Source organism: Helicobacter canadensis MIT 98-5491 (assembly GCF_000162575.1).
In the GTDB taxonomy this organism is placed as follows: domain Bacteria; phylum Campylobacterota; class Campylobacteria; order Campylobacterales; family Helicobacteraceae; genus Helicobacter_D; species Helicobacter_D canadensis.
Genome location: NZ_CM000776.2, coordinates 124,621 through 182,291, shown reverse-complemented (window position 1 = coordinate 182,291; position 57,671 = coordinate 124,621). Strand labels below are relative to the sequence as shown.

General features: G+C 33.7%; 53 protein-coding genes and 2 tRNA genes (2 of these 55 only partly in view). 15 read left to right on the top strand and 40 right to left on the bottom strand.

Annotated elements, in window-relative coordinates; translation table 11 throughout:
- A protein-coding gene (locus HCAN_RS00955) for a dehypoxanthine futalosine cyclase (protein WP_373973608.1) crosses the window boundary here: on the bottom strand, window positions 1-152 show its 5' portion. 970 nt of this gene lie to the left of the window's left edge; 152 of the gene's 1,122 nt are visible here — the first part of the coding sequence; it begins with the start codon at window positions 150-152; its stop codon lies off the left edge, out of view.
- Window positions 124-2,364 (bottom strand): outer membrane protein assembly factor BamA, encoded by a 2,241-nt coding sequence (gene bamA, locus HCAN_RS00950; protein WP_006655981.1) that lies wholly within the window; start codon window positions 2,362-2,364, stop codon window positions 124-126. Before bamA ends, HCAN_RS00955 begins: the two co-directional genes overlap by 29 nt.
- A 127-nt stretch (window positions 2,365-2,491) precedes the next feature.
- On the opposite strand from bamA, the gene HCAN_RS00945 reads away from it, so the two are divergent.
- The gene (locus HCAN_RS00945) at window positions 2,492-3,319 is read left to right on the top strand and encodes a prephenate dehydrogenase (protein ID WP_006656701.1); all 828 of its coding nucleotides are present in this window, start codon (window positions 2,492-2,494) and stop codon (window positions 3,317-3,319) included.
- Window position 3,320: 1 nt separating this feature from the next.
- On the opposite strand, the gene HCAN_RS00940 is transcribed toward HCAN_RS00945, so the two are convergent.
- Window positions 3,321-4,493 carry a cation:proton antiporter gene (locus tag HCAN_RS00940; RefSeq protein WP_006656700.1) on the bottom strand — a complete coding sequence of 391 codons (1,173 nt, stop codon included), beginning with the start codon at window positions 4,491-4,493 and terminating at the stop codon, window positions 3,321-3,323.
- Between the two features lie 164 nt (window positions 4,494-4,657).
- On the opposite strand from HCAN_RS00940, the gene HCAN_RS00935 reads away from it, so the two are divergent.
- The 5 genes from HCAN_RS00935 (at window position 4,658) to HCAN_RS00915 (ending at window position 9,461) form a co-directional block, all read left to right on the top strand.
- On the top strand, window positions 4,658-5,956 hold the full coding sequence (locus HCAN_RS00935; RefSeq protein ID WP_050755420.1) for an aminotransferase class V-fold PLP-dependent enzyme: 1,299 nt from the start codon (window positions 4,658-4,660) through the stop codon (window positions 5,954-5,956).
- A 64-nt stretch (window positions 5,957-6,020) separates the two neighbouring features.
- The gene (locus tag HCAN_RS00930; protein ID WP_006655985.1) at window positions 6,021-7,712 is read left to right on the top strand and encodes an acetolactate synthase large subunit; all 1,692 of its coding nucleotides are present in this window, start codon (window positions 6,021-6,023) and stop codon (window positions 7,710-7,712) included.
- Between the two features lie 3 nt (window positions 7,713-7,715).
- Window positions 7,716-8,186: an acetolactate synthase small subunit gene (ilvN, locus tag HCAN_RS00925; RefSeq protein WP_006655986.1), complete on the top strand. Its 471-nt coding sequence runs from the start codon at window positions 7,716-7,718 to the stop codon at window positions 8,184-8,186.
- Between the two features lie 8 nt (window positions 8,187-8,194).
- Entirely contained in the window at window positions 8,195-9,217 is a 1,023-nt protein-coding gene (gene lpxD, locus HCAN_RS00920; protein ID WP_006655987.1) for a UDP-3-O-(3-hydroxymyristoyl)glucosamine N-acyltransferase, read from the top strand.
- A gap of 1 nt (window position 9,218) precedes the next feature.
- On the top strand, window positions 9,219-9,461 hold the full coding sequence (locus tag HCAN_RS00915) for a hypothetical protein (RefSeq protein ID WP_006655988.1): 243 nt from the start codon (window positions 9,219-9,221) through the stop codon (window positions 9,459-9,461).
- A 24-nt stretch (window positions 9,462-9,485) separates the two neighbouring features.
- On the opposite strand, the gene gltX is transcribed toward HCAN_RS00915, so the two are convergent.
- The 13 genes from gltX to rfbF all read right to left on the bottom strand — a co-directional run bounded on the left by gltX (window position 9,486) and on the right by rfbF (window position 23,874).
- Entirely contained in the window at window positions 9,486-10,886 is a 1,401-nt protein-coding gene (gene gltX / locus HCAN_RS00910; RefSeq protein WP_006655989.1) for a glutamate--tRNA ligase, read from the bottom strand.
- A 270-nt stretch (window positions 10,887-11,156) separates the two neighbouring features.
- Complete coding sequence (gene metE, locus HCAN_RS00905) at window positions 11,157-13,427, bottom strand: 5-methyltetrahydropteroyltriglutamate--homocysteine S-methyltransferase (RefSeq protein WP_006655990.1); 2,271 nt, start codon at window positions 13,425-13,427, stop codon at window positions 11,157-11,159.
- Between the two features lie 145 nt (window positions 13,428-13,572).
- Window positions 13,573-14,145 (bottom strand): sugar O-acetyltransferase, encoded by a 573-nt coding sequence (locus HCAN_RS00900; RefSeq protein WP_006655991.1) that lies wholly within the window; start codon window positions 14,143-14,145, stop codon window positions 13,573-13,575.
- 15 nt (window positions 14,146-14,160) lie between these two features.
- Window positions 14,161-14,742 carry an NAD(P)H-dependent oxidoreductase gene (locus HCAN_RS00895; RefSeq protein ID WP_006655992.1) on the bottom strand — a complete coding sequence of 194 codons (582 nt, stop codon included), beginning with the start codon at window positions 14,740-14,742 and terminating at the stop codon, window positions 14,161-14,163.
- A complete protein-coding gene (locus HCAN_RS00890) occupies window positions 14,739-15,173 on the bottom strand; it encodes a MerR family transcriptional regulator (RefSeq protein WP_006655993.1) in 435 nt (144 codons plus the stop codon). The genes HCAN_RS00895 and HCAN_RS00890 overlap by 4 nt, the downstream gene beginning before the upstream one ends.
- Window positions 15,174-15,284: 111 nt before the next feature.
- Window positions 15,285-16,430: a DUF6716 putative glycosyltransferase gene (locus HCAN_RS00885; protein ID WP_104761885.1), complete on the bottom strand. Its 1,146-nt coding sequence runs from the start codon at window positions 16,428-16,430 to the stop codon at window positions 15,285-15,287.
- Between the two features lie 58 nt (window positions 16,431-16,488).
- Window positions 16,489-17,811, bottom strand: a complete 1,323-nt coding sequence (locus HCAN_RS00880) for a protoporphyrinogen/coproporphyrinogen oxidase (RefSeq protein WP_006656696.1) — start codon at window positions 17,809-17,811, stop codon at window positions 16,489-16,491.
- A gap of 414 nt (window positions 17,812-18,225) precedes the next feature.
- Window positions 18,226-19,128: an NAD-dependent epimerase/dehydratase family protein gene (locus HCAN_RS00875; protein ID WP_006655997.1), complete on the bottom strand. Its 903-nt coding sequence runs from the start codon at window positions 19,126-19,128 to the stop codon at window positions 18,226-18,228.
- 1 nt (window position 19,129) lies between these two features.
- A complete protein-coding gene (locus tag HCAN_RS00870) occupies window positions 19,130-19,693 on the bottom strand; it encodes a dTDP-4-dehydrorhamnose 3,5-epimerase family protein (RefSeq protein ID WP_006655998.1) in 564 nt (187 codons plus the stop codon).
- 1 nt (window position 19,694) lies between these two features.
- Entirely contained in the window at window positions 19,695-20,648 is a 954-nt protein-coding gene (locus HCAN_RS00865; protein ID WP_147589516.1) for an NAD-dependent epimerase/dehydratase family protein, read from the bottom strand.
- The gene (rfbG, locus tag HCAN_RS00860; protein WP_006656000.1) at window positions 20,629-21,717 is read right to left on the bottom strand and encodes a CDP-glucose 4,6-dehydratase; all 1,089 of its coding nucleotides are present in this window, start codon (window positions 21,715-21,717) and stop codon (window positions 20,629-20,631) included. The genes HCAN_RS00865 and rfbG overlap by 20 nt, the downstream gene beginning before the upstream one ends.
- A gap of 8 nt (window positions 21,718-21,725) precedes the next feature.
- The gene (rfbH, locus tag HCAN_RS00855) at window positions 21,726-23,048 is read right to left on the bottom strand and encodes a lipopolysaccharide biosynthesis protein RfbH (protein ID WP_034556419.1); all 1,323 of its coding nucleotides are present in this window, start codon (window positions 23,046-23,048) and stop codon (window positions 21,726-21,728) included.
- A 25-nt stretch (window positions 23,049-23,073) separates the two neighbouring features.
- Window positions 23,074-23,874: a glucose-1-phosphate cytidylyltransferase gene (gene rfbF / locus HCAN_RS00850; RefSeq protein ID WP_006656002.1), complete on the bottom strand. Its 801-nt coding sequence runs from the start codon at window positions 23,872-23,874 to the stop codon at window positions 23,074-23,076.
- 201 nt (window positions 23,875-24,075) lie between these two features.
- Between rfbF and HCAN_RS00845 the strand changes: the two genes are divergently transcribed.
- A complete protein-coding gene (locus HCAN_RS00845; RefSeq protein ID WP_034556384.1) occupies window positions 24,076-24,258 on the top strand; it encodes a hypothetical protein in 183 nt (60 codons plus the stop codon).
- 413 nt (window positions 24,259-24,671) lie between these two features.
- Here HCAN_RS00845 and HCAN_RS08055 read toward each other — a convergent pair whose 3' ends face one another.
- The 12 genes from HCAN_RS08055 to HCAN_RS00785 form a co-directional block, all read right to left on the bottom strand.
- The gene (locus HCAN_RS08055) at window positions 24,672-26,759 is read right to left on the bottom strand and encodes a cytidylyltransferase domain-containing protein (RefSeq protein ID WP_006656692.1); all 2,088 of its coding nucleotides are present in this window, start codon (window positions 26,757-26,759) and stop codon (window positions 24,672-24,674) included.
- An 11-nt stretch (window positions 26,760-26,770) separates the two neighbouring features.
- The gene (gene neuC / locus HCAN_RS00835) at window positions 26,771-27,904 is read right to left on the bottom strand and encodes a UDP-N-acetylglucosamine 2-epimerase (protein WP_006656005.1); all 1,134 of its coding nucleotides are present in this window, start codon (window positions 27,902-27,904) and stop codon (window positions 26,771-26,773) included.
- On the bottom strand, window positions 27,897-28,943 hold the full coding sequence (locus tag HCAN_RS00830; RefSeq protein WP_006656006.1) for an N-acetylneuraminate synthase family protein: 1,047 nt from the start codon (window positions 28,941-28,943) through the stop codon (window positions 27,897-27,899). The genes neuC and HCAN_RS00830 overlap by 8 nt, the downstream gene beginning before the upstream one ends.
- Before the next feature lie 13 nt (window positions 28,944-28,956).
- Window positions 28,957-30,297 (bottom strand): ANL family adenylate-forming protein, encoded by a 1,341-nt coding sequence (locus HCAN_RS00825; RefSeq protein WP_006656007.1) that lies wholly within the window; start codon window positions 30,295-30,297, stop codon window positions 28,957-28,959.
- Window positions 30,290-31,006, bottom strand: a complete 717-nt coding sequence (locus HCAN_RS00820) for an SDR family NAD(P)-dependent oxidoreductase (RefSeq protein WP_006656008.1) — start codon at window positions 31,004-31,006, stop codon at window positions 30,290-30,292. The genes HCAN_RS00825 and HCAN_RS00820 overlap by 8 nt, the downstream gene beginning before the upstream one ends.
- Window positions 31,006-31,302, bottom strand: coding sequence for a hypothetical protein (locus HCAN_RS00815; RefSeq protein ID WP_006656009.1), 297 nt, complete (start codon window positions 31,300-31,302; stop codon window positions 31,006-31,008). The genes HCAN_RS00820 and HCAN_RS00815 overlap by 1 nt, the downstream gene beginning before the upstream one ends.
- 26 nt (window positions 31,303-31,328) lie before the next feature.
- Entirely contained in the window at window positions 31,329-32,345 is a 1,017-nt protein-coding gene (locus tag HCAN_RS00810) for a hypothetical protein (RefSeq protein ID WP_006656010.1), read from the bottom strand.
- Window positions 32,346-32,391: 46 nt separating this feature from the next.
- Window positions 32,392-33,024 (bottom strand): polysaccharide deacetylase family protein, encoded by a 633-nt coding sequence (locus HCAN_RS08110; RefSeq protein ID WP_172617259.1) that lies wholly within the window; start codon window positions 33,022-33,024, stop codon window positions 32,392-32,394.
- The gene (locus HCAN_RS08195; RefSeq protein ID WP_034556382.1) at window positions 32,957-33,343 is read right to left on the bottom strand and encodes a polysaccharide deacetylase family protein; all 387 of its coding nucleotides are present in this window, start codon (window positions 33,341-33,343) and stop codon (window positions 32,957-32,959) included. Before HCAN_RS08195 ends, HCAN_RS08110 begins: the two co-directional genes overlap by 68 nt.
- Before the next feature lie 53 nt (window positions 33,344-33,396).
- Window positions 33,397-35,628 carry an alpha-2,8-polysialyltransferase family protein gene (locus HCAN_RS00795; RefSeq protein WP_006656691.1) on the bottom strand — a complete coding sequence of 744 codons (2,232 nt, stop codon included), beginning with the start codon at window positions 35,626-35,628 and terminating at the stop codon, window positions 33,397-33,399.
- A gap of 110 nt (window positions 35,629-35,738) precedes the next feature.
- Entirely contained in the window at window positions 35,739-36,362 is a 624-nt protein-coding gene (locus HCAN_RS00790; protein ID WP_034556381.1) for a hypothetical protein, read from the bottom strand.
- Window positions 36,340-36,945, bottom strand: coding sequence for a hypothetical protein (locus HCAN_RS00785; RefSeq protein ID WP_034556380.1), 606 nt, complete (start codon window positions 36,943-36,945; stop codon window positions 36,340-36,342). The genes HCAN_RS00790 and HCAN_RS00785 overlap by 23 nt, the downstream gene beginning before the upstream one ends.
- 132 nt (window positions 36,946-37,077) lie before the next feature.
- Here HCAN_RS00785 and HCAN_RS00780 point away from each other — a divergent pair, with 132 nt between their 5' ends.
- Complete coding sequence (locus tag HCAN_RS00780; RefSeq protein ID WP_231232572.1) at window positions 37,078-39,069, top strand: capsular polysaccharide biosynthesis protein; 1,992 nt, start codon at window positions 37,078-37,080, stop codon at window positions 39,067-39,069.
- Here the strand turns inward: HCAN_RS00780 and HCAN_RS00775 are convergent.
- Complete coding sequence (locus tag HCAN_RS00775) at window positions 39,055-40,140, bottom strand: phospholipase A (protein ID WP_006656690.1); 1,086 nt, start codon at window positions 40,138-40,140, stop codon at window positions 39,055-39,057. The two genes, HCAN_RS00780 and HCAN_RS00775, sit on opposite strands and share 15 nt — an antisense overlap.
- Before the next feature lie 132 nt (window positions 40,141-40,272).
- On the opposite strand from HCAN_RS00775, the gene kpsM reads away from it, so the two are divergent.
- The 5 genes from kpsM to kpsS are packed head-to-tail and all read left to right on the top strand — an operon-like array spanning window position 40,273 to window position 45,716.
- Window positions 40,273-41,037 carry a capsule polysaccharide transporter KpsM gene (gene kpsM, locus HCAN_RS00770; protein WP_006656017.1) on the top strand — a complete coding sequence of 255 codons (765 nt, stop codon included), beginning with the start codon at window positions 40,273-40,275 and terminating at the stop codon, window positions 41,035-41,037.
- Window positions 41,034-41,693 (top strand): ABC transporter ATP-binding protein, encoded by a 660-nt coding sequence (locus tag HCAN_RS00765; RefSeq protein ID WP_006656018.1) that lies wholly within the window; start codon window positions 41,034-41,036, stop codon window positions 41,691-41,693. The genes kpsM and HCAN_RS00765 overlap by 4 nt, the downstream gene beginning before the upstream one ends.
- Window positions 41,694-42,821 carry a KpsE/RkpR family capsule polysaccharide export protein gene (locus HCAN_RS00760; RefSeq protein WP_006656689.1) on the top strand — a complete coding sequence of 376 codons (1,128 nt, stop codon included), beginning with the start codon at window positions 41,694-41,696 and terminating at the stop codon, window positions 42,819-42,821.
- The gene (locus HCAN_RS00755) at window positions 42,821-44,533 is read left to right on the top strand and encodes a polysaccharide biosynthesis/export family protein (protein ID WP_006656688.1); all 1,713 of its coding nucleotides are present in this window, start codon (window positions 42,821-42,823) and stop codon (window positions 44,531-44,533) included. Before HCAN_RS00760 ends, HCAN_RS00755 begins: the two co-directional genes overlap by 1 nt.
- Window positions 44,534-44,540: 7 nt before the next feature.
- Complete coding sequence (kpsS, locus tag HCAN_RS00750) at window positions 44,541-45,716, top strand: capsule polysaccharide modification protein KpsS (RefSeq protein WP_006656022.1); 1,176 nt, start codon at window positions 44,541-44,543, stop codon at window positions 45,714-45,716.
- Here the strand turns inward: kpsS and galE are convergent, their stop codons facing one another.
- From galE to HCAN_RS00710, 9 genes are all read right to left on the bottom strand, one after another.
- Complete coding sequence (galE, locus tag HCAN_RS00745; RefSeq protein WP_006656023.1) at window positions 45,717-46,724, bottom strand: UDP-glucose 4-epimerase GalE; 1,008 nt, start codon at window positions 46,722-46,724, stop codon at window positions 45,717-45,719.
- Window positions 46,725-46,733: 9 nt separating this feature from the next.
- Complete coding sequence (locus HCAN_RS00740) at window positions 46,734-47,087, bottom strand: hypothetical protein (protein WP_006656024.1); 354 nt, start codon at window positions 47,085-47,087, stop codon at window positions 46,734-46,736.
- Window positions 47,088-47,093: 6 nt separating this feature from the next.
- A complete protein-coding gene (locus tag HCAN_RS00735; protein WP_006656687.1) occupies window positions 47,094-48,464 on the bottom strand; it encodes a cytochrome P450 in 1,371 nt (456 codons plus the stop codon).
- 2 nt (window positions 48,465-48,466) lie between these two features.
- The gene (locus HCAN_RS00730; protein WP_006656026.1) at window positions 48,467-49,594 is read right to left on the bottom strand and encodes a hypothetical protein; all 1,128 of its coding nucleotides are present in this window, start codon (window positions 49,592-49,594) and stop codon (window positions 48,467-48,469) included.
- A 106-nt stretch (window positions 49,595-49,700) separates the two neighbouring features.
- Window positions 49,701-49,777, bottom strand: a tRNA-His gene (locus HCAN_RS00725).
- Window positions 49,778-49,804: 27 nt separating this feature from the next.
- Window positions 49,805-49,882, bottom strand: a tRNA-Pro gene (locus tag HCAN_RS00720).
- 78 nt (window positions 49,883-49,960) lie between these two features.
- Complete coding sequence (locus HCAN_RS08190; protein WP_006656027.1) at window positions 49,961-50,137, bottom strand: hypothetical protein; 177 nt, start codon at window positions 50,135-50,137, stop codon at window positions 49,961-49,963.
- Between the two features lie 9 nt (window positions 50,138-50,146).
- A complete protein-coding gene (locus tag HCAN_RS00715) occupies window positions 50,147-50,338 on the bottom strand; it encodes a hypothetical protein (protein WP_034556379.1) in 192 nt (63 codons plus the stop codon).
- 19 nt (window positions 50,339-50,357) lie between these two features.
- Entirely contained in the window at window positions 50,358-50,723 is a 366-nt protein-coding gene (locus HCAN_RS00710; protein ID WP_006656028.1) for a hypothetical protein, read from the bottom strand.
- Window positions 50,724-50,825: 102 nt separating this feature from the next.
- Between HCAN_RS00710 and HCAN_RS00705 the strand changes: the two genes are divergently transcribed.
- Window positions 50,826-51,086 carry a helix-turn-helix transcriptional regulator gene (locus tag HCAN_RS00705; protein WP_006656029.1) on the top strand — a complete coding sequence of 87 codons (261 nt, stop codon included), beginning with the start codon at window positions 50,826-50,828 and terminating at the stop codon, window positions 51,084-51,086.
- 54 nt (window positions 51,087-51,140) lie between these two features.
- Here HCAN_RS00705 and htpG read toward each other — a convergent pair whose 3' ends face one another.
- Window positions 51,141-53,027 carry a molecular chaperone HtpG gene (htpG, locus tag HCAN_RS00700; protein ID WP_006656030.1) on the bottom strand — a complete coding sequence of 629 codons (1,887 nt, stop codon included), beginning with the start codon at window positions 53,025-53,027 and terminating at the stop codon, window positions 51,141-51,143.
- A gap of 354 nt (window positions 53,028-53,381) precedes the next feature.
- Between htpG and uvrA the strand changes: the two genes are divergently transcribed.
- Entirely contained in the window at window positions 53,382-56,207 is a 2,826-nt protein-coding gene (gene uvrA / locus HCAN_RS00695; RefSeq protein WP_006656032.1) for an excinuclease ABC subunit UvrA, read from the top strand.
- Between the two features lie 151 nt (window positions 56,208-56,358).
- Here uvrA and HCAN_RS00690 read toward each other — a convergent pair whose 3' ends face one another.
- Window positions 56,359-57,671, bottom strand: the 3' portion of a protein-coding gene (locus tag HCAN_RS00690; RefSeq protein ID WP_006656034.1) for an endonuclease MutS2. The gene runs 898 nt beyond the window's last position; only the last 1,313 of its 2,211 coding nucleotides appear in the window; its start codon lies beyond the right edge, outside the window; it ends in the stop codon at window positions 56,359-56,361.

Genomic DNA, 57,671 nt, shown 5'->3' with positions numbered 1-57,671 from the left:
AAGGCTCTCTCACCTAATTCTTTCAAAGAAGCATTTTGCATTAAATCCAAAATTTCTTCCTTGCTCACACGCGGAATCTTAGTCCTAACGATTGCTCTATCTATTTTTTCTTGCATTGTCATCTTAAAATCTCTGCCCCATTGTAAATTCAAAAGAAGAGGTATCATCACCCTTTTTAGGATTGAGCGCTTTAGGAACAATAAAAGTAATGGCTCCAATAGGCGAAATCCACTCCAAAGCTACACCCACAGAATCACGCTGAATCTGTGTAAGTTTATCCTCTCCTAACATACCATAATCATAAAATGCACTCAATCGCATTTGCACCGTCTCAAATAACCCATAACTTAACTCCACTGAACCATAAAGTGTTTGATTCCCACCAATCCTCACTCCATATTTATCGCGTGGCGTAATAGAGTTACTTTGGAAACCTCTTAATGAGCTAACACCCCCTAAATAAAATCTTTCATTAATTGGGACATAACCATTATCATCAATATATCCAAACTTAGATCTAAATCTAAATATCAAATCCAAATCTGTCCAATCCTCTAAAGATTTAAAATAATATAAATTTCCAAAATACTTCCAAAATTTAGCATCTCCTCCCACTCCTGCATATTCTAAAGAACCGCCTGCTTTCCAACCATTTTTGGGAAAGAAGTAAGAATCAGTATTATCAAAATATAGCCCAGGAATCACAGAAGACTTAATATACTCTCCCTTATAATAGCGACTATAAAAAGGATTATTAAATTCTGAAAGTTTAGATTTTTGATAAGTATAACCCATACTTGCTTCTAATGTATCAGTGATTCTCCGCCCACCAACAAGGCTAATCCCTTGCGTAACTTCACGATAATCATAATCCACATAATCTGTTTGATAAACATCTGTAGAAAGACTATAATTACTATCCAAAACCGCAGGATTATAAAGATTCACACGATAAGAAGTAGAAATCTCACTCTTATCAAAATAAAGTCCAGCTGTTAGCCCTGTCCCAAAAATATTTCTATCTTTGATAGATGCACTTCCCATTATTCCATCATAACTTCCATACCCTACACCAAAGGTGAATTCTCCTGTCTTACCCTCTTTAACATTCACAAGCAAATCAATATTTTCCTCATCAACCCGCTTTTCTTCAATATCCACACTATCAAAGCCACCTGTTCTCATAATCGCATTTTTAGAACGCTCAATCTTACTCATTTCATATTGATCACCTGGGGCTAACAATACATTTCTACGAATCACCCTATCAAGCGTCTTAGAATTACCTGAAATCAAAACATCACGCACCTTTACTTTTTTGCCTGGCTGAATATAATAAACTACCCGCACTTCTGCATTCTCTTGATTCTTATCCAAATCAGGAGTTACTCGAGTAAAGGCATAGCCCAAATCCCCAATTTTATACTTAATTGCTTCCACATCTTTACGCATCGTGCTAATATTAAATTTTTTACCTTTTTTTAAATGCACAATATCATAAAGATCTTCTAGTGGAATCACATCTTCTTCTAAAACAATATCAACGCCAGAAACCTTATAAAGTTGCCCTTCCTTGATATAAAAATCTAATTCAGCATTATAAGTCGTAAAATCTGTTCGCAAAAAAGGCGTATCCACTTCTGCATCCAAAAAGCCTTTTTGCATATAAAGATCGCGGATTCTAAGGGCATCATTTTCAATTTCATTAATTTGCAATTTACCGCTATTAAACCCCCACATCCAACCAATGAAATCTCGCTCTTTATTGGCAGTAGATGCCTCAATACGCGAAACTTTTAATTCTTCCCTGCCATAATAATTTGCTTTTCTAATGATAATTTCTTCACCCTTATTAATCTCTAGCGTTACTTTGAGTGCATTTTGTGAAATTTCTTCTGTTTTTACCTCCACAACGGTATTATAGTATCCTTGAGATTCCAAAAGTGAAATAATCTTTTTACGCGTATTGGCAATTTTTATCTCATCATAAACATCACCCTTTTTAAGCCCTATTTCTTTATCAAGAACCGATTGATCTTTTCCTGCACCATATCCACTCACTACCAAGCTTGCAATTACAGGCTTTTCCACAAAATGATAAGTTAAGATTCCATTTTCTTCTGTAATCCAAATATCTTTAAAATACCCTTGTTCATAGAAATTAACGATACTTTTATTCACACTTTCAATATCCATTACTTCATTAATTTTAATCTTTGCAATTTCATTAGCAATCAAAGGGGAAATGTAATTTAACCCTTCATAGCGAATCTCTTTAATAATAGGTAATTCTGCAGCTTTTAAACTGCTTGATAAAGCAAAAGCCGCCACTACAAAGGATAATGTTTTTGGGAAAAAGCTCATTGTATTTTACACCTTAAAGAATTAAAATTTTTTTGGATTATATCTTTTTTGAGTTTAAAGCTAACAAAACTAAAGCAAATAAAATATATAATTTTATAAAAATTATTTTGTAAGAAGAGTAGTAAAAATGCAAGCTGGAATCATTGGATTAGGATTAATTGGCGGTTCTTTAGGATTAGCTTTGAGAGAAACGGGAATGTTTAAGAGAATTGTAGGATTAGATAATAACGAAATCCACTTACAACAAGCACTTTCTCTAGGATTGGTTGATGAGGGAGTGGAGCTTGATGAAATCAAACTTTGTGATGTTATTTTTCTTGCCACTCCTGTTGAGGCAATTTTGGAAATTCTACCCAAACTAATAGGAATCGCTCCACACACAACCATCATTGATCTAGGTAGCACTAAATACCTTATCTCTCAAAATATTCCCCAAGAGATTCGCAAAAATTTTGTTTGTGCACACCCTATGAGTGGGACAGAAAACTTTGGTCCCAAAGCAGCTTTTAAAGAATTACTCGCTCATCACATTGTAGTTTTAACCGATTTGGAGCAAAGCGGAGAATTTCAGGCAGCAATGGCAAAAGAAATATTCATTTCTCTTAAAATGAATATCATCAAAATGGACTCCAAATCTCACGACAATCACGCTGCATTTATTAGCCATTTACCTCATATTATCAGCTATGCTCTTGCCAACACCGTTCTCTCTCAACAAAACCCAAAAGATATTTTAGCCCTTGCAGGTGGAGGGTTTAAAAGTATGGTCAGAATCGCTAAAAGCTCTCCAAGAATGTGGAGCGATATTGCCAAACAAAATAAAAATGAATTGCTAAAATCTCTTGATTTTTTTCAAAAAGAATTAGAATTTGCAACTTCCCTTATCAAAGAAGAAAAATGGGAAGAATTAGCAAAATGGATGGAAAAAGCCAATTCACTCTATGAAATTTTCTAAATCAAGTAAGGCTAATAGTGTCTTTAGCCTTATAATTACTAATTAATTTAATACAAATAGTCAATAAAATCCCTTCTAAGAGAGCTGCGATAATAAACGCATAATATTCTTCTGTGCTAATAGCCCCAAATTGCTTTCCAAGCTGTGCTGTTGCTACCAAAAAAGTAAGTGGCATCGAATGGCTAAAAGCAAAAAGCAAGACTTCTTTGTAGCTTTCAAAATATTTTCTATAAGCCACAAAAGCACCAATGATTCGTAAAAGCACCATTACTACAATAATCACAAACACTTCTGAAAACAAATGCGGTTTTTGAAAAATCAAATCCAAATCCAAAGTCGATCCCACATACACAAAAAACAATGGCACAAAAAAGCCAAAACCAATTTCATTAAGTTTTTCTGCTAAGCCCTTTTGATGATGGAAATAAGTTGCCAAAATCATCCCTGCCAAAAACGCACCAAGCGCGCGTTCTAAGTCCAATATTTGTGCGATTCCAATCATTGTTAAAAACAACATCACACTAAAACGAATATCTTGATTCTTACTTGAATCTTGCGGAATCACATAAAACTTCAATGTTGGAAACCACCAAAATAGAACATTTGCTACCTTAAAAATCCCCACAATAACACCCAAAAAGGCAAAAAGCACAAAAAGTGTTTCATAAAGCTTCCAAGTAATTCCATAAGAATACACACCATTTAAAAGCACCAACACTACAATACTAATAAGCTCCCCCAAAATCCCAACATTTAATGCCATTTGAAGCCATTGTGTGTTTTTAGGATATTCTCTCAAAAGTGCCATAATCATCCCTAAACTCATAACTGGCAAAGCCGCAATATAAAACACAGACAATCCGCTATAAAACACATATAAAACCGCCACACCATAAAGCATAAAAAAATACACACTAGCTGATTTTATAAACCCAACTCCAAGCCTACTGAAAGTTTTTAAATCCACTTCCAAACCGCACAAAAACATTAAAAACAAAAACCCAATATGTGCTACAAACTCTAAAGAATCAAAGTGCTTAAAAAAACCAAAATAAAATGCCAACGCTCCAAGCATAATCTCTATTACCACTAAAGGCAATCTTGTCAATGCACTAAAAAAAGGGGCTACAACAATTAACAACGAAATCACACCAAAAGTAATAAGGCTATCCATAAAACACAATCACTCCAAAAAAATTTACAAAGTATAGCAAAAGCTCCTTAAAAAACAGACTCTAAAATTAACAAACAAAATTCCTAAAACACTCACAATTATGCTAATATGCCAAATAAAAATGGGAGATTTCAAAAGTGGAAAAAGATTTTTTCGCCCCCTTATTGCCTCATAATTTTAAAAATCTAAACACTAAAGAAAAAAAGGCTTTGCTTAAAAAAGAAATCTTACTAGCAAAAAACAAATATTATTTTGATTGGACGGCAAGTGGATTGGCTGCAAAATGCATAGAAAAACGCATCAAAAAGATTCTCCCCTTTTATGCCAATCCACACTCTGAAAGCTCACTTCACTCTAAAATCATCGGCGACACTTATGAACAAGCACGCAAGAATCTAAAACAAATCTTTGGGCTTGATTCTAGCTTTGCACTCATTTCTTGTGGCTTTGGCTCAAGTGCTGCTATCAAAAAGTTTCAAGAAATCCTAGGAATCTATCTCCCACCCCAAACTAGAAAAACCCTCAAACTTCACGAAATTGATTCCTCTAAATTACCCCTTGTTATTGTTGGACCCTATGAACACCATAGCAATGAATTAAGCTTTAGAGAAGGCTTATGCGAAGTAATACGAATCCCACTTAATGAGGAAGGTTTAGTAGATTTAAAGGCTCTAGAACAAACTTTAATTACCAATGTTCATCGCAAAATCATTGCTTCTTTCTCACTTACTTCAAATGTTAGTGGGATTCTAAGCCCTTTTATGCAAATCTCAAATCTAATCCGACAATATGGCGGAATCGTATGCTTTGATATGGCAAGCTCTTCTGCTTATTTTGATATTCCAAGCTCTTTTTATGATGCTGCTTTTCTCTCTCCACATAAGCTCTTAGGCGGAATCTCAAGTAGTGGAATCCTTATTATTAAACGCAATTTAATTAACAAAACTCTGCCTCCTACTTTTTGTGGTGGTGGTGTGGTGGGCTATGTTTCACGCACAAGTCAAATTTATTTTGCCAATGAAGAAATTCGCGAAGAATCAGGAACACCTGGGATTTTAGAGTTTATTAGAGCGAGTTTAGCCTACCAATTACGCCAAGAAATTGGGCAAGAATGGATTATGCAAACCAAAGAAAAACTCATTTGCATCTTTAAAGAATTTTTAGAAACTCACCCTAAAATCACTCTTTATGGCAATCCAAACTACAACATTATTGGAACTTTTGCATTTAATATCCAAGAAAAATCCCCTTATGAAATTGCCACTATACTTTCAAATAACTATGGAATCTTGGTGCGTGCAGGTTGTTCTTGTGCTGGACCTTATGGTCATGATTTACTCAATTTAGAAGACAACACAACTTTTACTCAAAAACCCGGTTGGATTCGTGTGAGTTTGCATTACACACATCGCAAAAAAGATCTCCACTATCTTTGTGAATGCCTAAAAAAATTATGCAAATAAATCTTTTGTAAGCTTTAATCAAGCTTTTTTTATTAAAATAAACTAAAAAAATTTAGGATTTGCTATGCAATTAAACGGCTCTGAAATGGTTATCCACGCTCTTAAAAATGAGGGCGTAAAAGTAGTTTTTGGTTATCCTGGTGGTGCGGCTTTAAATATTTATGATGAGATTTACAAACAAAACTTCTTTGAGCACATTCTCACACGCCACGAACAAGCGGCAATCCACGCTGCTGATGGTTATGCTAGAGCAAGTGGAGAAGTAGGAGTAGCTATTGTAACAAGCGGACCTGGCTTTACAAATGCTGTTACGGGAATTGCAACGGCTTATATGGATTCAATCCCTCTTGTCATTATTAGCGGACAAGTCCCAACAAGCCTTATTGGAACGGATGCTTTTCAAGAAATTGATGCTGTGGGAATCTCTCGTCCTTGCACCAAACATAATTTTCTTGTTAAAAATATTCAAGAATTGCCTAAAATCCTAAAAGAAGCTTTTTATATCGCTAGAAGTGGGCGTCCTGGTCCGGTACATATTGATTTACCTAAAGACATTAGTGCAACAATTGGTGAATTCAACTATCCAAATGAAATCAAACTCCAAACCTATAAACCAACTTACAAAGGCAATCCACGCCAAATCAAAAAAGTAGCTCAAGCCATTAAAGAATCCAAAAAACCGCTTTTATACCTTGGTGGTGGCTGTGTGGCTTCACAAAGCACCAATCTCATCAAAGAATTCTGTGAAATCACACACATTCCTGTTGTTGAAACACTTATGGCAAGGGGAGTAATGCCTCATAATCATCCCGATTTATTAGGAATGGTGGGAATGCATGGAAGTTATGTTGCCAATATGGCAATGAGCGAGACTGACCTTATTATCGCACTTGGAGCAAGGTTTGATGATAGGGTAACAGGCAAGCTAAGTGAATTTGCTAAATACGCACAAATCGTGCATGTTGATATTGATCCAAGTAGTATTAGCAAAATTGTTGATGTAACTTATCCTATCGTTGGGGATGTTAGTAGTGTCTTAGAAGAGCTTTCAGGATTAATCAAAGAAGATTATGAAGTTAAAAATATTCTTGCTTGGAGGGAGACACTAGAACGCTATGATAAACTCCATCCTTTAAGCTATGAAGATTCTGAAGAGATTTTAAAGCCCCAATGGGTTATTAAAAAAATAGGTGAGATTCTAGGCAAAGAAGCATTAATCTCTACTGATGTTGGGCAACATCAAATGTGGGCAGCACAATTTTATCCTTTTAGCTTTCCGCGTCAATTCATCACAAGCGGCGGTTTAGGAACTATGGGCTTTGGTTTGCCTGCTGCAATGGGAGCTAAAAAGGCATTTCCAGACAAAACTTCCATTAATATTAGCGGAGATGGAAGTATTTTGATGAATATTCAAGAGTTAATGACCTGTTTAGCAAGTCAGATTCCTGTAATCAATATTGTATTAAACAATAATTATCTAGGTATGGTAAGACAATGGCAAACTTTCTTTTATGAAAATCGCTATTCTGAAACCGACTTGCAACTCCAACCAGATTTTGTCAAACTTGCCGAATCATTTGGAGGAGTTGGGTTTGTTGTCCATACAAAAGAAGAATTCGTTCAATGTCTCAATAAAGCTATTAACTCAAACAAACCTGCTTTGCTTGATGTGCGAATTGATCGTTTTGAAAATGTTTTACCTATGGTGCCAACTGGTGGAGCATTGTTTAATATGATGTTAGAGTATAAGGAGTAAGCTATGGAGATTAAACGCGTTATTACCGTAACGGTTTTAAATGAGCATGGAGTGTTATCAAGAATTAGTGGATTATTTGCAGGGCGTGGGTATAATATCGAATCACTCACCGTAGCACCTATTTTTGATACCAATCTTTCTAGAATAACCATTACAACACAAGGGGATAAGAAAGTATTAGAACAGATTCTAAAACAACTCCACAAACTCATCCCTGTCTTAAAAGTTTTAGAAGATGAGCAAATTATTGAACAAGAATCGGTGCTTGTAAAATTCTCCAATAAAGAATCTCTTAGTGAGCTCTCAACTATTTTTGCAAGTTACAATGGAAAATTACTAGAAGTCAATGAAAAATACGCAATTTTTATGGCTTGTGATTGCCATATGCGAATCAATAGCTTACTCCAAGCAATCCAAATCTATAAGCCAAAAGATATTACAAGAAGCGGTATTTCAGCCATTGAAGTCAATTAAGGAAGATAATGTTACTCAATCAAATTGTTAGCTTTTTAAAAGAAAAAGAAGTTTTAGGTGAGATTTTACAATGGAATGAAGAGAATAAAGATTGGATAGAACATTCTAGCTTTTTTGATTCTGAAGCGATTACCCATATTGAATCACCCCTAAAGGCTACTTGTGATTCCCTTACATTTTTAGAAAAAGAAAAATATCTAGCCGATATTGAAAAAACTAAAGCCAAAGTGATTCTCACGCGTAAAGCCTATGTTAAAAATCTTCCCAAAACCTCCCTTGCTTTTGTAAGTGAAAACCCTTACCTAGCAATGGCATATTTAACAAAATTTTTTGCCAAACCACTTTTTAGCTCCAAAATTCCTCCAAAAATTGCCCCAAATGCCACAATTGCTCATAATGCTACAATTGGAAATGGCAGTGAGATTGATGAAAATTCTGTAGTAATGGCAGGTGTTGTAATTGGCGAAAATGTCAAAATTGGAAAAAACTGCATTCTTTATCCTAATGTTTGCATTTATAATGATTGTGAAATTGGAGATAATGTGAGTATTCACGCCAATTCTGTCATTGGAAGCGATGGGTTTGGCTATGCTCACACCAAAGATGGACAACATATTAAAATCCACCATAATGGCAAAGTTGTGCTTGAAAGTGAAGTTGAAATCGGCTCTAATACCTCTATAGACAGAGCAGTTTTTGGGCAAACACGCATCTGTAAAGGCACTAAAATTGATAATCTTGTTCAAATTGGACATAATTGTGAGATTGGCGAACACTCTATTATTGTTTCTCAAGCAGGAATTTCTGGATCTACCACAACAGGGCGTAATGTAGTGCTAGGCGGACAAAGCGGAAGTGCTGGGCATTTGCATATTGGTGAATTCACTCAAATTGGTGCAAAGGCAGCGATTGCAAAAAGCGTCCCTGCTTTTGGAAAATTTTCTGGTCACCCACTTTTACCAATTCAAGATTGGTTAAAATTACAAGCCCTTTTCAAAAAAATGCTGAAAAAAGAATCGCAAAAAGACTAAAATGAAGCAAAAAATCAAAAAGCTTGTCTATACCATCGCACTTGATAATCAACCAAACGATGAATCAAGCATCGTAATCTCTAAAATTAATAGTCCCAAAAAAGAATGCAAAAAGCATTCAATGATTTCAATTTCCTTTTGCCCAAATGATAAAAAGGATAGCGACACGCGGTGCGAAATCATCATCCCCAAAAAGAAAGTCAAAGAATTACGCAAAGCCTTAAAACAAGCTTATAAAGATTAAAAGCCCTTTACCTATCGCTTCCATTTAATTCTTTAAAGTTTGAATAGCTGCTTGGATTCTCTTAACAATTTCCTCTTTATCTAAACATGCTAAAAGCGGAGCTATACCAACCCCCCCACTCTTACCAAGCAAAGCATAACGCAAAGGCACAAATAATACTTTTGCTTTGATTCCGTGAAAATCTGCAAAAGTTGCCATCTCATTTTCAGCTTCTTGTGCAGTTCCTATTGGTTTTTTAAGTGCTTTGATATAGGCACAAAACTCTCCTAAAAGTCTAATATTTTCTTCACTAGAAACCTTATGTTGCATCTTTTCATCATATCTTTTTGGTTCTTGCAAACAATCTTTTAAAATCTCCACAAAATCTACTAAAGTTTTAGAACGCTCTTTGATTTCTGGATACAAAATCTCTTGCACTTTTTCTTGTGGAGTTTCCACATTGAAATTCTCACTCAAAAGCATATTCAAAGAATCATTACTCAATTCTCTAATATAATGGCTATTAAGCCATAAAAGCTTCTCTTGGTTATAAGCCGAAGGGGCTGAATTCAAATCATTGGGGTTAAAAAACTCTAACATTTCTTTTTTGCTAAAAATCTCTTGATCTCCATGACTCCAACCAAGTCTCACAAGGAAATTCAAAAGTGCTTCTGGCAAATAACCCATTTCTTTATATTCCATAACACTCATTGCACCATCGCGTTTGCTAAGCTTATGCCCTTGTGGATTAAGAATCATTGGCACATGAAAAAATCGCGGCACCTTGAATCCTAAAGCCTCATAAATAATAATCTGCTTAGGCGTATTACTCAAATGATCATCACCCCTAATAACATCTGTAACCCCCATTAACGCATCATCGATTGCTACACAAAAATTATAAGTTGGTGTCCCATCGCTTCTTGCAATAATAAAATCATCAAGCTCTTTTGCGTTAATTCTCATCTCACCTTTCACACCATCCTTAAAGCAAATCTCGCCACTTAAAGGTGCTTTGATTCTCACTACTGGCTGTATTCCACTTGGGGGTGTCCCTTGAAAATCACGATAACGATTATCATAACGCGGTGTCTCTCCTCTTTTGCGTTGCTCCTCGCGTAATAAATCCAATTCTTCCTTACTCATATAGCAATAATACGCCTTACCCTCTTTTAAAAGTTGCTCAATATATTGCTGATAAAGTGGGAATCTCTGGCTTTGATAAACGACCTCACCATCATAATCCATTCCAACCCACTCAAAAGCTTGAATAATAGCCTCTTTTGCATCGGTAGAATTTCTTGCTAAATCTGTGTCTTCAATCCTTAAAAGAAATTTGCCTTTATTAGCTCTTGCATAAAGATAATTAAAAAGTGCGGTTCTAAGACCGCCGATATGTAGGTAACCTGTAGGGGATGGGGCAAAACGCGTTACTATTGTTTCCATATTTTAAAAGTCTCCAAAAACTTAAAATTTTAGGAATATTACCAAATTCTAACTTGTAAAATTTATAAGTTTTTAAAACTTCTTTTAATTCCTTGCTGGAATTTGCCTTACTCTATATATTTGCTTTTTTCCGCAACTTCTGTTTATACTTTTTATTTGTGTATTTTTTATAATCTTTGCTAGGATGCTTGTAGCAATATAGTAGATGCCTTTAATTACCACCAAATTAGCTTACAAGCACTCCATTGTCTTTTACTTGATTTTTAAAAATTATTTTAATGTGCCTCGCACAGCCTTAACTGCCTCAACCATATTTTTAAGACTTGGTTTGACTTCTTCCCATTTTCGAGTTTTTAGCCCACAATCTGGATTAATCCACAATTGTTCTTTTGGCAATACTTCCAAAAGCGCTTTGATTTGATCGATGATTTCTTGTGTGCTTGGGATTCTAGGGCTATGAATATCATACACACCCGGTCCTACTTCATGTGTATAGCCAACTTCCTTAAAGACTTTTAGCAACTCATTTCCGCTTCTTGCAGTTTCTATACTAATCACATCAGCATCCATTGCTTCGATAGTTTTAATAATATCATTAAACTCACTATAACACATATGTGTGTGAATCTGTGTATTTGCCTTTGCTACTGCGGTAGAAACCTTAAAGCACTCTAGTGCCCATCGCTCATATTCTTTGATATTTTCTGCGCGCAAAGGATACCCTTCTTTAAAGGCTGCCTCATCGACTTGAATGATTTTCACTCCGCCTTTTTGCAAATCATCAATCTCATCAGCAATGGCTAATGCAATTTGTTCGCATACTTGTGAGCGCGTCATATCATCGCGCACAAAGCTCCAATTTAGAATCGTTACAGGTCCTGTTAGCATACCTTTCATAATTTTTTTCGTAAGACTTTGTGCATACAAAATCCAATCAAGCGTCATTGCCTTAGGTCGTGCTACATCACCAAAAATAATAGGTGGTTTCACACAGCGGCTACCATAGCTTTGCACCCAACCATTTTGACTAAACACAAAACCTTCAAGCTGCTCCCCAAAATACTCCACCATATCATTGCGTTCTGGCTCTCCATGCACCAAAACATCTAAATCAATTTCTTCTTGAAACTTCACACAATCTTGTATGTATTCTTTGATTCCTGCTTCATACGCATCTTTGCTAATCTCACCTTTTTTATACCCCAAACGCAATGCACGAAGTTCTGGTGTTTGAGGGAATGAACCAATTGTTGTTGTCGCAAGATCTGGATAACCTAGCTCATCTCGTTGAATCTTAATACGATCTTTGAAAGCTACATCGCGGCTTTTTAGTGTATTTTTGCTCACGCGATCGCGTACAGCTTTATTGTTTGTTTTTTCAGAAGTTTTACGTGCATTATTAATGGCTTTATTGGCTTCAAAAAATGCTTTACTTTCTCCATTTACGCCATTTTTGAAGAGATCTTCAAGCGCTCTTAATTCTTCAAGTTTTTCTTTTGCAAAGCTAATCCAACTTAGAATCTGTGAATCCATTTTGCTTTCATCATCTTTTCCAAAAGGCACATGCAAAAGTGAGCAAGAAGTAGTGATTACTACGCGCTCTTTTGGAATTTGTGCTGTGATAGATTCTAATGTTTTGAGTTTAGATTCTAAATCTGCTACCCAAATATTACGCCCATCAATAAGCCCTGCAAAAAGCACCTTGTTGCTTGCTGCGATAGCGCCAAGAGATTGTGTATTTTTAGCCCCTGCGATAAAATCAAGTCCTATACCATAAATGCTTGTTTGCAATAAAACTTCTGTAAGCTCATTGCTATGCTCAAAAAAAGTTGTTACGATAGTTTTGATACCTTTTTGTGCAATGCTTTCATACACTTCTTTAATAGCTTGTTTATCATAGACACATTGTGCTTGTGGCGTATCATTGTGCCATCCACGCACAAAAATAGGCTCACTAAATTCAATCACAACTTCCAAATCTAGTTTGGCAATCTCATCAATCAAATCTAAATACGCGCTCTTAAGCTTTGCAAAAATAGCTTTTGGATCACCTTGTGCAATTTTGCTTAATCCAAAAAATGTAAAAAGTCCTATAAGTGAAATCTTTGGCGTATATCCTAGCGCTTTAGCTTCATTGTATTGATCCTTTAGTGTTTGAATCTGTGCTTGATATACATCTGTTTGACTAAGCTCTGGGACAACATAGTGATAGTTTGTGTTAAACCATTTTGTCATTTCACACGCTACACCTTTTGCATGTCCGCGTGCCATAGCAAAATATCCCTCCAAACCGCTTAAGTCTTTGAATCTTTGTGGCTTTGCGCCAAGCGCATAGGCAAGATCCAAAATATTATCATAGTAGCTAAAGTCATTGACACATACATAATCAAGATGTTTTTGTGCTTCCCAATGCTTTTTGCGCAAATCTTTGGCTACGTTTTCTAAATCACTTTGGCTACATTTTCCAGCCCAAAATGCCTCTAAAGCTTTTTTCAGCTCTCTATTTTGTCCGATACGAGGAAATCCAACGATACTACTCATTATGATCCTTTTTATGAAATTTTAGTTTGACGGATATTATTGCATATTTTTTTAAAAAATACAATATGTATTTAAAAATTTATAATAAATTTACTCTCAAAAATTTCTATTTATCTCCTCGTTAATCGTCTTTTTTCTACGAATCCTATTTATAATTTTCTATCTCTATTTTTTTGATAAGTTTTGCAGGATTTCCGCCCACGATAGAATTTGGCGGGACATCTTTGGTAACGACTGCATTAGCACCCACGATAGAATTTTCACCAATCCTAACACCCGGACAAATAGTTGCTGCTACACCTATCCACACGCGCTTTTGGATATAAATAGGCTTGCAAATGGTAGTAGTGCGATTATAGGGATTAATGTCGTGGTTAATGGTGATGAGATTAACTTTTGGTCCGATAAACACCTCATCATCAATATAGATTCCGCCCCGATCCATAAATGTGCAAGCGGTATTAACAAAAACATTTTTGCCAAAATATATATTACGCCCAAAATCCGTATAAAAAGGTGGTAAAAGCCACAAACTAGAATCCACCTCTCTTCCCATAATTTGACTTAAAATCTCACGCACTTGCTCCTCGCTTTTTTCTCCATTATTAAGCTTGGTGATGAGTTTTTGCGTGTGCTTAATCACTTCGATGATAGGTGCGACTTCAGGATCTCTAGAATCTAGTGGCACACCAGCCAAATCTTTCTCAAAAACATTCATAATCTTATCCTTATTTTAACCAAACACTTTTTGCAAATGCGCTTTATACTCTTGTATGTATTGTTCTACTTGTGGGTTTTTGACCACATCATTGCAAATAAATGTCGGCAAAGCCTGCATACCCAAAAACTCGTGTGCCTTATGCAAATGCAAATACACGACATCTACACCCACACCACCAAAAAACTCATCTTTGTCTGTAAATGCCTCAATGGGTGCATTCCAAGTAAGACTAAACATATATTTCTTATCGTGCAATAAGCCACCTTTGCCATAATTTTTGCTTGGGTTATTGCTATGGCGACCATCGCTAGCACAAAATTTTCCAGCTCCTGCCATAAATACTTTATCTATATATTCTTTTACTATCCAAGGCTCACCCATCCACCAACCAGGCATTTGATAAATCCATACATCAGAATCTAATAACTTTTGCACTTCAGATTCTATCTCATAGCCCTTATCTATATGTGTTTCTACGATATTGCACCCAAAAGATTGCAATGTTTCTTTAGCCACTTCTTGCAAAGTCGCAGAAAGCCTACCTTCACTACTACCAAACTTTTTGCTTCCATTAATCAGCAATATATTTTTCATGCATTCTCCTTTTTGCAGTCTTTTTTACAACCTTTGTATTGTTTGCTTTGTGGATTAAACCCATCGATATTATTATGCAGCATTTCATCATAAACACCAAGCTTATAATTTAGCGTTTCAAGCACAGATTGTAGCTCCTCAATAGCATCTGTAACAATCTCTTTTTGCCTAGCAATCATTTCTCGTCGCTCTTTTGCTGTACAATCACCCTTGTTTGCAAGCTCTATGTAATATTTAATTGTCGGAATATCCATTTGGGCTTTACGAAACCAATTAATCCAACGCACCCATTCCACATCACGCTCACTAAAATATTTAACTTGATTGTCATCTTTTTCTACAAAAGGGAATAAGCCTTTCTTCGCCCAAAAACGCAAGGTATGAGAAGACACTCCTGTCTTTTTTTCTACCTCAATAATTGTATAAGCCACAAATGCCTCCTTATTATCTACTAAGAATCTAAAGCCATAAAGCATACGAAATTATAAAATATTAGAGTTACTCTAAGTCAATAAAACATCACATCATGCTCATATAGCAATTTATTTATCATAAAAATATGGAAATTTCTCCTCAGAATAATATTGAACAACTTCTTCTCTTTTCTCTTTTATTTTTTTTATTACAGCCTTTTTTAACAGATCTATCTCCACTTCAGAAGCAAAATTACAATTTTCATCTTTCCACCCTTTATTTACTATTGGTAATTTATTATCTATCCAATCATTCAATGAATGCAAGACTCCACTCCCTAAAAAATCGTGATTACCAATATTTTTACCTATACCAAAATCTTGAATAACAATGGTCGGAATACCAAGATGTATCGCTTCTATCAAAGCTGTCGAATAAAATCCCAAACACACATCTGCTTTACCCAAAAGGCTCTCAATAGGTTCGTTACTTATCAGGATATTATCAGGTTTTCTTTTAATTTTATATCTCCATCTCCACAATTGAAAAATTTCTTTTTTTTTGAAATAAGCATTCATGTGTTCTTTGTGAGTAATACTTCTTTCTTTTATAACAACCAAATGATCGGGATATTTAAGAGCATACTCATAAACCTTTTTCATTAAATAAGATTGCTGTTTCTTCTGCGCTGGCATATTAGCTTGCCCTATCAAAAGAGTTATCTGTTTGCCATTATTGCAATTCCTACTTTTTTCGGTATTATCCCCATATAATCTTGCATACCCCAACATCAACAAATTATCATTTTTAACATTTAAGTCTTGCAACTTTTCTTTGAAAATACGAAAATTCCTCTTTGAGTTTATGCAAATAATATCCGCACCAATCCTACAAAGCACAGCATGTAAGTCACTACAATCCGTCAGACCATTCATACCAGCAATAACTATTGGTCTCTGTTGATATTTTCTAAAAAATCTTCCCAGTGCATTTAAAAAATAAATATTTTTCGTTCCTCCTATAGCTAATATTATCACTTCTGCTTTTAAAAAAATATCTTCTTTTTCAAGCATCTCACTCATACTGCCGTAACGCTTCATTGTATATTCTTGCCTAACATAAGCTTTTACTTGCTCCAAAGTATTTTCTCTATGATAGACAATAACCGACTCAAATATGCTACGCAGATAATTAGCCAATGCCAAACCCCATTTTAAACGCGAATCAAAATCAGAAAATACAAGCAACTTCATCTGTCTTTTAAAATTTGCCACATAAAAACCCTTGATAAATTAATTAGGTAATTATAACAAAAAACCATTTTTACCAACCCTAGCCATTCTCAATTTGTTGTGCAGCCTCCATTCCACTCAAAAAACTTTGGTCACTCCATAAATAATCCCATTCCCCAAACCTACCACAAGTTAAAATGCCACACCCTTTTACATAATCAAGAAGTTCTTCTCTATATTTTTCCATACCATGATTAAAGATAACATTCGCATAAGGAATAATTCTAAAATCTTCGCAAACAATATCTGCTTCCTTGCAAAAATTCATTTGAAATAGCTTTTCTTTTACATGTTTTATAAAGAAATCTGCCAAATCACTGCAATTATTACTCATTTTTTCCAAAGTTTTAAAATCAGAAAAATAAATTTCAACTTGAATGCTAGAGCAATCTTTCGGAGCATTATAGGCGCTCTTCATTGATGGACTATAAAATCTTGCAAAAAATACATCTTCATCATAAACATAGTACCATAAATGTTTAGGAATTTTTTTATCAAACCCTAAAGATACTAAAGCTACAGAAGTAGCATAAAGATGTCTTGATGATTCTAATATATCTTGAGAAGTGTTTTTTAGCATTTTAACAAGTGCAGGTAAAGGTATAGTAGAAATTAACTTTTCATATTTTACTTTAGTTTCATCTGAAAAATAAATTATTTTCTTTTCGCTATCTATAATTGTAGCTTCTTTTTGATATACAATATCTATCTCCTTAACCATGTTTTGCAAAAAAGATCTATAGCCACCTTTTACAGGATAATACATTTCCTTAGCATAGTAAGTCACCGGAGTATCTTCACTCATAGCACCCATTAAAATCTCATCCATATTTGGCTTATAAAATCTTGGTCCTATGAACATAGGATTTGTATTTAAGTCTTTTGCTTCTACAGTCCAATATTTTCTGGTATATTTCATAGCAAATTCTTCTGAAAAAAAGTCACCATACTGAGACTTAAGCCATTGTTCAAAATTCTCAACTTTAATATCTCCATGAGCATTTTGCAACATACCCTTAATGACCGCTATTTTAATATCTAGAGGCAAAGGATAAAGATTGCTTTGCACAGGATGCTTTACATAAATTCCACTGCAATAATTTAAAGAATCAGGAATATGTGTATAATGCCTAGTAGCGAAAAAAATTTTTTTTACGCTTTGATCTTTTGCAAATGACAAATGCACAGCATTATCAAACCAGAATTTACCTTTGGCGGTGTTTATAAAAAAACCTCCGCATAAACCTCCATAATCATTATCTTTTTCAAATACTTTAACTTTTTTATTTTTTTGCTTTAAATGATAAGCGGCCGAAATGCCTGCTATACCAGCTCCTAATATGACTATATTTTCATCTTCCATCAAAACTCCTTTAAAGTTCAATTTTTCCACTCATAACTTTATTGCAAAAACACAATATCCTTTCTCTTTAAATCATTCCATTATTTTAAAAATTTTGAGTTTTTGCAATGCAATAGACTTAATTAAAACTTAAATTGCTCCACAAATAAAAAGCCACCAACCTTCTTGATTTTATTTTCGACAAAGCAAAAAATATTAAATCTACTAAAGACATTGATGCTGACAAATATATTGCTTTAAAGATTTTTTATAGCACATAATTTTATTGATCACAATAAAGGATTAATTCACAAAATCACCAATGCAAAGAAACTTAGCAGAACAAATTAAAATTGTTAAAACCACAAAATCTGCAAACCAAAGCAATTACTTAAAATCGATATTTGCGGTTCATCTTTCTTTATAAACAGCATTTTAATCATTTTTATCATTATAACAATCTTTTATCATATTAAATCCTTGCTGAAAAGTAATTTTTTGCTCCCAGCATGGCAATTCATCTCCGCCTTCATAAGGTATAAAATTTTCTCTCAAAGAATACGGTAGAGCTCCCCACTTAATATCTATTTCCTGACCAAAACAATCTTTAAAAATTTTTGCAATATCTTTTAAGGTTTTTCGCTCCTTTGAGTGTAAAGCAACTTTTCTATTACGCAATAACATACCTTCTTTTTTTGTTAACAAATTAATGCAAATATCAAATGCATCAATAACATCATCAACATACAATATATCAATAATCTGTTCACCACCACTCATTTTTATTTGCTTGCCACTAGTCAAGGCTTCAAGCCATATATTAAAAATCTTTGGGCGCAAATCATTAGGACCATAAGTATCATTTAGCAAAATTGTAGTAAATCGGAATTTTGCAACCTGAATATAATAATCGGCGACCCTTAAAAAAGCGGTCTTTGTAGCCGCGTATAAATTCAATGGATTATCAGGTAAATTCTTATAAAACTGCCAAAAAGTTCCAACATTAATAAACCAACCTTTAAAATCAATCATGTATAAAGTTTCCAACAACTCTACACCAAAAGTAATATTGCCCTCAATCAAAGAGGATACTTGATAAGTATCATGATTTTTAATATATAAGGCAGCCAAATGAACAACTCCATCTATATTTTCTTTTCTTAAAAAATTGGAAAGTTTTTGCATATCTCGTTCATAATAAAAAACCTTGCAAAACTGTTCGATTTTACTTGTATTGCTACTTTTTCTGACTAACGCAATAATTTCATATTTTTTATAAAGCTGTAGAATAAAATTTGTTCCGATGAAGCCTGTAGCACCTGTAAGTAAAATCTTCATTTTAAAAAACCTTTTTCAATTTAAAATCTTTCAAGCTTTCAAATGATAAATCTCTTTGAGAAATAATTAAATTTTTAACTTCATATTTACTGCTCTCCTCCAGCCAGTTAAACCCAAAACTATCATATAAAATTCCACTATCATGATTTTTAGAATAAACACTAGTTTGAAGATAATGAACTCTCGTATTATCTTCCAAACACAAAAAACCATGGGCAAACCCCTTTGGTATATATAAAAAACTGCTTTTTTTGGAGCTTAAAACTATTTTAAAAAAAAGCCCAAAGGTTGAAGAATGCAAACGTATATCAACAACCACATCCAATATTTTTCCGCTACTTACATACACGAGCTTGGTGTGCTCATAAGGAGGAAGTTGAAAATGCATCCCCCTAAGAACACCTTTTTTTGAAACAGAATAATAAGATTCTTTAAAATCAGTATCTAAAGAATTTTGCCTAAAACACTCCTCACTAAAATGTTTAATAAATTCTCCGCGATTATCCTTAAACATACTTCTTTTCAAAATATAAAGCCCATCAAAATCTGTTTCTATTTTTTCCATATTAAGCAACCTTTTGCAAAACATGGAATTCTTGTTGATTGTTAATAAGGCTTAAAGCCCCCCCCCCCCCCAGAATACCATTATTATATATTTTAGACAACATATCATCTATTCCTTTTTTATAATCATATTTTGGAATGAATCCTAAAGCCAACAAAGGCTTAATATCTTCATCAATGCTCATAGGCTCACCCTCTCTATATGGAATTGCACCAAAATCCAATTCTGTATTATTTCCATCATATTGATATTTTTCAAATTGACATAACAGATATAAACAAAATTCTTTAATACTTACTTGTTCGCCCGTTCCTATATCAATTTCAAAAAATCTAGGTAAATGTTCTACATTTTTTAACAATATTTTATAGGCCTGAATCACATCTTTTATATAAATAAAATCTCTTTTTTGCTCACCTTTCGTTAGAGAGATTTTTGGAATTTTATTTTGAAGCGAATTTACAAGATAGCCAACAAATTTGTCTTTACCATCATTGTAACCATACATATGTTCTAATTTGCAGTTTATAATTTGTATATCTTGAGATAACGACACTAAATAATCTCTAAGATGCTTTTTAGTGGTAGTGTAGTAACTAAGATATGCTTGTTGCATAGTGTCAGTATTAAAAAATGTGCCAACATTAAAAGCTATGCTTAACTCTATCATTTCTATACTTAAAAGCATGTTCGTTTGCACTATATTACTCAATTTTTCATTTCCACGACCATAACAAACAGCAGCATGAAACACTAAACATGGTTTATATTTTTTAAAAATTTTTTCCAATCCTACCTTATCTATATCACAAAGAATTAGATTTTCAATATTTTCAAGACGGCATATATCAGAAGTGCTTCTTTTCAAACCTACTACTTGATATTCCTTAGATAACTCTCTTGCTAAATAAGAACCAAGAAATCCATTAACCCCACTAATTAAAATATTTTTCATGATATTTCTCGCCATATTTTTGCAATTGTTGTTCAGTTAATATTTTCTTGTTTTCATAGAATTTCTTATACCATTCTATAGTCCATTCTATAGATAACCGCGAATCCAAAACAGGCTTCCAGCCTAAAATTTTTCTAGCTTTTGATATATCAAGCATAAGTAAATTTGCTTCATGTGGAGCATTTAAATCTACTGAAATTTCGTAAGAAATTTTATTCCACAATGATGTCGCAAGTTCTAAAACATTTTTTACGCTTAAATCACCTTCATTATTAGGTCCAAAATTAAAACTCGTGGCAAATTCTTTCTCGCCCTTTAAAAGCTTTTCACCCAACGCTAAATATCCACATAAAGGTTCTAACACATGTTGCCAAGGTCTTATAGAATCGGGGTTGCGTATAATAGTTGTTTTGCTTTCATTTGCCCCTTTAATAATATCGGGTATCAATCTGTCTTCACTCCAATCCCCTCCTCCTATAACATTTCCTGCTCTAACCGATGCAATTAAAACTTGATGAGTTTGTTTAAATTTTTCCACATTAAAAAAGCTTTGCCTCATTGAATTTGTAATGATTTCAGCACAAGCTTTACTTGCACTATAAGGATCATATCCACCAAGTGTCTCATCTTCTCTATACCCCCATAACCACTCTTTATTCTCATAAACTTTGTCTGTGGTAATAATCACTATGGCTTTTAAACTTTTAAGCTTTCTAGCACAATTTAAGATATTAAATGTCCCCATTGCATTAGTTTGAAAAGTTTCCAATGGATTTTTATAGCTATATCTAACTAGCGGTTGGGCTGCAAGATGAAAAATAATTTCCGGATCACTTTCCACCATTGCATCTTCAAGCTTTTTTAGATCATTAATATCAGCAAAGTAATTTTGTGCTAATTTGTCTTGCAAATTTATTATTTTAAAATGATTTGGATTGGTATTTGGCATCAATGAATAACCATAAATTTTTGCACCCAATAAATTTAACCACAAACTAAGCCAAGAACCTTTAAACCCAGTGTGTCCAGTGATAAAAATTTTTTTATTTTTGTAAATATTAAAGCACATCCGAATAACTACCTCATACAAAACTCTTTAATTTTTGAAATCATATAATTAATTTTTTCATCATCCATTCCTGGATATACTCCAATCCAAAAACTATTTGTCATAATTTTATCGGTAACTTTTAATTCTCCCACTATTTTATAATCTCTTCCCATCTTCAAAGAACTAAATGCAGGATGCCTAATCATATTACCCGCAAACAAACTTCTAGTCTGAATATTATTTTTCTCTAAAAAAGCTACAATATCATTGCGTTCAAATTTGGCATCATCTTTTACAGTCATCATAAAACCAAACCAACTGGGCTCTGAACTAGGTTGTTCTTCTACTAACTCCAATTGCTCTATTGTCCTTAATTCTTTATATAATTTCCTGTAGTTATTCCTCCTCTTTTCTATAAAACTTGGTAGTTTTTCTAACTGTGCACACCCAACAGCCGCTTGCATATCTGTAACCTTTAAATTAAAACCAAAATGAGAATACACATATTTATGATCATACCCTTCTGGCAAACTTCCAAATTGTTGAGTAAAACGACAACCACAAGTATTATCTACACCACTCTTGCACCAACAATCCCTTCCCCAATCGCGCATTGAAAGAATAATTTTTTTTAATATTAAATTACTAGTATAAACTGCACCGCCCTCGCCCATGGTTATATGATGAGGAGGATAGAAAGAACTTGTTCCTATATCGCCCCAAGTGCCAGTATATTTACCATCATACTTTGAGCCCAATGCATCACAATTATCTTCAATTAACCAAAGATTATTCTTATTACAAAATTCCCTAATAACTTTAATATTAAAAGGGTTCCCTAAGGTATGTGCAATCATAACAGCCTTTGTTTTAGAGCTTAAAGCTAAATCGAGCTGAGAAACATCAATATTAGCATATTTTAATTCCATATCAACAAATACAGGAATGGCTCCGTACTGAACAATAGGTGCTACTGTGGTTGGAAATCCTGCAGCTACAGTTATAATCTCATCACCTCTTTTAATTTGTCTTTCCTTTAATAATGGCGAGGTTAAAGCATAAAAAGCCAATAAATTTGCAGATGAGCCAGAATTGACCAAAAAAGCCCACCTAACCCCCAAAAATTTAGCTAATTCTTTTTCAAATTTTTCAGAATACTTTCCATAGGTAAGCCAAAAATCCAGTGAGCTATCAATTAAATACTCCAATTCTTTTTCATTAAAAATCCGACCAGCATAATTTATTTTAGTTTTTCCTTCTATAAACTGAATCTGTTCATCTTTGTGACACAAACTATAGTACTCTTTCACTTTGCTTAAGATATCTTGTTTTAAATTCTTGCAACCCATATTATTCATTAACTGCAACCCCTTTTTATTGATTTTGCCATAATGCCCATGGTGCTTTATTGCCCAGCCACATTTTATTTAAATCATTTTTATCTTTTAAAGTATCCATACATTTCCAAAAACCATGATGTTGATAACTATAAAGTTCACCATCTTGTGCTAAATTTCTCAATGGCGCTTGTTCAAAAACTGTCATATCGCCCTCTTTGATATAATCAAATACTTTTGGTTCGCATACAAAAAAACCACCATTTATCCAGCCAGCATTATTTAAATTAGCATCACCCTTTGGCTTCTCTGTGAAACTTTTTATACGATTTGTTGAACTATCAATATCTAATGCGCCAAATTTTCCCTCAGGAAGAACAGAAGTCATTGTGATAGCTTTGTCATGGCTTTTATGAAAACTTAGTAAATCATTAATATTTACATCGCTAACACCATCTCCATAAGTCAGCATAAAAGTCTCATCGCTTACATAATCTTTAGCATGCAAGATTCTACCACCTGTCATAGAGTCTTGTCCAGTATAAAGCATAGTTACTTTCCATGGCTCATGTCTAGTATTATGAATTTGAACAGAATTATCTAGCATATCTACTGTTATATCGCTATATTGCGTATAATAATTTATAAAATAATCTTTTATAACATGACCTTTATATCCTGTTAAAATAATAAATTCATTAAATCCATAATAACTATATATCTTCATTATATGCCATAGAATAGGCTTTCCACCTATTTCCACCATAGGTTTTGGTTTTAAACCTGTTTCTTCTGAAAGTCTTGTTCCAAGACCACCTGCTAAAACTAGAACTTTCATCTCTTTTCCTTTAAAGATTGTACTTAAGATTGTTAATTATACATTTTTTTTTTTTGATTTATTCTTAATTCTATGCCCATTCTGTGTAATGTAAGTATTTTTCCTCTCACTTCTTACGAAGATTTAGTTAAGCCAAGACAGCAGCTTGCAAAAGCATATCTCCCTAATGGAGCTATATATATCTGTAAAATTAGTAATTTTTTGCATTCAAGATGTTTATTTGAAGAAAAAATATCATTATTTGAAATGTCTAGTGATGAGAGCATTGATATTGATGCCAATGATGATATTAGAAAAGCAGAAAGAATTCTCAAGGAATTTAAAATGGACAATAAAATAATAAAAATTGATAATGAAGAGATAGTAGATATTCCTAGTGAATAATTTTTAGAGAAGTACTACATACCCTCCAAGTGCATCATTTAAATTAGTTTTTTAAAAACCCCATCTATATTCATTGATATAGTTTCCGCTTATCATTAAGAACAAGTCTATCCTGCTTACTCACATTTTCTTATACCATCTTTAATATTTAACAAATACATGTACTCTGTTTGCCAATTTGCCAATTAGTGTATCTTGAATTTTCACCACCGAAAGAAGTATTAACACAACAAAAAAGCCGCATCTGTGTTGATACTAGATGGCAAAAAATAAGAGAATTTTATCGCTATTCAGATAAAAAAAACGCCCCTTTGCTCTAAAATATAGGGAAAAATGCAGTTATCCTTTTAAAAACCACCTTAAGCATCTTAAAAAAGCCACGATTAAAGGGTGTCTAAAATTTGTAATTTTATCTAAAAATATTCACTAAGCGTCTTATATTCTCTTTTTGCTGCATTTTTTAAACCAAAGAAAATTTCAGACGCTGAATGCCTCATGACACTATCAATTCTTGCCTTATATTTTTCCTCAATGGTCTCTTGAAACAATTCCTGAAAAAATTGCATAAATCGTTGAAACTGCCTCCAACGCTCAATAAGACAAGTATAGCTTTTCTCTTCCGTATCATCATGAGAATGAGTCGGCAATTGATACTTCAGAATATACGCTGTTGGCAAATTAAACCAAAAGCACTTACCAAATATACTTGCCACAATTGCAAAAATAATCTCTGGATATACTTGCTTTCTGGGTGTATGTTTAACAATAATATCCTGATATTTCTGCAATAAATTCATGTTAAATATAATACCGGATGTAAAAAATGAAGCTCTCATATATTCTTCTGGCGACATTAGGTAATTATTTGCTTTTCCGCGAAAAAAAGAATTTTTTCTAAAGAATTGCGATGAAAGAAAATCTATATTGTCATCAATCATATATTGTATCGCTTTTATAGTGTTTTCCACTATAATTGGTTCTTCATCTGATGTAAATATCCCAAATTTTCTAGAACATTCCTTTAGTAATCTAACCATACTTCCGGCATATCCCAAATTTTCCTCATTCTGAGATACATACAAATTTGGATATTCTTTTGCCAATTCCTGCAACGCTTCATAAGTCCCATCCGTTGAAGCATTATCGACAACTCTCATATGGATCCATTTATTAACCTCTTTAATATTTCTAATGGTCGATATAATTGCCTCTTTTCTTTGATATGTTGGTACCAAAACCTCAAATTTATCTAAAATTTCCATAGATATATCCACAGGTTTTTTGTTATAAGTTTCCTTCAATGAATAATTATATTTTGCATAAGCCTGTGTAAATCTCTGAGGAACTTTTAAGTTATTTTTGTAACAAAACTCATCATATAAGGGATATATTTTGTTAACCACTGCCAAATATTTACTCTCCTCTAACATACAAAATGCCTCTAAAACAGCTTTAGCCATTCTAGCATCCACTTTTTTGTATTTCAAGGCCTCTATTGCCACTTCAAAACACATAACATTATTGTTCATTTTAAAGTAGCTATTAAAAAGATATAACCAAGCTTGCTTTGAACTCTTTACAGGGAATTTATTAATGCTTTTACTTAAATATTTAACTGTCTCATCAAATCTTTGAAGCTTAAAATAACAAACACCAATTATCTCAATTGCTTCAAAAAATGATCTTTTTTCTTTGCAAGAAAAAATTTCTATTGCTGATAAAAACTTTTCTTCTTTATATAGCTGCCTCGCCCTAGAAGCATTTTCACTAGGAATATCTACTATCTCTTCATTATCAATTTTTATTATTTTATTGTCCATTTTAAATTCCTTGAGAATTCTTTCTGCTTTTCTAATATCATCATTGGCATCAATATCAATGCTCTCATCACTAGACATTTCAAATAATGATATTTTTTCTTCAAATAAACATCTTGAATGCAAAAAATTACTAATTTTACAGATATATATAGCTCCATTAGGGAGATATGCTTTTGCAAGCTGCTGTCTTGGCTTAACTAAATCTTCGTAAGAAGTGAGAGGAAAAATACTATCACCCTCTCTGACCAACATTTTCTGAGGACATTCATCAACTCCCGCCACACTAACCAATGTAGTAGCCATTTCTGTATTATAAAGCTCCCATGCCTTTTGAATATGTCTCGCAGTTCTCAAGGGAGAAGTTGGTTGCAATAAAACAAAATGGCTATATTCTTCTTGCTGTATTTCACCTAAGACATGCGAAATTACATCAATACTACTAGCCGTATCTGTAGCCAACTCTTTAGGCCTTTCTAATACTCCAACACCATACTCAGATGCCAAATTAGCAATCTCTTCGCTATCGGTAGTTACTATTATCCGACTAAAAATCTTTGAATTTAACGCTGCCTCAATAGTATATGTTATCAGCGGTTTGCCTCCCACTAAGGCAATATTTTTTTTATACACACCCTTGCTTCCACCTCTTGCTGGTATTATAGCAATAACTCTCTCTTTCATTCTTTTAACCTTTATCGATCAACAAAATGTTTTTGCACAGAAACATTCCAAATTTTTTCACTTTTAATTAGTTTTTTAAATTGCTTAGCACTACTACCTTCCCCAAAGCGAACCCTATCTATATTATTATTAACATTTGTTTTGGCTTGAATTATTTCTTTTATGGCTGCTTTAATCTGTTCTTTGTCGTAATCAACATTCAAGATAGTTTCAATATTTGAACGCCCCATTTGTCTTGTCCCAATATTAATACTGGGAATATTATAAAATGGTGCTTCTCTAATACCAGCACTAGAATTTCCAATAACCGATGTTGCATTTTTCATTAATGTCAAAAAGCATTCAAAATTAATAGAAGGAAAAAGTCTAAAATTATTTCTTCCTTTAAATTTTTCATATTGCTTTAATATTAATGCAGATCCCATATCATTGTTTGGATAAATTACTACATAATTTTCTTCTGAACTCTCCAACAGAGCCTCCACAAATATAGAAGCATATTTTTCAAAGCGATCCAACTCTGTTGTAACTGGATGAAACAAAACGATATGATAATTTTCATATTTAATTTGATATTTTTCCCTTACAACATCAATATCGGGTAATTTAGAACACATAATATCTATATCTGGAGAGCCAATAATAAAAACATTTTCAGCTATTTCCCCCATCTGAACTATTCTATTTCTAGCTTCTTGATTAGCCACCAAATGTATATGAGACATCTTAGTAATAGCATGTCGCATTATTTCATCAACAGTCCCACTTTTTTCACCACCCTCTATATGCGCCACCAAAACATTATTGAGACTACCAACTATTGATCCCGCAAGAGCTTCGACTCTATCCCCATGAACAACAATTAAATCCGGTTTATATTCATGAACATATTTAGAAAAACCATCGATTGTATTAGATAAAACAATTTCCATAGGCTCTCCTTCAAAACAATTAATAAACTTATAAGTCTTGGTTGTAAATCTATCAATTTCTTTGAAAGTGCTCCCATATTTACTCAACATATGCATACCAGTTACAAAAACGCTATATTCAACACTATCTAAATCAGCACAAACTTGCAATAAACTTTTAATTTTTCCAAAATCCGCTCTTGTACCTGATAAAAAAACAATCTTCTTAATCATCAATATCGTCCCAACTTATATGTTTGTCTACACAAATATCCATACTCGCTCTCTTGTCTAAAATATCATTAAAGAATTCTGCCTTTATGGGTCCTGTTCCAGGTCTTTTAACCCACAAATTATCCATTGTAAATTTTTCTCCTTTTTTAATATCCTTGATAGCTACAACTGTGGCAAAAGCAAAATCAATAGTTACCTGCTCTTCTCTTGCAGCCTCTTTAATCCCACCTCTCATCAACGCTATCTCTTCCACTCCAATAATTAACTCCTTAAGTGCAACAGGATCCATTGAATTAATGATATCTGGACCTTTTCTCTCCATTTTATCGGTAAAATGCCTCTCCACAATACTGGCACCTAAAGCAACTGCCGCAAAACAAGCTCTATTATTCGTTGTATGATCTGATAGTCCGATCACCGCATCATCAAAGTTATTCTTTAATTCCTCCATCCCACCTAATCTCACCAAATGTGCAGGAGTCGGGTAAAGATTTGTGGTATGCAACAACGCATAAGGGACATTATGTCTTCTTAAAATTTCTACGGTTTTACATACACTCTTGATGTCATTCATTCCTGTGCTTACAATCATAGGCTTCTTAAACCTTGCAATATGTTCAATTAAAGGGTAATTATTGCACTCTCCAGAGCCTATCTTATAAGCCATAACCCCCATTCTTTCCAATCTATCGGCAGCTGCCCTAGAAAATGGGGTACTAATAAACAACATTCCTTTATTTTCAACATATCGTTTAAGCTCGATTTCCTCTTCTTCGCTCAAAGCACATTCCTCCATGATATCATAAATTGACACATTGGCGTTACCCGGAATAACTTTTTTAGCATGCACACTCATTTCATCATGAACAACATGAGTTTGATGTTTTATGACTTCAGCTCCTGCTTTCCATGCAGCATCAACCATTTCATAAGCCACTTGCAATGAACCGCCATGATTAATTCCAATTTCGACTATAACTAATGGCTTGAATTCTAAACCTACTTTTCGATCGCCCAATTTTATGTATGGTGTTTTCATGTCTCCCCCTAAACTATCTTCTCACCTTTTTAAATCTTTCACTAATTTCTAGCTTTTGAACAATTTCTACTTTAGTGGGTATTTTATAGCTAGTTAATTTATCTCTGCAAAACATTCTTATTTTTTTCTTAGCCTCTAAGGCATCGAGATTTTCATTTTTTTGCAACACAATTTTAACACGAACACTCTGTCCAGTTAAAGGATTACTCTGCCCATACACCAAACAATCTTGTATGAAAGGTATTTGCATTAATACTCCTTCTACTTCTTGGGGCAATACCTTTTCTCCTCCAACATTAATTACCTCTTTATTTCTTCCGATAATTTTTATATATTCCTCGTTATTTTTATGAATAACTTCAACCAAATCTCCTGTGGCAAAATATCCTTCATCATCAAATACAGAATTATCCGCATTTAAATAACCTAAGGCTTGAGTTTTGGATTTTAGATAAAGTTCATTATTTAAAATTTTATAACTACAATTCATGATTTTAAAATATCCCTCTTTTGTATCATGATCTCTAGTTTTTATTGCATTTGTCTCACTCGTTCCAAAACTTTGCTTACATCTTACATTAGGCAAAATCTTTTGCAAAAATTGTAAAAGATTAGAATCCATCCTTTCGCTACCATATACGATAAGCTTCAGCGAATCTAAATCACATTTTTCCATTTCACTGAGTGTCAAAAGCCTAAGAAGTGTTGGGGAAGCTGGTAGTATTTCCACTTTATATCTTTGCATTGCCTCCAATACATCTTTGGGTTTTCTCGATTTTGGAATAACAAGACTACCGCCTGTACCCAAAACAGAAAGCATCACATCAATGCCTGCAATATGGTCGGGCAAGAAAATACCAAGGGTTTTAGTAGGATTATATTGTTTGGTAATGTGCAAATCTATTATGGCTTCAAAATTATGTACCACTGCCTTTGGCACCCCTGTGCTACCACTTGAAAATAAAATCAATCCTGGTTTATTTTCATTAATAAGTTTTTGAATTAAATCGTGATTTTTGTGATTTTTCTGTTGAATTTGATACTCATCGCCTTTCAATATAATGTCGCAATTAACTTCTGTTAGTTTATTACTAATCTCATTTTCATTTATAAATGGGACAATAATTTTGTTTAATTCTATACACGCTAAAAATAAACTTATGCTTTCAAAGTCATAATCCCCTATAATACCTATAGTATTAATCTCTCCAAGATTCGTTAGTAGGTTGATTTTGTTAATTACATTGTTACATAAATCATCATAAGTATATCTTTGCTCTTCATAAACTAGCACGTATTGTTCTTGATTCTCGCAAAAAATTTTATTCAAAAAAGCATTTTTAAATTTATCCATTTACTCCACCTAAATAGACTATTTGTCCTGTTATAAAATCACTTTTTTCATCGATAAAGAAATCAACAACATTAAGCACATCCTTAAATTCTCCAAAGCGTTTTATAGCTTGTTGATTAAGGAGAGCTTGCATTTTTTCTTTAGGAACATTTTTGATTAAATCCGTTGGAACTGGTGTTGGTCCCACAGCATTTACAGTAATGTTAAATTCGCTCAATTCCTTTGCCAGCACTTGCGTAAAACTAACAATAGCTGCTTTTGAGGCAGCATATACCGCTTCGCCCTCAAGACGTAAAGGTGTGGCAACGGTAGCAAAATTTACTATTCTTTTCTGAGTTTTTGTTTTTTTAAAGTTTTGAACCATAACTTTCGCCACCTCTCTAATGAACAAAAAACTTCCAAAGACATTAGTATTAAAAATATTTTGTATTGTTTTGTAGGGAGTTGTTAAAATATGATTCATAGAAGCTATCCCTGCGTTATTAAGCAATATATCAATACAACCAAACTCTTTTTTTACATTTCTTACCATAGATGCCACAGCTTTTTCATCATTCACATCAAGACAAAAATGTCTATAATTACCATGTATTATACTGGCTTCTCCTCTCGAACAACCGCAAACCATAAAACCTTGGGATAAATAATGTTCCGCCAACTCTTTTCCTATACCTTTCCTAGTTCCTGTAATAACGATAACTTTTTGCACTATTCTTGCTCCTGAAGTTTTTTGGTAATATAATTAGCTAAACTCTCAACATCTTTGAATGGAGAATTTCGCATACTCATGGCCTTTTCATCTGCTAAAACCATATCGATATTTAATTTCTCGCTTAATTCACTTTCCAAATCCGCTATAAAACTTACCAGAGCCAAAGAATCTAAATTTCCTTCTATACCATAAATTTTTGTCTCCAAGCTAGGATTTTTTAAATTATCATTTTCTAGCTCATCAGCCAAACTCCGTAGTATTTCAATTATAATTTCTTGAATTTGCCTTTCCATAAAATCTCCTTAACTATTAAGCGCTCTTAATCTTTTAAGAAATTTGGTCTTTCTTGATCGCTATCCCCCTTAAAAAAGGCATAACCATTGTCATTAGATTTCCAAGCAACTGTAATTATAACATTTTTTTTTATAAAAGGTTCGAAATAATTAGGCACTACATCGTTCTTGTCTTTCAGTGTAAAACCCATATTTAAGATCTCATGATTCCTCTTTGGGACAAGACATACTAAATCAATATATTCTAAATTATCTTTTTTTAGCAACTGCTGTATTGGATAATAAATATCACCTACAAACTCCCCAATCCAATCAACTATTCTCATGCAATTTGCTCCTTTTATTTCGATGATTTTAGCAACAAATGCAGCCAATATCAAATTGTCTTCATAAATTCCATAAAAATTATAATCATAAAACTCTGCATTATGGTATCTATTTATGAAATACTCTATACTTTTATAAGGCTTAAATTTATACTCCAAGGCACTATCAATTAAGCATTCTTTGCTGATTTTTTTTATACAATACCTGTTTTGTATATTTTGTATGTTTCTTTCGTGTCTATTTTTAAAATAAGCCAATTGAGTTTTGATATTAAAATTAGCAATATAGTAATGATTAAGTTCCCCCATCATATATTTTAATGCCTTATATATTTTTATAGCATCCTCGGAGGCTCCCATTATCCCTACACTTCCATTCTTGTATATCCTCATTATTTCCATAAGCAATTGCAATCCAATACCTGTTTTAGCATACTGCTTTTTTACCTTCCAAATAGCCAACCATACATCTTGTGTTTCTAACTTACAATCAAATTTATTTGTAGGAATAAAACCTAATATAGCATCAAACTGTCCTGTTTTGATGTTGTGCGCAACCAAAAAATTATATCTCTGATTTTCCTCATCCAAATGCTGGAAATCGAGCACCTTGCGATTACAAACAAATACATGATCTTCCTTCCAATGCTTCCTTAAAAATTCAACCAGTTTACCCACTTCATCTATTTTGCAATACCTAATATCATATTCAGACATAAAATACCTCTAAATCTTATAATACATTTCTACTTAATCTCCAAAATTAGCAGACACCCAAACTAGCTTGACCAAACTCAAACTCATTACAATCATATCTTGGCAGAGTATAAGGATTTTGTAAAATATCCTTATATTCAATATCTCGTGACTCAACATTAAAGGCAAACATTGCATTATTTTCTTTTAAAGCCTCATAGGTATCTTCGTTAAAAGTATGGAAGCCACCATATGGATAACAAAATATTTTTAATTTTCGCATATCCAAATTTCTCTCCAAGAATAAAAATGAATTCCTTATTTCTTTTTCTTGCTCATCCCTGCTCAATTTTGACATTACACAATGTTTAACACTATGACTACCAAATATCATGCCATTTTTTTGCATTTCCTGCATATTATCCATCGACATATAAAGCTCTTTAAATAAATCTTGATCGGCAATCCCAATCTCTTTAACTATAAGATCCAACACAGCTTCTCTATATTCATATTTCAAAAAGTAATTCATAACAGATTTGAATTCTTTAGTAGCTTCATCATTTTTTTGTTTTGTATAAATGTTTGACTTTATATCATAATCATACTCCAACATATCATCTGTAATAATTTTATTTAGTAGTCGCATACAAGCCCCCCCCCCCCATCCTGCCAAGACAATAATGGATTCTATGAACATCTAACGCCTTATTAGAATCAAAAACTCCCGTTGAAACAAAAAATAATCCAACAATACCCCTCTTTAGCAACTCTGGATATACATAACTATAGTGATCTATTACTCCATCATCAAATGTTAGCAATACCTTATTATGAATGGTTTGATAAGAATTGTCTTTTTTTAAAATAAAACAATTGACAATATCTTCCATTTTCACAAACCCATATTGTTGTTCAAAATAATCCAACTGACGGCAAAAATTTTCAATTGATAAATACCTAAAAAAAGGTAATTGATGACTGCCCTCTCTAACATAATGATACATAATCGCTTTCATTGTTTATTTATCCTTATTTTCTAAATATCATACCATATTTTACACTTAAATTACTAGCTACGCTCATTTTCCAACAAATTTCCAGCAAACTCAAATGTCAAAATACGGCAAATTAAACCCATATCATCTTCGCGTTTGCAAAACTCAGCAAGTCCTTCAAAGCCTTTAAGTGCACAAATTAAATCTTCCATATCTTGCGTCTTTAACTTTATCTGGTCGCCATTTAATGCCTCGATAATATCTCCAATTCTATATTCAACATTATATTTCGATAAAACATCACTAACCTCAGCAAAAAACTGTTTTTTTTCATTGTTGATCATATATTCCAAGATATTATCAACATTAAAACTTTCAATAAGTGTCGAATATTTTTTTTGTATAATTATTTTATTGTGATATTGTTGGTATAAGTAAGGGTTAGCATCTTTAATCTCAACAATATAATCATAAATATCACTATATTTCTTGCAACTATACAAATATAACAGCTTCAGACTTTCTCCCACAACCCTATCATCTATTTCTTTTAATTCCTCCTCAAACTCCATATTCTCTTCTCTTATGAATGACCTTACAATCTCAAAAACAATAAAATACCGCTTTTTACTACTTTCTCTCAAGTCTTCAAAAGCCCTCAAAACATCATCCCAACGCTCCAAATAAAGCATTTTTTTAAGCCTGATAACCCCTACATCAAAATATAAAAATTTTTCTTGCTTTGCTAATGCGAGTTGCTCAATTTTTTCAAATTTTTCAAATTTTCCTTCTCTTAAACACATATCAACAAATTGCATGAGTTTAGCGAAAACAAACTCTTCTTCTTTTTTTTCCAAAACAACATCCAGCTGCAAATACTTAATAATTATTCTATATTTTTGAAAATCATTTTCTAAAGCATCCCAGCAATACAGCATGTTATATAATATATGGGGCATACGCAAAAAAATATCTTTACTTTCGGATTGTTTATAATAAAAAATTGCTTGCAAAATTTTTTTTTCTACAAAACCTTGATTTGCCTTATCTATCAAGGCTGTTGCATCGCTATTTTTAGGAGTGTCACTACATATATCTCCTGCCACTATCGCTCCTGCATCTTCTATAATTTTAAATCCATCAAATGTCTTTTGCAATTCATTGAAATGCGAAGAAAGCATTTGTTTTTTTTGTTTCTCTAAAAAAAATACTTTTTTTAAAAACCACGGCACAACAGAATGAACTACAATATCTTTATTAAGCTTTTGAGCATAAATTAAAGAAGTGGAAGTCAATCCCACTAAAATCTTAGTTTCAACTATATCTAATATATTTTCAACAAGAAAGGCTTTATCAGACACAGATATTATATTCTGACTAAACCCTCTAGCAATAATTTTGCTGCGAAACAAAGAAATTTGTTTTTCACTCTCTTTTGGATGATGCTTTACAAACACTCTCTGTCTATAGGCAACAACATATGCCTCCAAAATATCTAATATTTTTTCTATAAAAATATTGAGATCAATATCAAATCTTTGAGATACAAAAATAATGTCATCTCCAGTTATTTTATATTTTTCTATAATTTCAACCAAGTTTGCACTTGGCTTAATGTTAATATGAGCAAAAAATAAAATAATCTCGTTAGCTTTAAATATACCTCTCAATTTTTCTGGAAAAGCTGCATATATTTTATTAAATTCTCCAACTAGCAACATATTCTTTATTCCACTCAATGTGCAAAATATTTCAGTATACCTCCCCATTCTAACTGCTGGGGCATTAACATGTATCTTTCCATTTTTAAGTTCAAACTTGTATGTTGCAGTGCCCTCCTCTAACAAATTAATAAGGACACCTTTTTGCTTCATGTAATGCGCAAAAATTCCATAATGCCCCTCTACACTTAATAAATATAGCTCTTTTGTTTCAATATTTTGAGATAATTTTTTATAAATGCGACAAATTTGTTTAATTCTCCCTGGCTTCAAATAATTCACACTTACAACAAGTTCCACCAAAATAATATTTTGGAATTTTCTTTTATCGGCTTTATCTAAAATGAAATCTGGCATTTCTAAATTCGCACGCGTATACCCGATTACCAGACAATTATTAGATAGCTCTTCAAATTCGATTAGAGTTTCCACTTGCTTAAGCTGCCCTAAATTCGATATATAAAAAACATTATTGCACTGATTCAGCTCTTTTTTATAAAACATCATCTCATATTCTGAGGACACAAAATACTCTTTAATATCCTGCATTAAGCCACTTAACTTTTTTCTTGCCACTTCCAACATAGCTACTCCTATAATCCAAAAACTATTCTAAATTGCCACTCGCCTAAGCTGTCATAAATTCTAACATATAAAATATTATCATTCACAAAAAAGGCTTAAATAATCTTTTATTATCCACAGCGTCCTTTCTTTAATATCTTAACTTTTTTAAAAAGGCTAATAATTAGAATCCATAGCTCTCCCGCAAATTCTTTAATAGTTTTTTTGTGGTCTAATTCTAGCTCCGTTTGCATATGCGATATAATTCTGTCTTTTTCTGATAACATTTTTTTTAATTGCTCAGCTTCTTTAACCGAATTGGACAATTTATTTTTCAAAATATCCAAAAATTCTTCATTTTTATATAACCTTACATTGGCGTTATCAACTGCCATAGGGAATAATTTCTTAAAGTATAGTCTTCTACATTCTATAGCTACCTTTTTAAATTCTTCAAAAGACATCATCTCTGCTTGGTTGTCTATAAAACTCATATCGACATCATTTAGCTGCTGCCTCACTATTGCATTATATAATTTTAGATAATAACTTTCATTAATATCATCAAATGGAAAAAATGCCATCGTCCCATGAGTATTAATCCCACTGAGCTTGATTAATTCCACCTTCCCTTGCAACAGTTCAGAATGATAGGCATCTATATGCGATTTCTCGCCATATACCACAAAGAAATCATCCTCTTTAGTGTCAAAAATTTTATCTATACGCCCTTCACCCCCCCCCCCCCAAAGCAAAGAAATATTTGTAAAAATAATTTGCCTCTGACAAGTATTCTAAAGTCTTGCAAGATGGAGGGGTTTTATCGCTTACCCTTAGATCAACCATGGGGCTAAATGCGGTAACCGTAATCCTACTTCTAAGACGATTTCGCACAACCGCCTCTTTAAGTCTTTTTCCTAAAACTAATGCTCCGCTTGCCCCTTTAGAACTACCAATAAGACAAATATGCTTATATTTTTTTATTCGTATTAAATCTAAAACCATCTTTACGAAATAGTCAACCCCATACAAATAATAAGTAGTGTTGCCTCGAGTTGACATATATAAAACATCACCAAAAAACCTTTGGCTGCTTAATAGAAATTTTCTCGGGTGTGGATGAAATGTAATTGTTAAACACTTATGTTCAGAAAAACTTTTAAAATCATAAAAATACAATTGCTCATATACTTCTAAGCCTCTTCCTAGCATATCTAGCGAGTTTCTATAGGCAAATATGTCTTCCGCTGTTTTTTTGCTCATATTTTGGTAATTCTCAATATACTTCTCCGATTCTTGAAGCACAATCTTATTTGCTGAATAGTCAATTCGGTCCATATTTACCCCTTATGAATAACGCTATATTTGTGGTAATATTATACCAAAAAACAATGAGAGTTTTAATTGATCATGAAAAATAAATTACTAATAAGAAAAAACTACCATTTTTACAACCTAAGACAATTCTTCATGGGGCAACGATTTCTAGGCTGGGGGCGCAAAAAATCCGGTAGAAATGCTCTTTTTCTTGCCGAAAAATTTGGCGGTAGCTACCTCTTGCTTGAAGATGGATTTATCCGCTCTTTTGGCTTGGGCATAGAGGATTCTCCAAGCTTCTCAATCGTGCAAGATAACCTTGGAATCTATTATGATTCTACTACCAAAAGCCAACTAGAAAATATCCTAAACACCTATGATTTTAACACCGATTCTACCCTGCTAAAAACTGCTAAAGAAGCCATTCATCTCATCACCACACACCACATTTCCAAATACAATCACGCTCCAGATGTTCCACAAAATTATTTTACTCCCACAGATTCCACTCCCAAGAGAATCCTCATCATCTCTCAAACCCAAAATGATTCTAGCCTAATTTATGGTAATGCCAATGCATTCACCACCGCCCAAATCATCCAAGATGCACTCACAGAAAATCCAACTTGTGAAATTTATCTCAAAATTCACCCTGATGTGCTAAGTGGTCGCAAAAAATCCGACTTCAATCCAAGCGAGATTCCTGCACAAATCAAACTTATCTATGAAGATTTTAACCCCATATCCTTACTAAAGCACTTTAAAAAAGTCTATACCAAAACTTCTCAAATGGGCTTTGAAGCTCTATTAGTGGGCTGTGAATGCGTATGCTATGGAATGCCCTTTTATGCCGGCTGGGGATTAACTATTGACAAACAAACTTGCCCTAGACGCAAACGCAAATTAAAACTAGAAGAAGTTTTTGCGGCAAGTTATATTCTCTATTCTCATTATTATAATCCCTTTTACCAAAGAAAAAGCGATATTTTAGACACCTTGCAAACCCTTATCCGTTACAAACATTACTATATAAAAACCCACAAAAAAGCCTTTATGTTTGGATTCTCCACTTGGAAGCACACTTTTATCCCACCTTTCATGCCAAATTTTAATCCCAAAAATATTATTTTCATTAATCCCCTTTTTAGCTCTCATCTTAAATCTGTATTCAAAAAAGGCTTACTCCAAGAAGCCCTTAAGCAAAACTGTGAAATTTTTATTTGGGGGAGAAAATCTTTTAATGAAATTGAAAACTTCGCCAAAGAACACTCAATCCCACTCACACGCATAGAAGATGGTTTTATTCGCTCCATTTCATTAGGCTCTGATCTCACACGCCCTTTTTCTCAAGTCTTTGATGCAAGCGGAATCTACTTTGATGCCACCACTCAAAGCGATTTAGAAACTATTCTGAACCACACCACCTTTAACCAAACCCTGCTTGAAGAAGCAAAGATTTTAAAAGACAAGATTCTTACAAGCAAAATCTCTAAATACAATACCAATCCTCATAAATCCCTCAATCTTCCCCCAAATCAACTCAAGATTCTAATCCCTGGGCAAGTAGAAGATGATGCCTCTATCATCTATGGCGCTAATGGACGCACTAATTTATCACTACTCAAAGAAGTGCGAGAAAAAAATCCAAAAGCCTATATTCTTTACAAACCTCATCCTGATGTGCTAAGTGGGAATCGAATCGGAAATATCCCCTCTTCTGTCGCGCTACAATATTGTGATGAAATTCTAATTGACATTAGCCTACCTTCTTGCTTAGAAGCTGTTGATGAAGTGCATACACTCACTTCTTTAAGCGGATTTGAAGCCCTGCTATATGGCAAAAGGGTGGTTACCTATGGGATGCCTTTTTATGCCGGCTGGGGATTGACTACTGATCAACAAACTTGCCCTAGACGCACAAGAAAGCTAACCCTTAATGAGCTCATTGCCGGTGCTTATATCCTCTATCCTCGCTATATCCACCCAAAGACACTACAACTATGCCACCCAATTGCACTCATTGATGCCCTAGAAGAAGAGAAACAAAAGCTCCAAAACAATCGTTTCTATGCTCTAAAAAAACGCCTTTACTTTCTCCTTTCAAGAAAAGCCCAAAGACTCTTGCACTTCTTAACGATTAAATAAGATTCCTGCTCCAATGCGATTGATTGAATTATTATAATCCCTCAAGCTCTCACCATAGCCATTAAAAAACTGCAAATAAAAATAAAGATTCTTATAAATAGGATAGGAATAATCTAGCAAAATAGAGCCACGATTATCGCTTCTTAGATTATTTCTCAAAGTCGCACTTACTAAATGCTTTTTCCACGCATATCCCACACTAAGCTCTCCATATCCCAAATATTTTGTAATATCCCTATTATCATCTCTATTAGGATCTTCTGGGATTCTATACCAAGCTTTAAGCGATAAGGCAAAATTCTCATAACTATAAATTCCTTCTATAAAGATTCGATCCCAACTTCTAGAATGCTCTAAATCTCCACCATTACTTTGGTGTAAATAACCAAAATTAACTCGCTCAAAAAACAAATCATACGCTTTTAATGGGTAGCTCAAATACAAACTTGGTGCATAATTACTTTCTCTAAAGGGCTTAGAATTCTCTGAATCATAAAGCTGCCAAAAACTCTGCTGCGTATAGGCAAAATACAAATCCAAATCCTTAAACACTAAATCATTATACAATCGCTTTTTAATGCTAATTTGAAATTTTGTCTCGGTTTGTTTGCCTTGATTTGGTTCTTTTGAAGTGCTAACATTGGCAGGCAAAATATAATTAAATCCATCTGGCTCAAATCCCAAAATCCCTCCCATAAAGCGATTTCTCTCAAACCTCCCTTCATACGCACTCTTTTCTATATTAGGAGATACATTAGCCATAGTCCCCTCTTCTTTTAAAGCCTTAGCCAACTTGCTTTTGTCTTGATTCTCTGTTGCTTGTTTTTTGGTCTGATTTGAATCTTTAGAAATAATAGTCAAATAAATTTTCTCATCTTTTTCTACTTCTAAGGTAATATGCTTTGATTCTTTGCTATCAAAATTAAGCACTTTTTTAACCTGCATTTTTTCATCTAAGACAAGAATTTTTAGATTTTTTTGTGGCAAAAACTCTAAATCCCCAATCCCTCCAAACTCTGCCCCAAAAGCAAAAATGCTAACCCAAGCTAAAAATAAAATTTGTCTCATCATTGCCAAACTAAAATTCTTTCCTATAAAATTTTTAAATTTATCATTATACAAGTAAATAAAAGATAGAATACTTAATTTTAAATTCCTAAAACAACAAAAGATAAAATAAAAATTTAAAGTGGCTAAAATAGAATGAGAGATGTTATTGAGGCGTTATTTTTTAGAGAACTAAAAACGCGTTTTGGAAAAAATCGGAGATTAGGGTATTTTTGGGTCATTGGTGAGCCAATGACGCATATTCTTTTTTTTCTTGTTATTTTTACTCTCATTCGTGCAAGATCTATTCCACAAGTCCCAATTGAAATGTTTTTAGTCACAGGATTTGTGCCCTTTTTTATGTTTAGAAATATCGTAACACAAATTATGGCTGGAGTGCAAGCCAATCGTGCGCTCATTGCTTACAAACCTGTTAAGCCCATTCATATTTTCATAGCTAGGGCACTTTTAGAAATGGGGATTTATTTTTCTGTTTTTATTCTTTTTATGGTGGTATTTGGCTGGTTTTTGGATTTACCGATTCTTCCCATTCATTTTTTGGAAGTTTTTGTCGCCTTTTTGGGATTGGCTTTTTTAGGTTTTTCTCTAGGGGTTTGCTTGGCTTTTTTAAATAGCGAGTTAGAATACGCCCAAATTTTTATTAACTATGGAATAAATATCTTGTATTTTGGATCGGCAGTTTTATATCCCTTGTGGATTATTCCTGATCACATTGTAGAATTCTTGCTTTATAACCCTGTCTTACAATTTCTTGAGCTTTTAAGAGAAAATTATTTTGATGGTTATCCAAAGATTGAAGGCATCAATTTTACCTATCCCTTTTCATTTGGCATTATTTTGCTTTTTATTGGGCTTTGGTTTTATTATTTCCGCTATAAATATTTAGGACAAATCCGATGATACAGCTTAAAAATCTCACCAAATCCTACCCACTTAATAGTGGCAAGAGGCATTATGTCTTTAAAGATTTAAACTTCACCTTTCCTGATAATTGTAGCATTGGACTAATGGGCAGAAATGGTGCGGGTAAATCCACTTTAATGCGAATCTTAGGGGGTATGGATATGCCCGATAGGGGCAAGGTAATCACTGATCAAAAAATCTCCTTTCCTATTGGGCTTGGTGCATTTTTTCAAGGCACACTCACTGCAAGGGATAATATTAAATTCCTTACACGCGTTTATGGCTACAGAGGTGAAGCACTCAAAGAAAAAATTGCCTTTGTAGAGGAATTTGCCGAGCTTGGAAAATTCTTTGATGAGCCTGTTAATGTGCTTTCATCGGGGATGAGAGCTAGAGTTTCTTTTGGGATGAGTATGGCGTTTGATTTTGATTATTATCTCATTGATGAAGCAGGAGCCGTTGGTGATCCAACCTTTAAAAAAAAGAGCACTAAACTTTATCAAGAAAAACTCAGCAAATCTAAAGTAATTCTTGTTTCTCATAGTCTCTCAGAGATTCGCAAATGGTGTGATAAAATCATTCATCTTGATAATGGAGTGGTAACAATTTATGATGATGTGGAAGAAGGCATTAAAGCCTATCAAGGAAAATAAATGGAAAAGTTAAAAATCTTGTTTCAAAAACCAAAAGCTCAAAAAATTTCAACCTATCTAAAAAGTTTTAAAATCGTATATATTCTTATGATTCCAGTGATTTTATATTATTTATTCTTTGCAGCAGATAGGTATGTGAGTTCTATTATTCTAAGTGTGCGCTCAATGAGCAATGATATTTCCCCTGTAAGTGGTTTAGCTTCACTTGTAGGAATTAACGCGGGTGCCAGAGAAGATGTGCTCTTTTTGCAAGAATACATTCACTCACTAGATATGCTAAAGATTCTAGATAAAGAAGTGCATTTAAAACTTCTCTACCAAGCACAAAAGAAAGATCCTTTCTTTGCGTTAGGGCAACAATCAAGTCAAGAAGATTTTCTTAAGTTTTATCAAAATCGAGTTAAAATCATCTTTGATGATGTTTCTGGACTCTTAAAAGTTGAAGTTGAAGGCTTCACTCCCCAAGATTCAGAAATGATTGCTAATGCAATCTTAAAAGAATCCGAACGCTTTGTAAATGAAGTTTCCCATAAAGCCGCTAGAGAACAAATGGCATTTGCTGAAAAAGAGTTGCTTAAAGCCAAAGAACGATTACAAAATGCCAAGAATAATCTTTTAGCTTTTCAAGCGCGTTATGGAGTTTTTGATCCCCTAAAACAAGCTGAAGCTAAAGCAAGCCTTACTAACACTATTGAAAGTCAAATTTCCACCAAAGAAACCGAACTTGCCACAATGCGTAGCTATCTTAACGAAGATGCGCCACAAATCGTGATGTTAAAGTCTGAAATTGATGCACTAAAGGAGCAACTTGATAAAGAAACTTCCAAGATTGTTTCCACCAAAAGTAGCAAAAGGCTAAATGATCTTGCCGCAAAGTTTCAAGATCTCACTATCGAAGCACAATTTGCACAAGATGCTTACACGGTGGCACTAACCTCCATTGAAACCACACGCATTGAATCAAGCCGTAAAATCAAGCAGCTTGTTGTGATTCAAGGAGCAAATAAGCCAGAATCCCCGACCTACCCAAGAACGCTGTATAATATCATCACTATTTTTGTCATTCTTTCAGTAATATATGGAATCATCAAACTAATTACTATGATTATAGAGGAGCACAGATACTAATGAAAAGACTATTTCAAATCTTATTAATAACTATTTTTACGGCACATTTTACTTATGGAGTTGATATTTCTTCTATCACAAGCATTCCTAGCACTTCTGCTACCCAAAACATTCCAATGGATTTACAAACCATAAATCCCAATACCACACCTAATACCTCCATACAAACAATGCAAACCACTCAAACCCCTATTCTCCCACCCGTATTTGGCGCAAATCTCTTTAATGGAAACTTTACTAAAGTCTCTCAATCCCTTTATAATCCTGATTACAAAATCGCAATTGGCGATAAGATTAACTTTAGAATGTGGGGGGCAGTTGAATTTCAACAAGAATTAATGGTGGATTCACAAGGTAATGTTTTTGTGCCTGGAGTAGGTGCAATCAATTTGCTTGGAGTGCGCAATGGAGACCTTGTTAAAGTATTAAAACAAGGTATTTCTAAAATTTACAAGAAAAATGTATTTGTTTATGCTGATATGAATGTTTATCAAAATGTCTCGGTTTTTGTAACTGGAAGTGTCAATAAACCCGGACTCTATCAAGGGCTAAGCTCTGATTCCATTATTCAATATTTAGACAAAGCTTCTGGGATTAATTTAGATTATGGAAGTTTTAGAAATATTGAGATACTAAGAGATAACAAAGTGGCTTTACAAGTGGATTTGTATGATTTTCTCTTTAGTGGAAAAATGAAACTTTTCCCTTTTAGAACAGGTGATGTGATTTTAGTAAAAAACCTTGAAAGCTATGTTTTTGTTCAAGGTGATGTGCAGAAACCTTTTAGATTTGAATTAAAAGACGATATTAAAACCCTAGAAGATCTCGCAAGAGTCTCTGGAGCAAAACCTATCGTAACCAATGCAATTGTGCGATCCTATCTTGCTAACAACAAAATTGACATTAACTCCTATAAACAAAAAGAATTTGCAAGTGTCACTCTAAAAGTCGGTGATGAAGTAGAATTTCGCCCTGATTATAGTGCAGAAAATATTACCATTGAAATTCAAGGTGAGCACAATGGAATGCACTCTATGGTTGTCAAAAAAGGCACTACCCTTGCAGAAGTTGTGCTCAAAATCAAACCTAATCCACAATCTAATTTAGATGCCATTCAAGTCTTCCGCCAAAGTGTCTCACAAACACAGAAAAAACTCATTGAAGCTCAACTAAAAGAACTAGAAACTCTAGCACTCACCTCCTCATCTGTAACCGCACAGGAAGCTTCTATGCGCGCAAGCCAATCTAAGATGGTGCTTGAATTTATTGAACGCGCAAAAAGCCTTACTCCAAAAGGTCAAATTGTCCTTGAAAACAAAAGTGCTTATACCACTACGATTCTTGAAGAAGGAGATGTTATTAATGTCCCAACTAAAAATAATCTTGTTTTAGTGCAAGGAGAAGTGGCATTACCTGGTGCTTTTATTTATGAAGAAGATAAAAATCTTAACTATTATATTAAACTTGCGGGAGACTTCACAGAAAGAGCCAACAAAAAGCGTATTCTTGTCATTCGTGCCAATGGAAAAGCAGAACGCTATGATTCAAGTTGGTATTCCTTTGCAAGTGCGCCAAGTCTTAAACCAGGTGATTCCTTGCTTGTCTTACCCGCTATTGAAACAGGTAGAGGATTACAAATCACAAGTGTCTTAGCACAGATCCTTTATCAAATCGCTATTGCTACAAGCGTAGTTTTAGATATTAACAAATAACTAATCTATGCAGTTAAAAGAAGTTATACAACAATTTCAAAACCGCAAAATTCTCCTTTTGCAAGGTCCTGTTGGGCCCTTTTTTTATCATTTTTCAAAGCTATTATCCCCCAAAAATCAAATTTACAAAATCAATTTTAATGGGGGAGATTTTCTTTTTTACCCCTTTGGGGCAAAATCCTATCGTGGTTCTCTAGCTAACCTTGAAACTTTTTTACAAGAATTTTGCAAAACTTATCACATTGATTGCGTGATTATGTTTAATGATTGTCGCCCTATCCACAAAATCGCAGTAAAAGTTGCCCGATCGCTCAATCTCCAAACTTATATTTTTGAAGAAGGTTATATCCGCCCTAATTTCATCACTTTTGAAAAAGATGGCGTCAATGCCAATTCCACTTTATCTAAAGACCCAAATTTCTACCTTACTTACAAAAATAAACCCATTCAAGAAGAAAAAAATGTCAAACATAGCTTTAGAAATATGGCTTGGTTTGCTTTTCTTTATTGGTTTGGGGCTTTTTTATTGGGCTGGTATTTTAACAACAAACTCCACCACAGAAGCTTGAGCTTCACAGAAATGTTTCCTTGGTTTTTATCGCTTTTTAGAAAACATTGGTATCGCTTTAGCCAAAAGGAAGATAGAGATTTTATTTTAGATTCTAAGAAAAACTATTTTGTTGTTGTCTTACAAGTCTATAATGATACGCAAATCAAAAATCATTTTGAAGGCAGACGAATTGAAAGTTTTATTAAAAACTCTATCCGATCTTTTGCAAAATACTCCAAAAAGCAACATTTTCTAGTTATCAAACACCATCCAATGGATAGGGGCTATAAAAACTATAAAAAATTCATCAAAAGACAAACGCGTAAATACAATGTAAATCAAAGAGTGATTTACATTCACGATATTCATCTTCCAACTCTATTAAAAAATGCTCTTGGTTGCGTAGTTATTAATAGCACAACAGGACTTTCAAGTATTCTTCATAAGTGCCCCACAAAAGTTTGCGGAAACGCCTTTTATAACATCCAAGGACTAACCTACCAAGAATCACTTAATAAATTTTGGAAAGCGGCAAAAAAATATAAAATTAATCAAACCCTTTTTGAACGCTTTAGAAGTTTTCTTATTGATAAGGTGCAGATTAATAGGAGTTTCTATGGTAAATTAAGCTAACTAATCCATTTTTCTTTCCCATTCATACGCACTTTTACAAATAAGCTCTAAATTATTATACTTGGGTTTCCATTCCGTGCGAGTTAGAATTTTGCTATTATCACTCACAAGCATTGCAGGATCTCCAGCTCTTCTTGGCTCAATCTCAACCTTAAAATCTATCCCACTGACCCTTTTTACACATTCAATGACTTCTTTAACACTAAATCCAACTCCATAACCCACATTATAAGTTTGCGAAACCCTCTCTTTTTGCAAAGTTTTAAGACACTCAAAATGTGCTTTTGCTAGATCATCAATATGAATATAATCACGAATGCAAGTCCCATCTTTTGTCGCATAATCTTCACCAAAAATCCCCATTTTATCACGCTTTCCACAAGCACATTCACACGCTACTTTAATCAAATGAGTAGCATTCTTGCTTCTTTGCCCAAGCCCTCCCTCGCTCAAAGCACCTGCAACATTAAAATATCGCAATATCACACTCTTAAATTCTGGATTTGCTACTTCAAAATCCCGCAAAATCTTTTCAACCACAAGCTTTGATTCTCCATAAGGATTAATCGGAGCAGTTTGTGTAGTTTCTATTATTTTCTGTGTTGTGTTTGGCTCTCCATAAACTGCTGCAGTTGAGCTAAATAAAAACTCATTAATCTTAAATTTTGCGACCATTTCCAAAAGATTAAGAGTATTAGCAACATTGTTTTGGTAATACTTCAAAGGATCAAAAACCGATTCAGAAACAACTAAACTCCCAGCAAAATGGATAATAGCATCAATTTTTTGTTGAGAAAAAATTTTCTCTAAAATAACTTTATCACCAAAATCTCCACTAACAAACTCTACTCTATTGGGAAATTTCTTTTGCAAAAACTCTACATTCTCGCTAAATCCTGTGCAAAGATTATCCAAAATTACAATTTTACAATCACTCTCTTTTAAAAAACAATACGCGGTATGCGATCCAATAAATCCAGCTGCCCCAGTAAAAAGATAAGTTTGCATTGCTACTTCTTATAATTGCCTTCCAATAGTTTGTTCATTTAGATGCTTTCGTAGCATTAAATCAATAATTGGTTGCTCTCTTGAATTAGCTCTTTTGCAGTGATCTTTTTGAAAAAAATCTGTAATTTTAATCACAATCTTAGCCCACTTCTTATCTCTTTCTCTCCACGCGTGAGAAGAGACTGATTCCCAAGCATAGCCATTAAAAAGTGTTGCATTGACAAAATGATCCAATGCCCTAACACCTTGACGCACACGGCTAACTTTACCAAATGTTCCAACAAACACTATAAGCAAATAGCCAATAACCATTAAGGGAACTAATGCACATAAAAGTAATGTTCCTGCTAGTTTTTCTTTCATTTTTAATTAATTTTCTCTTTTAGTGAATTTAATCTTCATTCCATTTGCCGAGCGAATCGTAAGCCTTCCTACCACATCTGGCACAAAATCTTCCTGTAATTCTAACTTATATTCCCTTAAAATATTTGCCAAAATCAAAATGGCTTCCTGCATAGCAAAGCCTTGTCCAATGCAAATTCTCTCTCCCATTCCAAAGGGCAAATAAGTATCTTTTTTAATCTCTCTCTCAAAGCGAGTAGGGTCAAACTCGTGAGGATTCTCCCAATAATCACTATGCCTTTGAATAAGCCAAGGAGCCACCACCACTCCTGATCCATTTTTAACTAACTTATTGCGAATTTTTGTCTCTTTTTTAGCCGTTCTTGCAAAAAATCCAACTGGCGGATAAAGCCTTAATGATTCTCTAAAGACATTGGTTAAATATTTCATTTTTCTTAAATGCCCAATGCTAAAATTTTCTTCACCTGCCACTTTTATAATCTCTTGATAAGCCATTTCCTGCTCTCTAGGCGATATACTCAAAATATAAAGCGTCCAAGTTAATGAACTTGCTGTAGTTTCATGCCCTGCTAAAAAAAGCATAGCTACTTGATCTAAAATCTCCTCAAAGCTAAAAGGCTTACCGCTTTCTACCTCAACTACTGCTAAAAGCGAAGAGAGAATATCTTGATATTCCCCAATCTCACCTTTATGAAAAGAATCATAACGCGGTTTAATAATATCACTTAAAATTTTTCTAATAAGTGCTCCAGCTTTAACACGTTTTCTCTCTCCAAAAAGATTCACCAACCATTTTGGGATACGAAACATTTTCTTAATGGCTGTATGAATAGTTTCTTCTTGAAAAACTACAAAGGCTTCCAAAACTTGTTTGCCTTTAACTTCATCAAGTTTTTGAGACATAATCGTGCGAAAAATCACATCAGCAGTTACAAAAGTCATTAGCTCATCAACTTCAATCACCGCTTTATTTGGATAAGCCCTAAACTTGCTCATCAAATCACTAACCGCATCACTCATCAAACCAAATACTTTGCTGATTCTTGCTTGTTCAAAAGAGGGTCTCAAAAGCTCCCTTTGTTTTTTCCAAACTTCCCCATTAGTTGTAAAAATACTCTCTCCAAGCAAAGGGCTTAATAGTTCGTGTAGCAAATCACTTTTTGGAAATTCCCTTACTTCATCCACCATAATACGCCTAACATCTTTTGGGTGATTTGCAATATATAAATCAAAACCAGGCATTTTTACTCTGCCTGATTTCATCTTATAGCTTCTTTCATATAATCCATCAAGCCACGAACGCCTTTTTAAGAAAAAAGTTGTCAATAAGGATGCCTTAGTTTTGTGCGGTTTTGGAAAAAATGGACACTGCCCCATAACTACTCCTTTACCTTCTGTTCCAAAGTTTTTTCTCCACTAATAAATTCAAAATAATTATATCCACCACCAATCTCTGTTGCATACAAATACAAAAAATGTGCCAAATACCAATTATATCGAATCTTCTTATAAGTTTTAGGGGTGAAAAGCTTATAAAAACGAGGAGAAAGATAAAGTGGTGGCGATTTCACACTTAGCCCTGAAGCTTTATAATAATCAAGCATTGCAAAACAAGCCCCATCAATCTTTGAAGTATAATCACACCAAAATACTCCCGCATTTCCAGCTATTTCCATCTCTTTTTTAAAAACTTCGCAATGCTTCTGAAAACTGACAAGAGGGATACACTGCCCAAGCATTAAAACCTTAAAATTCTTTAGATTCAAATTCTCTTTTTTAGCAACTTCCACAACTTTAGCTATCACACTTACTGCTAAAATAGTCCCCACACTATGCGCACATAAAATCGTCTCACAATGGGTTATTTTTTGATTCTCCCTAAGAGTTTTCAAGATTCTTTGACTAAAATCCAAAGTAAGGCTTGGAATTTCATTAATCTTACCTGCAGCATATTTGGCACAAAATGCATAAATATTAGACAGCCAAAAAACAGCAAATCTCTTGCCAAACCATAAAATCCCCTTTGTTCCAACCCACAAACAAGCCAAAATTGCAGCCATAGCCGCATAAAGATTCCATTCTTTAATCCAAATAAACAAGCCATAAGCCACCACAAAACATAAAATATAGCTACTCACAAAATAAACAATCGGATAAAATCCAGCTAAAAGCTGCGTTCTTGATTTTTGAGTAAAAGTCTTAACAATTCCGGAAAAAATATAAGCCCTTAAAAAACAAATAAAATCACAAATAAAATCCCACAAAGTTTTTGACCAATATTTCCTTACAACCTTATCCCAAGTTAGGAAATAGTAATTTGTTTGCGATTCTTGCGAGGTAATTTGACAAAAAATTTCTTTTTTATGAGTAAATTGGCAAGGAGAAATTTCTAGCCCCAAATGACTAATAGCATTTTGTTTTATAAGATTATCTTTTAATAAAGCATAATAATAACGATAACTGCGAGGATCATATCCTGCAATATAAAACACATTTCTTTGAAACATTACCACACTTTGCCAAAAATTATTAAAGTATTATAAGCTACAAAGATTTAAAACCAAATAACATAAGCTTTCAAAAGTTATTTTAAAGATAAAATTAAGAAAGCAATGGGGTGGGCGATGGGAATCGAACCCACGACCCTCAGGACCACAATCTGATGCTCTAACCAACTGAGCTACGCCCACCATTAGCAATAAGTATTTAAAAAGAAGTGGTCGGGGCGAAAGGATTCGAACCTTCGACCCCTTGGTCCCAAACCAAGTGCGCTAACCAGACTGCGCTACGCCCCGACAAATAAAAAGGATTGAAATTATAATCTTTAAGAGCCAAAAAGTCAAGCCAAAAACTCTATAACAAAATATTTCTATTTATGAGAAAGCCCCAATAATCAATTTTATTATTCCCGCAATAACCACAAATCCACAAATAAATCTAACAAAAAATATTACAGGACAAAATGGTGGCTCTTTACAACGCACCCACTCTTCTGCTTCTGCTAAAAACAACCAAATAAAAGAACAAAACAAAATCACAATAATCAACATGCTACTACCTTAAAATATCAACTGAAAAATAAAAACAATAATGCTTATGATAGCAACCCACTTAAAAAATCTATTAATTAAAAAAATTAAACCGACATGACTATTTGGAAGCATCCAATAACCAGTTACCCCCATATCATAGCAAATATCTCTTGTAACCAAATATACAATCCCACTTACAACACCAATTATCAACAGCATATATTCCTCCTATATAAAATCAATAACACATATAACCATCAGATATTTTCCACTTAATTCCTCTTTGATCAATCCCATAATTATCTCCGATAATACTCCCATAATATTTACTTTCTAATTGTATAAGACTTACCTCATCTCTATCCCAAAAGACAGCTAAATAACTATCAAAACTATTAAACTCTAAGGTTCCCAACTTAAAATTCAATTCACTTCCATCATAAAAAATACCTTCAACCTTATATTTTTTGGACCAACCAGAGTTAAAAGATTCTCGGATTTCATATTGAACACATATATCCTCTCTAACTTCAGCAAAACAATAATTCGCAAAGAGCATAATGAATGCAAAAGTTTTTAAAATATTTCCAAATACACAAAACATACAAACCTCTTATAACTCCTATAGAAATAATTCTTATAGAAAATTGAAATAATATTGTAATGCAAATAAACTTATAGAAAACTTTTCTATAGGAATAATATTATGTTAAAATTGCCAGACATTACAGCACCCGAAGAAGAAAAAAATTTTTTTAATAACATTGCCAAAAATATCAAACAGAAGAGGTTAGAAAAAGGTATGAGTCAACTTGAAGTTGCACTATCAATTGGACAGGCTTCAGGTGGCTTTTATGCAAATATGGAAAACAATGCACATGGAAAACATTTTAACTTATTGCATCTATTTAGACTTTCACGCCTATTTGAGTGCGACATAAGAGAATTTTTTACAATCTCAACATAAAAAACAATATAACATAAGAAAATTCTAAAGATTCCACAAAGGAATCTTTAAAAACTAAAGTGTTTTTTCCAAAAGTGTATTTAATCTTTTTACAAAACTATTCACATCTTTAAGCTTTCCACCTTCTAGCAGTTTTGCTTCCTCTAAAAGCAAATGTGCAATTTCAGCAGTCTTTGCCTCATCATTGCTAAGTAGCAATTTTGTTAAAATTACATGGTTAGGGTTAAGTTCTAAAATCGGCTTAGGCTCTGGAATATCTCCTCCCATGCCCATAGCCCCCATTTGCTTCATCATTTTCATCATTGCAGCATTTGGATCATCAGGATCAGCCACCACACAAGAAGGCGCATCCACAAGTCTATTGCTTAAACGCACTTCTTTAACCTCATCGCTTAAAACCTTTGTAAATTCTTCTAAAATAGTTTTATATTTTTCTTGTGTTTCTTTATCCACTTCTTGTGTGCCTAAATCTTCCAAAGCCTCTTTAGAGGTAATAGAACGCAATGGAGTCTTATCAAACTCACTCACCATTGGCATTACAAATCCATCAATCTCTTCTGCAAAAAATAAAACTTCTATATCTTGCTTTTTATAGCTTTCTAAAAGAGGAGAGTTTTTAAGCAATTCTAAATCCTCTCCTTGTAAATAATAAATTGCTTTTTGCCCCTCTTTCATTCGCTCTTTATAGGTTTTAAATGAAATTTCCTTTCCTTCGCTCTTGTTAGATTGGAATCGCAAAAGCTCTAACAATTTCTCTTTGTTTTCAAAATCACTATAAACTCCTTCTTTTAAGCATCTTCCAAATTCTTTATAGAATTTTGTATATTTTTCCTCATCTTTTTGAAGCGATTCAATTTCGCTAATAATTTTTTTTGTTGAAGCTGATTTGATTGTAGCTAGGATTCGATTCTGTTGCAAAATTTCACGGCTAACATTCAAAGGTAAATCCTCGCTATCAATAATACCTCTAACAAAACGCAAATAAGGCGGTAAAAGCTCTTTATCATCATCTGTGATAAACACGCGTTTAACATAAAGTTTCACGCCACTTTTATAATCCACACGATAAAGATCAAAAGGTGCTGTTTGTGGAATATAAAAAAGTGTAGTGTATTCTAAGCTTCCTTCAACTTTAGTGTGAATCCAAGCCAAAGGCTCATTAGAATCATAACTCAAGCTTTTATAAAACTCTTTATATTCTTCATCTTTAAGATCTTTTTTAGCCACTCTCCAAAGTGCTGAAGCCTTATTGATTTGTTCGCATTTTTCTTCTTTGACTTCTTTTTTAGAATCCCCTCCACCTTCACTTTTTGTTTCGGTGTAATGTAAGAAAATTGGGAATGGAATATGATCAGAATATTTTTTGATAATCTCTTCAATTCTCCAGCGACTTGTAAATTCTTTTTCATCTTCTTTTAAATAAAGTTTAATCTCACTTCCTTGCCCTTCTTTTTCGCATTTTTCAATCTCAAATTCCCCACTTCCATTACTAATCCAAGCATAAGCTTGAGATTCTCCGGCTTTTTTAGTGGTTACGATGATTTTACTTGCTACCATAAATGCTGCATAAAATCCAACTCCAAATTGCCCAATAAGCGCTGAATCTTTTTTCTTATCGCCACTTAATTTAGAAAGAAAGTTTTTTGTCCCACTCTTTGCGATTGTTCCTAGATTCTCAATCAAATCCTGCTCATTCATACCAATCCCATTATCACTAATGGTTAGAGTATTTTTCTCTGCATCAAAGCTAATTTCAATTTTAGGTTGAAAATCTAGGGATTTTAATTTCTCATCTGTTAGCGTGAGATATTGAAGCTTATCAAGTGCATCAGAGGCATTGCTCACAAGCTCACGCAAAAAGATTTCTTTATTAGAATAAAGGGAATGAATCATCAAATCTAAGAGCTGATTCACTTCAGTTTGAAAGGTATGTTTTGCCATTTTTAATCCTTTTTTAAAAATTTGGCGGAATTATATCACAGAGATTCCAAAAAATCAACAAAGTTTATATTAATACACTAAACTTTATTGATATAATAAAAATAAAATAATAATAGCTATCAACTATTAAGGATGACATTGAAATACTTTATACTTTTTATAAAAAATCATCTTTCAAAATTATCAAAGAAATTCTATGAAAGCCTCTTTTTAAAATCATAAAGTCAAGGCGATTAAAAAAGATTAATGCTTTTTGATTGTTACTTAAGCACAAAACAATAAATTTTGCAATACAAATTTAAAAAATGTTTTTGGTATAATATTCGGTTATTTCATTTTATTTAAGGAAAAACTTTGAATCCACAAAATCCATCACCATTAGATCATATTATCATCACTAATGCTAAAGAAAATAATCTCAAAAATATCCATCTCAATATCCCAAAAAATAAACTAGTAGTCCTTACTGGGCTTAGTGGAAGCGGTAAAAGCACCCTAGCCTTTGATACACTCTATGCAGAAGGACAAAGACGCTATATTGAATCACTCTCAAGCTATGCAAGGCAGTTTTTGGATAAAATTGGCAAACCCGATGTGGATAAAATAGAAGGGCTAACTCCTGCTATTGCCATTGATCAAAAAACCACTAGCAAAAATCCTCGCTCCACGGTTGGAACAATTACAGAAATTTATGACTATTTGCGTTTGCTTTATGCACGCGTTGGGATTCAACACTGCCATTTATGCGGGAAACCTATCTCTCAAATGAGTGCTAGTGATATTATTGCTCAAGCCCTCAAAATCCCAGAAGATTCAAAAGTGCTAATCCTATCTCCACTCATTCGCGAAAAAAAGGGAACTTTTGCAGATAAACTCGAATCATTGCGGCAAAAAGGCTATGTGCGAGTGCAGATTGATGGGGTTTTAGCAAGGCTAGATGAAAACATTGAACTCTCCAAAACAAAAAAACACACCATCAAAGTTGTGATTGATAGAATCACAATTAAGCCTGAAAATAAAGAAAGAATTGCCCAAAGCATTGAAAAAGCCCTTAAAGAATCTTATGGTGAGGTAGAAATAGAGATTTTAGGGGAAAACAAAAATCAATTAATTCATTTTAGTGAGCATTTAGCTTGTTTTGATTGTAAAGTTTCTTTTAATCCACTAGAACCCCTTAGTTTTTCATTTAATTCCCCCAAAGGTGCTTGTCCAAAATGTGATGGACTTGGAATCCGCTATAGTATTGATGTCAAAAAAATCCTTGATAGCTCCCTTCCTTTAGAATCAGGTGGAATCAAAATCATTTATGGTTTTAATAAAAGCTATTACAATGAACTTTTTAAAGCAATGTGTCAAGCCAATGGGATTGATTCTAAAGCTTCTTTTGAAGATTTGCAAGAACACCAAAAAAAGCTCATTTTATATGGCAATAACCAAGATATAGAATTCACTTGGAAAAACACTAAGCTTAAGCGACCTTGGAGTGGGATTTTAGCGATTGCTTATGATATGTTTAAAGACAACAAAGATTTAAGCGATTATATGAGTGAAAAGGTTTGCGAGGATTGCTTAGGGCATCGACTTCTTCCTCAAAGTCTTGCTGTCAAAGTCGCCAACAAAACTATTGGAGATATTTTAGATATGCCAATTAGTGAATGTTATGGATTCTTTGCCAACACTCAAAACTTTGATTATTTTGATAACCAACAAGCAATGATTGCCGCACCCATTTTAAAAGAAATTTGTGAGAGGCTTTATTTTCTTTATGATGTTGGGCTAGGCTATCTTAGTTTGGGGCGTGATGCAAGAAGCATTAGTGGGGGCGAATCACAAAGAATTAGAATCGCAAGCCAAATTGGGAGTGGTCTAACAGGTGTAATGTATGTGCTTGATGAACCAAGCATAGGCTTGCACGAACGAGACACTTTAAAACTCATCAAAACCCTAAGAAGTTTGCAGCAAAAAGGAAATTCGGTTATCGTTGTAGAGCACGATAAAGAAACTATTGAACACGCCGATTTTATTGTAGATATAGGTCCAGGTGCGGGGAAATACGGCGGAGAAGTAGTCTTTAGCGGAAATCTCACGCAACTTCTCTCAAGTGCCACCCAAACTGCTCAATATCTTAATGGCACAAAAAAGATTGAATATTTTATTCGCCGCAATCAAGAAGATTGGCTTGCTATTAAAAATGTTAATATCAATAATATTCATAACCTTAATGTTGAAATGCCGCTTAAAAACTTTGTTTGCATTACAGGTGTTAGCGGAAGTGGCAAAAGCTCCCTAGTGCTCCAAACTTTACTTCCAGTTGCACAAGAATTGCTCAACAATCGCAAAAAAGTCAAAAAAGTTGATGGTGTAGAGATTCTAGGCTTAGAAAAACTTGATAAAGTCATCTACCTTGATCAAAGCCCAATTGGACGCACACCACGATCAAATCCAGTAACTTACACAGGTGCAATGGATGAGATTCGACAGATCTTTGCACAAACCAAAGAAGCTCAAATCCGTAACTATAATATTAGTCGCTTTAGCTTTAATGTCAAAGGCGGAAGATGTGAAAAGTGTCAAGGGGAAGGAGAAATTAAAATTGAAATGCACTTTTTGCCAGATATTTTAGTGAAATGCGATTCTTGTCAAGGCACACGCTATAACGCACAAACCCTAGAAGTAGAATACAAAGGAAAAAATATTGCTCAAGTTTTAGAGATGAGTGTCGATGAAGCGTGTGAGTTTTTTGCCAAGATTCCAAAAATCTACCAAAAGCTAAGAACACTTAAAGATGTCGGATTAGGCTATATCACGCTAGGACAAAATGCCACAACACTAAGTGGTGGTGAAGCTCAAAGAATCAAACTCGCTAAAGAGCTAAGTCGCAAAGATACCGGCAAAACACTCTATATTTTAGATGAGCCAACTACCGGACTGCACTTTGCTGATGTTGATAGGCTTGTGCATGTTTTGCACCACCTTACTGATTTGGGTAATAGTGTAATTGTGATTGAACATAACCTAGATATGATTAAAAATGCCGATTTTATTATTGATGTAGGACCTGAAGGCGGAAGTGGAGGAGGAAACATAGTTGATAGCGGATCTCCAGAACATATTGCTAAAAGATACAAAAAAACAGGTAGTCATACGGGAAAATTCCTAGCCAAAGAGCTTGGAATCTAAGCGTATTTACCAAGAAGGCTAAGGAAAAAAAATCCTACTTTCCTCCACTACGATGCATAGGATGCTGATAATCGGATTTATCACAACCTGTTGCCAAAAAAGCCACAAAAATAACACCCATTAAAAAGAAAATTTTTTTCATTTTTACTCCTTATAACTTCACAATTTTTGCTCCAAATCCACCAGATTTTGGGGGTGCATCTGTAAATTCCACAACTTTTGGATGCTTTTCTAAAAAGTCTCTCACTACGCTTGAAAGTCTTCCAGTGCCAATTCCATGATAAACTAAAACTTCATCAAATCCAACAATTAAGCTATTTGAAATAAATTCATCAAGTTTTTCTAAAGCTTCTTCTGCCCTCATTCCATGCAAATCCAAAACCACATTGGCATTTTTAGGAGATTGCACATTAAATTTAACTTGCGGAATCTCCGGAGGATTACCACTTAATTTTAACTCACCCAAAGGCACCCTAAGCTTAAAACCTTCATCAAGTTGCACCATTGCGCTATCCTTTTTGATACTTACAATCACGCCTCTTGATTGATGATATTTTACCCTATTTCCGACTTTAAAAGCTTGAATCTTTGGCTTCTCTCTGTGTTCTTCTTGTTTTTTTACTTGCCTTAGAATCTTATTGGCTTCATTCATTTGACGATGAATTTCAGCTTGATTTTGCATTTTGCTTGCCTGTTTTGCCGTCTTAATCGCCTCTTGATAAGTTCGCTCCAAGAGTGCAATTTTTGCCTTATAAGATTGCTCCAAAGTTTCTTCTTTAGATTTTAAATGAATAATTTTTTGTTTCAATTCTTCTCTTTTAAGCTCTGTTTGCTTAATTTCTTGTTGCAATTTCATTTCTAAACGCGAGGAATTTTCAATTAATTCATTAAGCTTTTCTTTATCCTCTCCATAAAGGATTCTCGCTTCATTTACAAGTGTTTTTGGAATCCCATAACGCACCGCCGTTTCAAAGGCATAACTTTTGCCAATGGTACCATCAAGAAAACTAAAAGTTGGCATTTGATTTTTTTCATCAAACAAAGCCGCTAAAAGTTGCACTTTAGGATTCCCAGCCATTAGTGCAGCAAGTCGCTTATGGTGGGTAGTTACAATGATTTTGTTATTTTTAGAAATCAAATTTTCTAGCAACACTTTAAACAAACTTGCCGCTTCATCACTATCTGTCCCAAGCTCAATTTCATCCACACCAATAATTCCATCTCTTTGGTTTAGAATCTCCGAAAACTGCAACATTCTACCCCCAAAAGTAGAAATATCATTCTTGCTATTTTGTGGATCTTCCAAAATTAACTCAATAAACTTAAAAGAATCGATGCTTGATTTTGCTGCATTAATAGGAAGTGGAATCAAATACTTAGAGAGAAAAACCGCACTCATTACAGATTTTAAAAGCATTGTTTTTCCACCGGCATTCACCCCTGTAACCATCAAAATTTGCCCAT

What these genes read in the sequence shown, in the direction of transcription:
- bamA (WP_006655981.1), bottom strand. Translation starts at nt 2,364, where the DNA reads ATGAGCTTTTTCCCAAAAACATTATCCTTTGTAGTGGCGGCTTTTGCT.
- HCAN_RS00945 (WP_006656701.1), top strand. Translation starts at nt 2,492, where the DNA reads ATGCAAGCTGGAATCATTGGATTAGGATTAATTGGCGGTTCTTTAGGA.
- HCAN_RS00940 (WP_006656700.1), bottom strand. Translation starts at nt 4,493, where the DNA reads ATGGATAGCCTTATTACTTTTGGTGTGATTTCGTTGTTAATTGTTGTA.
- HCAN_RS00930 (WP_006655985.1), top strand. Translation starts at nt 6,021, where the DNA reads ATGCAATTAAACGGCTCTGAAATGGTTATCCACGCTCTTAAAAATGAG.
- ilvN (WP_006655986.1), top strand. Translation starts at nt 7,716, where the DNA reads ATGGAGATTAAACGCGTTATTACCGTAACGGTTTTAAATGAGCATGGA.
- lpxD (WP_006655987.1), top strand. Translation starts at nt 8,195, where the DNA reads ATGTTACTCAATCAAATTGTTAGCTTTTTAAAAGAAAAAGAAGTTTTA.
- HCAN_RS00915 (WP_006655988.1), top strand. Translation starts at nt 9,219, where the DNA reads ATGAAGCAAAAAATCAAAAAGCTTGTCTATACCATCGCACTTGATAAT.
- gltX (WP_006655989.1), bottom strand. Translation starts at nt 10,886, where the DNA reads ATGGAAACAATAGTAACGCGTTTTGCCCCATCCCCTACAGGTTACCTA.
- metE (WP_006655990.1), bottom strand. Translation starts at nt 13,427, where the DNA reads ATGAGTAGTATCGTTGGATTTCCTCGTATCGGACAAAATAGAGAGCTG.
- HCAN_RS00900 (WP_006655991.1), bottom strand. Translation starts at nt 14,145, where the DNA reads ATGAATGTTTTTGAGAAAGATTTGGCTGGTGTGCCACTAGATTCTAGA.
- HCAN_RS00895 (WP_006655992.1), bottom strand. Translation starts at nt 14,742, where the DNA reads ATGAAAAATATATTGCTGATTAATGGAAGCAAAAAGTTTGGTAGTAGT.
- HCAN_RS00880 (WP_006656696.1), bottom strand. Translation starts at nt 17,811, where the DNA reads ATGGAAGATGAAAATATAGTCATATTAGGAGCTGGTATAGCAGGCATT.
- HCAN_RS00875 (WP_006655997.1), bottom strand. Translation starts at nt 19,128, where the DNA reads ATGAAGATTTTACTTACAGGTGCTACAGGCTTCATCGGAACAAATTTT.
- HCAN_RS00870 (WP_006655998.1), bottom strand. Translation starts at nt 19,693, where the DNA reads ATGGAAAAAATAGAAACAGATTTTGATGGGCTTTATATTTTGAAAAGA.
- HCAN_RS00865 (WP_147589516.1), bottom strand. Translation starts at nt 20,648, where the DNA reads ATGAAAAATATTTTAATTAGTGGGGTTAATGGATTTCTTGGTTCTTAT.
- rfbG (WP_006656000.1), bottom strand. Translation starts at nt 21,717, where the DNA reads ATGTGCTTTAATATTTACAAAAATAAAAAAATTTTTATCACTGGACAC.
- rfbH (WP_034556419.1), bottom strand. Translation starts at nt 23,048, where the DNA reads ATGGGTTGCAAGAATTTAAAACAAGATATCTTAAGCAAAGTGAAAGAG.
- rfbF (WP_006656002.1), bottom strand. Translation starts at nt 23,874, where the DNA reads ATGAAAGTTCTAGTTTTAGCAGGTGGTCTTGGAACAAGACTTTCAGAA.
- HCAN_RS08055 (WP_006656692.1), bottom strand. Translation starts at nt 26,759, where the DNA reads ATGAAAGAGAGAGTTATTGCTATAATACCAGCAAGAGGTGGAAGCAAG.
- neuC (WP_006656005.1), bottom strand. Translation starts at nt 27,904, where the DNA reads ATGATTAAGAAGATTGTTTTTTTATCAGGTACAAGAGCGGATTTTGGA.
- HCAN_RS00830 (WP_006656006.1), bottom strand. Translation starts at nt 28,943, where the DNA reads ATGAAAACACCATACATAAAATTGGGCGATCGAAAAGTAGGTTTAGAA.
- HCAN_RS00825 (WP_006656007.1), bottom strand. Translation starts at nt 30,297, where the DNA reads ATGGATAAATTTAAAAATGCTTTTTTGAATAAAATTTTTTGCGAGAAT.
- HCAN_RS00815 (WP_006656009.1), bottom strand. Translation starts at nt 31,302, where the DNA reads ATGGAAAGGCAAATTCAAGAAATTATAATTGAAATACTACGGAGTTTG.
- HCAN_RS00810 (WP_006656010.1), bottom strand. Translation starts at nt 32,345, where the DNA reads ATGTCTGAATATGATATTAGGTATTGCAAAATAGATGAAGTGGGTAAA.
- HCAN_RS08110 (WP_172617259.1), bottom strand. Translation starts at nt 33,024, where the DNA reads ATGTTCATAGAATCCATTATTGTCTTGGCAGGATGGGGGGGGGGGGCT.
- HCAN_RS08195 (WP_034556382.1), bottom strand. Translation starts at nt 33,343, where the DNA reads ATGAAAGCGATTATGTATCATTATGTTAGAGAGGGCAGTCATCAATTA.
- HCAN_RS00795 (WP_006656691.1), bottom strand. Translation starts at nt 35,628, where the DNA reads ATGTTGGAAGTGGCAAGAAAAAAGTTAAGTGGCTTAATGCAGGATATT.
- HCAN_RS00785 (WP_034556380.1), bottom strand. Translation starts at nt 36,945, where the DNA reads ATGGACCGAATTGACTATTCAGCAAATAAGATTGTGCTTCAAGAATCG.
- HCAN_RS00780 (WP_231232572.1), top strand. Translation starts at nt 37,078, where the DNA reads ATGGGGCAACGATTTCTAGGCTGGGGGCGCAAAAAATCCGGTAGAAAT.
- HCAN_RS00775 (WP_006656690.1), bottom strand. Translation starts at nt 40,140, where the DNA reads ATGATGAGACAAATTTTATTTTTAGCTTGGGTTAGCATTTTTGCTTTT.
- kpsM (WP_006656017.1), top strand. Translation starts at nt 40,273, where the DNA reads ATGAGAGATGTTATTGAGGCGTTATTTTTTAGAGAACTAAAAACGCGT.
- HCAN_RS00765 (WP_006656018.1), top strand. Translation starts at nt 41,034, where the DNA reads ATGATACAGCTTAAAAATCTCACCAAATCCTACCCACTTAATAGTGGC.
- HCAN_RS00760 (WP_006656689.1), top strand. Translation starts at nt 41,694, where the DNA reads ATGGAAAAGTTAAAAATCTTGTTTCAAAAACCAAAAGCTCAAAAAATT.
- HCAN_RS00755 (WP_006656688.1), top strand. Translation starts at nt 42,821, where the DNA reads ATGAAAAGACTATTTCAAATCTTATTAATAACTATTTTTACGGCACAT.
- kpsS (WP_006656022.1), top strand. Translation starts at nt 44,541, where the DNA reads ATGCAGTTAAAAGAAGTTATACAACAATTTCAAAACCGCAAAATTCTC.
- galE (WP_006656023.1), bottom strand. Translation starts at nt 46,724, where the DNA reads ATGCAAACTTATCTTTTTACTGGGGCAGCTGGATTTATTGGATCGCAT.
- HCAN_RS00740 (WP_006656024.1), bottom strand. Translation starts at nt 47,087, where the DNA reads ATGAAAGAAAAACTAGCAGGAACATTACTTTTATGTGCATTAGTTCCC.
- HCAN_RS00735 (WP_006656687.1), bottom strand. Translation starts at nt 48,464, where the DNA reads ATGGGGCAGTGTCCATTTTTTCCAAAACCGCACAAAACTAAGGCATCC.
- HCAN_RS00730 (WP_006656026.1), bottom strand. Translation starts at nt 49,594, where the DNA reads ATGTTTCAAAGAAATGTGTTTTATATTGCAGGATATGATCCTCGCAGT.
- HCAN_RS08190 (WP_006656027.1), bottom strand. Translation starts at nt 50,137, where the DNA reads ATGTTGATTATTGTGATTTTGTTTTGTTCTTTTATTTGGTTGTTTTTA.
- HCAN_RS00715 (WP_034556379.1), bottom strand. Translation starts at nt 50,338, where the DNA reads ATGCTGTTGATAATTGGTGTTGTAAGTGGGATTGTATATTTGGTTACA.
- HCAN_RS00710 (WP_006656028.1), bottom strand. Translation starts at nt 50,723, where the DNA reads ATGTTTTGTGTATTTGGAAATATTTTAAAAACTTTTGCATTCATTATG.
- HCAN_RS00705 (WP_006656029.1), top strand. Translation starts at nt 50,826, where the DNA reads ATGTTAAAATTGCCAGACATTACAGCACCCGAAGAAGAAAAAAATTTT.
- htpG (WP_006656030.1), bottom strand. Translation starts at nt 53,027, where the DNA reads ATGGCAAAACATACCTTTCAAACTGAAGTGAATCAGCTCTTAGATTTG.